Source organism: Actinomadura sp. DC4, from assembly GCF_030406325.1.
In the GTDB taxonomy this organism is placed as follows: domain Bacteria; phylum Actinomycetota; class Actinomycetes; order Streptosporangiales; family Streptosporangiaceae; genus Actinoallomurus.
The window spans coordinates 115,344-170,656 of record NZ_JAUEQY010000008.1; the positions used below are offsets into that span (position 1 = coordinate 115,344).

General features: G+C 69.1%; 61 protein-coding genes and 1 pseudogene (1 of these 62 only partly in view). 47 read left to right on the top strand and 15 right to left on the bottom strand.

Annotated elements, in window-relative coordinates; translation table 11 throughout:
- From QWU11_RS15420 to QWU11_RS15430, 3 genes are all read left to right on the top strand, one after another.
- A protein-coding gene (locus QWU11_RS15420; RefSeq protein WP_290108822.1) for a cytochrome c biogenesis protein ResB crosses the window boundary here: on the top strand, window positions 1-476 show its end. Its footprint begins 1,129 nt before the window's first position; 476 of the gene's 1,605 nt are visible here — the last part of the coding sequence; its start codon lies off the left edge, out of view; the stop codon is at window positions 474-476.
- A gap of 8 nt (window positions 477-484) precedes the next feature.
- Window positions 485-1,441 carry a c-type cytochrome biogenesis protein CcsB gene (gene ccsB / locus QWU11_RS15425; protein WP_290108823.1) on the top strand — a complete coding sequence of 319 codons (957 nt, stop codon included), beginning with the start codon at window positions 485-487 and terminating at the stop codon, window positions 1,439-1,441.
- Between the two features lie 77 nt (window positions 1,442-1,518).
- Window positions 1,519-2,688 (top strand): Ig-like domain-containing protein, encoded by a 1,170-nt coding sequence (locus QWU11_RS15430; protein WP_290108824.1) that lies wholly within the window; start codon window positions 1,519-1,521, stop codon window positions 2,686-2,688.
- 73 nt (window positions 2,689-2,761) lie between these two features.
- On the opposite strand, the gene QWU11_RS15435 is transcribed toward QWU11_RS15430, so the two are convergent.
- Window positions 2,762-3,100: a PLD nuclease N-terminal domain-containing protein gene (locus QWU11_RS15435; protein WP_290108825.1), complete on the bottom strand. Its 339-nt coding sequence runs from the start codon at window positions 3,098-3,100 to the stop codon at window positions 2,762-2,764.
- Window positions 3,101-3,358: 258 nt separating this feature from the next.
- Here QWU11_RS15435 and QWU11_RS15440 point away from each other — a divergent pair, with 258 nt between their 5' ends.
- Together QWU11_RS15440 and QWU11_RS15445 are read left to right on the top strand one after the other, a co-directional pair.
- Window positions 3,359-4,279 (top strand): hypothetical protein, encoded by a 921-nt coding sequence (locus QWU11_RS15440; protein WP_290108826.1) that lies wholly within the window; start codon window positions 3,359-3,361, stop codon window positions 4,277-4,279.
- 10 nt (window positions 4,280-4,289) lie between these two features.
- Window positions 4,290-4,562 carry a hypothetical protein gene (locus QWU11_RS15445; RefSeq protein ID WP_290108827.1) on the top strand — a complete coding sequence of 91 codons (273 nt, stop codon included), beginning with the start codon at window positions 4,290-4,292 and terminating at the stop codon, window positions 4,560-4,562.
- A 38-nt stretch (window positions 4,563-4,600) separates the two neighbouring features.
- On the opposite strand, the gene QWU11_RS15450 is transcribed toward QWU11_RS15445, so the two are convergent.
- Window positions 4,601-4,807 (bottom strand): BldC family transcriptional regulator, encoded by a 207-nt coding sequence (locus QWU11_RS15450; protein ID WP_290108828.1) that lies wholly within the window; start codon window positions 4,805-4,807, stop codon window positions 4,601-4,603.
- Window positions 4,808-5,039: 232 nt separating this feature from the next.
- Between QWU11_RS15450 and QWU11_RS15455 the strand changes: the two genes are divergently transcribed.
- Entirely contained in the window at window positions 5,040-6,026 is a 987-nt protein-coding gene (locus tag QWU11_RS15455; RefSeq protein ID WP_290108829.1) for a threonine/serine dehydratase, read from the top strand.
- A gap of 412 nt (window positions 6,027-6,438) precedes the next feature.
- The gene (locus QWU11_RS15460) at window positions 6,439-6,681 is read left to right on the top strand and encodes a DUF4229 domain-containing protein (RefSeq protein ID WP_290108830.1); all 243 of its coding nucleotides are present in this window, start codon (window positions 6,439-6,441) and stop codon (window positions 6,679-6,681) included.
- 17 nt (window positions 6,682-6,698) lie between these two features.
- Here QWU11_RS15460 and QWU11_RS15465 read toward each other — a convergent pair whose 3' ends face one another.
- The gene (locus tag QWU11_RS15465) at window positions 6,699-7,403 is read right to left on the bottom strand and encodes a class I SAM-dependent methyltransferase (protein WP_290108831.1); all 705 of its coding nucleotides are present in this window, start codon (window positions 7,401-7,403) and stop codon (window positions 6,699-6,701) included.
- 271 nt (window positions 7,404-7,674) lie between these two features.
- Here QWU11_RS15465 and QWU11_RS15470 point away from each other — a divergent pair, with 271 nt between their 5' ends.
- From QWU11_RS15470 to QWU11_RS15545, 16 genes are all read left to right on the top strand, one after another.
- The gene (locus QWU11_RS15470) at window positions 7,675-8,955 is read left to right on the top strand and encodes a geranylgeranyl reductase family protein (protein ID WP_290108832.1); all 1,281 of its coding nucleotides are present in this window, start codon (window positions 7,675-7,677) and stop codon (window positions 8,953-8,955) included.
- 118 nt (window positions 8,956-9,073) lie between these two features.
- On the top strand, window positions 9,074-9,433 hold the full coding sequence (locus tag QWU11_RS15475) for an NADH-quinone oxidoreductase subunit A (protein ID WP_290108834.1): 360 nt from the start codon (window positions 9,074-9,076) through the stop codon (window positions 9,431-9,433).
- A 1-nt stretch (window position 9,434) separates the two neighbouring features.
- Window positions 9,435-10,001, top strand: coding sequence for an NADH-quinone oxidoreductase subunit B (locus QWU11_RS15480; protein WP_290108835.1), 567 nt, complete (start codon window positions 9,435-9,437; stop codon window positions 9,999-10,001).
- Window positions 9,998-10,744 (top strand): NADH-quinone oxidoreductase subunit C, encoded by a 747-nt coding sequence (locus tag QWU11_RS15485; RefSeq protein ID WP_290108837.1) that lies wholly within the window; start codon window positions 9,998-10,000, stop codon window positions 10,742-10,744. The genes QWU11_RS15480 and QWU11_RS15485 overlap by 4 nt, the downstream gene beginning before the upstream one ends.
- A complete protein-coding gene (locus QWU11_RS15490; RefSeq protein WP_290108850.1) occupies window positions 10,741-12,090 on the top strand; it encodes an NADH-quinone oxidoreductase subunit D in 1,350 nt (449 codons plus the stop codon). The genes QWU11_RS15485 and QWU11_RS15490 overlap by 4 nt, the downstream gene beginning before the upstream one ends.
- Window positions 12,087-12,758 (top strand): NADH-quinone oxidoreductase subunit NuoE, encoded by a 672-nt coding sequence (nuoE, locus tag QWU11_RS15495; protein WP_290108865.1) that lies wholly within the window; start codon window positions 12,087-12,089, stop codon window positions 12,756-12,758. Before QWU11_RS15490 ends, nuoE begins: the two co-directional genes overlap by 4 nt.
- Window positions 12,755-14,053, top strand: coding sequence for an NADH-quinone oxidoreductase subunit NuoF (gene nuoF, locus QWU11_RS15500; RefSeq protein WP_290108866.1), 1,299 nt, complete (start codon window positions 12,755-12,757; stop codon window positions 14,051-14,053). Before nuoE ends, nuoF begins: the two co-directional genes overlap by 4 nt.
- Window positions 14,050-16,491 carry an NADH-quinone oxidoreductase subunit G gene (locus QWU11_RS15505; RefSeq protein WP_290108867.1) on the top strand — a complete coding sequence of 814 codons (2,442 nt, stop codon included), beginning with the start codon at window positions 14,050-14,052 and terminating at the stop codon, window positions 16,489-16,491. Before nuoF ends, QWU11_RS15505 begins: the two co-directional genes overlap by 4 nt.
- A gap of 67 nt (window positions 16,492-16,558) precedes the next feature.
- On the top strand, window positions 16,559-17,947 hold the full coding sequence (gene nuoH, locus QWU11_RS15510) for an NADH-quinone oxidoreductase subunit NuoH (RefSeq protein WP_290108868.1): 1,389 nt from the start codon (window positions 16,559-16,561) through the stop codon (window positions 17,945-17,947).
- The gene (gene nuoI, locus QWU11_RS15515) at window positions 17,940-18,467 is read left to right on the top strand and encodes an NADH-quinone oxidoreductase subunit NuoI (protein ID WP_290108871.1); all 528 of its coding nucleotides are present in this window, start codon (window positions 17,940-17,942) and stop codon (window positions 18,465-18,467) included. The genes nuoH and nuoI overlap by 8 nt, the downstream gene beginning before the upstream one ends.
- A complete protein-coding gene (locus QWU11_RS15520) occupies window positions 18,464-19,357 on the top strand; it encodes an NADH-quinone oxidoreductase subunit J (RefSeq protein WP_290108873.1) in 894 nt (297 codons plus the stop codon). Before nuoI ends, QWU11_RS15520 begins: the two co-directional genes overlap by 4 nt.
- Window positions 19,354-19,650, top strand: a complete 297-nt coding sequence (gene nuoK, locus QWU11_RS15525) for an NADH-quinone oxidoreductase subunit NuoK (protein ID WP_290108874.1) — start codon at window positions 19,354-19,356, stop codon at window positions 19,648-19,650. Before QWU11_RS15520 ends, nuoK begins: the two co-directional genes overlap by 4 nt.
- Before the next feature lie 61 nt (window positions 19,651-19,711).
- Entirely contained in the window at window positions 19,712-21,586 is a 1,875-nt protein-coding gene (gene nuoL, locus QWU11_RS15530) for an NADH-quinone oxidoreductase subunit L (RefSeq protein WP_290109142.1), read from the top strand.
- Between the two features lies 1 nt (window position 21,587).
- Window positions 21,588-23,123: an NADH-quinone oxidoreductase subunit M gene (locus QWU11_RS15535; protein WP_290108875.1), complete on the top strand. Its 1,536-nt coding sequence runs from the start codon at window positions 21,588-21,590 to the stop codon at window positions 23,121-23,123.
- Window positions 23,120-24,685, top strand: a complete 1,566-nt coding sequence (gene nuoN / locus QWU11_RS15540; protein WP_290108876.1) for an NADH-quinone oxidoreductase subunit NuoN — start codon at window positions 23,120-23,122, stop codon at window positions 24,683-24,685. Before QWU11_RS15535 ends, nuoN begins: the two co-directional genes overlap by 4 nt.
- 14 nt (window positions 24,686-24,699) lie before the next feature.
- Entirely contained in the window at window positions 24,700-25,698 is a 999-nt protein-coding gene (locus QWU11_RS15545) for a polyprenyl synthetase family protein (RefSeq protein ID WP_290108878.1), read from the top strand.
- On the opposite strand, the gene QWU11_RS15550 is transcribed toward QWU11_RS15545, so the two are convergent.
- Entirely contained in the window at window positions 25,695-26,144 is a 450-nt protein-coding gene (locus QWU11_RS15550) for a hypothetical protein (protein WP_290108885.1), read from the bottom strand. The two genes, QWU11_RS15545 and QWU11_RS15550, sit on opposite strands and share 4 nt — an antisense overlap.
- Before the next feature lie 190 nt (window positions 26,145-26,334).
- On the opposite strand from QWU11_RS15550, the gene QWU11_RS15555 reads away from it, so the two are divergent.
- Entirely contained in the window at window positions 26,335-27,198 is an 864-nt protein-coding gene (locus QWU11_RS15555) for a hypothetical protein (RefSeq protein WP_290108888.1), read from the top strand.
- On the opposite strand, the gene rarD is transcribed toward QWU11_RS15555, so the two are convergent.
- Window positions 27,176-28,051 carry an EamA family transporter RarD gene (gene rarD / locus QWU11_RS15560; RefSeq protein ID WP_290109143.1) on the bottom strand — a complete coding sequence of 292 codons (876 nt, stop codon included), beginning with the start codon at window positions 28,049-28,051 and terminating at the stop codon, window positions 27,176-27,178. The genes QWU11_RS15555 and rarD overlap by 23 nt on opposite strands.
- Window positions 28,052-28,135: 84 nt before the next feature.
- Between rarD and msrA the strand changes: the two genes are divergently transcribed.
- The 8 genes and pseudogenes from msrA to QWU11_RS15600 all read left to right on the top strand — a co-directional run bounded on the left by msrA (window position 28,136) and on the right by QWU11_RS15600 (window position 32,330).
- Window positions 28,136-28,795 carry a peptide-methionine (S)-S-oxide reductase MsrA gene (gene msrA / locus QWU11_RS15565; RefSeq protein WP_290109144.1) on the top strand — a complete coding sequence of 220 codons (660 nt, stop codon included), beginning with the start codon at window positions 28,136-28,138 and terminating at the stop codon, window positions 28,793-28,795.
- A 61-nt stretch (window positions 28,796-28,856) separates the two neighbouring features.
- Complete coding sequence (locus QWU11_RS15570; RefSeq protein ID WP_290108890.1) at window positions 28,857-29,156, top strand: DUF6247 family protein; 300 nt, start codon at window positions 28,857-28,859, stop codon at window positions 29,154-29,156.
- The gene (locus tag QWU11_RS15575) at window positions 29,153-29,410 is read left to right on the top strand and encodes a hypothetical protein (protein WP_290108891.1); all 258 of its coding nucleotides are present in this window, start codon (window positions 29,153-29,155) and stop codon (window positions 29,408-29,410) included. Before QWU11_RS15570 ends, QWU11_RS15575 begins: the two co-directional genes overlap by 4 nt.
- Window positions 29,411-29,445: 35 nt before the next feature.
- Window positions 29,446-29,547: pseudogene (locus tag QWU11_RS15580) on the top strand (peptide-methionine (S)-S-oxide reductase); the annotation flags it as partial.
- Between the two features lie 52 nt (window positions 29,548-29,599).
- Entirely contained in the window at window positions 29,600-29,926 is a 327-nt protein-coding gene (locus QWU11_RS15585; RefSeq protein ID WP_290108892.1) for a DUF6247 family protein, read from the top strand.
- Between the two features lie 5 nt (window positions 29,927-29,931).
- On the top strand, window positions 29,932-30,156 hold the full coding sequence (locus QWU11_RS15590; RefSeq protein ID WP_290108893.1) for a hypothetical protein: 225 nt from the start codon (window positions 29,932-29,934) through the stop codon (window positions 30,154-30,156).
- 332 nt (window positions 30,157-30,488) lie between these two features.
- Entirely contained in the window at window positions 30,489-31,661 is a 1,173-nt protein-coding gene (locus QWU11_RS15595; RefSeq protein ID WP_290108894.1) for a Fic/DOC family N-terminal domain-containing protein, read from the top strand.
- Between the two features lie 264 nt (window positions 31,662-31,925).
- Window positions 31,926-32,330 carry an Imm7 family immunity protein gene (locus tag QWU11_RS15600; RefSeq protein ID WP_290108895.1) on the top strand — a complete coding sequence of 135 codons (405 nt, stop codon included), beginning with the start codon at window positions 31,926-31,928 and terminating at the stop codon, window positions 32,328-32,330.
- A gap of 55 nt (window positions 32,331-32,385) precedes the next feature.
- Here QWU11_RS15600 and QWU11_RS15605 read toward each other — a convergent pair whose 3' ends face one another.
- Together QWU11_RS15605 and QWU11_RS15610 are read right to left on the bottom strand one after the other, a co-directional pair.
- The gene (locus tag QWU11_RS15605) at window positions 32,386-32,625 is read right to left on the bottom strand and encodes a hypothetical protein (protein ID WP_290108896.1); all 240 of its coding nucleotides are present in this window, start codon (window positions 32,623-32,625) and stop codon (window positions 32,386-32,388) included.
- 395 nt (window positions 32,626-33,020) lie between these two features.
- Window positions 33,021-33,608: an NAD(P)H-dependent oxidoreductase gene (locus QWU11_RS15610; RefSeq protein WP_290108897.1), complete on the bottom strand. Its 588-nt coding sequence runs from the start codon at window positions 33,606-33,608 to the stop codon at window positions 33,021-33,023.
- 113 nt (window positions 33,609-33,721) lie between these two features.
- On the opposite strand from QWU11_RS15610, the gene QWU11_RS15615 reads away from it, so the two are divergent.
- From QWU11_RS15615 to QWU11_RS15640, 7 genes are all read left to right on the top strand, one after another.
- Complete coding sequence (locus tag QWU11_RS15615) at window positions 33,722-34,552, top strand: helix-turn-helix transcriptional regulator (protein WP_290108898.1); 831 nt, start codon at window positions 33,722-33,724, stop codon at window positions 34,550-34,552.
- Between the two features lie 18 nt (window positions 34,553-34,570).
- Entirely contained in the window at window positions 34,571-35,014 is a 444-nt protein-coding gene (locus tag QWU11_RS15620; protein WP_290108899.1) for a hypothetical protein, read from the top strand.
- A 170-nt stretch (window positions 35,015-35,184) separates the two neighbouring features.
- On the top strand, window positions 35,185-35,382 hold the full coding sequence (locus QWU11_RS15625) for a DUF4236 domain-containing protein (protein ID WP_290108900.1): 198 nt from the start codon (window positions 35,185-35,187) through the stop codon (window positions 35,380-35,382).
- Window positions 35,383-35,501: 119 nt separating this feature from the next.
- Window positions 35,502-35,723 carry a KTSC domain-containing protein gene (locus QWU11_RS47305; RefSeq protein ID WP_354670850.1) on the top strand — a complete coding sequence of 74 codons (222 nt, stop codon included), beginning with the start codon at window positions 35,502-35,504 and terminating at the stop codon, window positions 35,721-35,723.
- Window positions 35,724-35,815: 92 nt separating this feature from the next.
- Window positions 35,816-36,172, top strand: coding sequence for a hypothetical protein (locus QWU11_RS15630; RefSeq protein ID WP_290108901.1), 357 nt, complete (start codon window positions 35,816-35,818; stop codon window positions 36,170-36,172).
- Between the two features lie 590 nt (window positions 36,173-36,762).
- A complete protein-coding gene (locus QWU11_RS15635) occupies window positions 36,763-37,452 on the top strand; it encodes a hypothetical protein (RefSeq protein WP_290108902.1) in 690 nt (229 codons plus the stop codon).
- A gap of 120 nt (window positions 37,453-37,572) precedes the next feature.
- A complete protein-coding gene (locus QWU11_RS15640; RefSeq protein WP_290108903.1) occupies window positions 37,573-37,959 on the top strand; it encodes a hypothetical protein in 387 nt (128 codons plus the stop codon).
- Window positions 37,960-37,967: 8 nt separating this feature from the next.
- Here the strand turns inward: QWU11_RS15640 and sigJ are convergent, their stop codons facing one another.
- A complete protein-coding gene (gene sigJ / locus QWU11_RS15645) occupies window positions 37,968-38,846 on the bottom strand; it encodes an RNA polymerase sigma factor SigJ (RefSeq protein WP_290108904.1) in 879 nt (292 codons plus the stop codon).
- A gap of 151 nt (window positions 38,847-38,997) precedes the next feature.
- Here sigJ and QWU11_RS15650 point away from each other — a divergent pair, with 151 nt between their 5' ends.
- Complete coding sequence (locus tag QWU11_RS15650; RefSeq protein ID WP_290108905.1) at window positions 38,998-40,611, top strand: MFS transporter; 1,614 nt, start codon at window positions 38,998-39,000, stop codon at window positions 40,609-40,611.
- An 11-nt stretch (window positions 40,612-40,622) separates the two neighbouring features.
- Window positions 40,623-41,234 (top strand): hemerythrin domain-containing protein, encoded by a 612-nt coding sequence (locus QWU11_RS15655; RefSeq protein ID WP_290108906.1) that lies wholly within the window; start codon window positions 40,623-40,625, stop codon window positions 41,232-41,234.
- 20 nt (window positions 41,235-41,254) lie between these two features.
- Here the strand turns inward: QWU11_RS15655 and QWU11_RS15660 are convergent, their stop codons facing one another.
- Complete coding sequence (locus QWU11_RS15660; RefSeq protein ID WP_290108907.1) at window positions 41,255-42,304, bottom strand: low specificity L-threonine aldolase; 1,050 nt, start codon at window positions 42,302-42,304, stop codon at window positions 41,255-41,257.
- 263 nt (window positions 42,305-42,567) lie between these two features.
- On the opposite strand from QWU11_RS15660, the gene QWU11_RS15665 reads away from it, so the two are divergent.
- Both QWU11_RS15665 and QWU11_RS15670 read left to right on the top strand, forming a co-directional pair.
- Window positions 42,568-43,089 carry a hypothetical protein gene (locus QWU11_RS15665; protein ID WP_290108908.1) on the top strand — a complete coding sequence of 174 codons (522 nt, stop codon included), beginning with the start codon at window positions 42,568-42,570 and terminating at the stop codon, window positions 43,087-43,089.
- A 106-nt stretch (window positions 43,090-43,195) separates the two neighbouring features.
- Window positions 43,196-43,969: a L,D-transpeptidase family protein gene (locus QWU11_RS15670; RefSeq protein WP_290108909.1), complete on the top strand. Its 774-nt coding sequence runs from the start codon at window positions 43,196-43,198 to the stop codon at window positions 43,967-43,969.
- A 42-nt stretch (window positions 43,970-44,011) separates the two neighbouring features.
- Here the strand turns inward: QWU11_RS15670 and QWU11_RS15675 are convergent, their stop codons facing one another.
- Window positions 44,012-45,127 carry a glycosyltransferase family 1 protein gene (locus tag QWU11_RS15675; protein ID WP_290108910.1) on the bottom strand — a complete coding sequence of 372 codons (1,116 nt, stop codon included), beginning with the start codon at window positions 45,125-45,127 and terminating at the stop codon, window positions 44,012-44,014.
- 364 nt (window positions 45,128-45,491) lie between these two features.
- Here QWU11_RS15675 and QWU11_RS15680 point away from each other — a divergent pair, with 364 nt between their 5' ends.
- Together QWU11_RS15680 and QWU11_RS15685 are read left to right on the top strand one after the other, a co-directional pair.
- Window positions 45,492-47,144 (top strand): alpha/beta hydrolase, encoded by a 1,653-nt coding sequence (locus QWU11_RS15680; RefSeq protein ID WP_290108911.1) that lies wholly within the window; start codon window positions 45,492-45,494, stop codon window positions 47,142-47,144.
- 135 nt (window positions 47,145-47,279) lie between these two features.
- Window positions 47,280-47,786 (top strand): DinB family protein, encoded by a 507-nt coding sequence (locus QWU11_RS15685; protein ID WP_290108912.1) that lies wholly within the window; start codon window positions 47,280-47,282, stop codon window positions 47,784-47,786.
- A gap of 10 nt (window positions 47,787-47,796) precedes the next feature.
- On the opposite strand, the gene QWU11_RS15690 is transcribed toward QWU11_RS15685, so the two are convergent.
- From QWU11_RS15690 to QWU11_RS15700, 3 genes are all read right to left on the bottom strand, one after another.
- Window positions 47,797-50,676, bottom strand: a complete 2,880-nt coding sequence (locus QWU11_RS15690; protein ID WP_290108913.1) for an AAA family ATPase — start codon at window positions 50,674-50,676, stop codon at window positions 47,797-47,799.
- Window positions 50,677-51,064: 388 nt separating this feature from the next.
- Window positions 51,065-51,772, bottom strand: a complete 708-nt coding sequence (locus QWU11_RS15695; RefSeq protein WP_290108914.1) for an SDR family oxidoreductase — start codon at window positions 51,770-51,772, stop codon at window positions 51,065-51,067.
- A complete protein-coding gene (locus QWU11_RS15700; RefSeq protein ID WP_290108915.1) occupies window positions 51,769-52,953 on the bottom strand; it encodes a thiolase family protein in 1,185 nt (394 codons plus the stop codon). The genes QWU11_RS15695 and QWU11_RS15700 overlap by 4 nt, the downstream gene beginning before the upstream one ends.
- A gap of 95 nt (window positions 52,954-53,048) precedes the next feature.
- Between QWU11_RS15700 and QWU11_RS15705 the strand changes: the two genes are divergently transcribed.
- Complete coding sequence (locus QWU11_RS15705; RefSeq protein ID WP_290108916.1) at window positions 53,049-53,504, top strand: helix-turn-helix domain-containing protein; 456 nt, start codon at window positions 53,049-53,051, stop codon at window positions 53,502-53,504.
- On the opposite strand, the gene QWU11_RS15710 is transcribed toward QWU11_RS15705, so the two are convergent.
- The gene (locus tag QWU11_RS15710; RefSeq protein WP_290108919.1) at window positions 53,493-54,077 is read right to left on the bottom strand and encodes a TetR/AcrR family transcriptional regulator; all 585 of its coding nucleotides are present in this window, start codon (window positions 54,075-54,077) and stop codon (window positions 53,493-53,495) included. The two genes, QWU11_RS15705 and QWU11_RS15710, sit on opposite strands and share 12 nt — an antisense overlap.
- A gap of 61 nt (window positions 54,078-54,138) precedes the next feature.
- Window positions 54,139-54,612 (bottom strand): MarR family transcriptional regulator, encoded by a 474-nt coding sequence (locus QWU11_RS15715; protein WP_290108920.1) that lies wholly within the window; start codon window positions 54,610-54,612, stop codon window positions 54,139-54,141.
- A gap of 87 nt (window positions 54,613-54,699) precedes the next feature.
- Here QWU11_RS15715 and QWU11_RS15720 point away from each other — a divergent pair, with 87 nt between their 5' ends.
- Entirely contained in the window at window positions 54,700-55,263 is a 564-nt protein-coding gene (locus QWU11_RS15720; RefSeq protein ID WP_290108921.1) for an NAD(P)H-dependent oxidoreductase, read from the top strand.
- Window positions 55,264-55,313 lie beyond the last annotated feature (50 nt).

The following is a 55,313-nucleotide window of genomic DNA, read 5'->3' on the forward strand; positions in this document are numbered from 1 at the left end:
TCTCGGCCTTCCCCGCGGCCTGGAACCCCCAGGTGGCCCTCTTCGCGTTCAAGGGCGACCTCGGGCTGTCCAACGGGCTGCCGCAGTCGGTGTACAAGCTCGACACGGCCAAACTGAAGCCGATCGTGATGGGTTCGAAGACCAAGCCGCTCACGGTCGGGGAGACCGAGACGCTGCCGGGCGGAGCGGGTTCGGTCACCTTCGACGGCTACCGGCAGTACATCACCGTGCAGGTCAACCACGACCCCGGCCGCGTGCCGGCGCTCGCCGCCGGCATCATCGCGATCATCGGCATCATCACCTCCTTCCTCGTACGACGCCGCAGGGTGTGGGTCCGTGCACGCGCCGCGGACGGCGGGCGTACGGTGGTCGAGGTCGGCGGGCTGACTCTCGGTGGAGCCACACCGGAGTTCGACGCGATCGCCGAGCGCCTCCCGGGCGCCGCTCCCAAGCCCACAACCCCTGACGAGGAGTGACGACGACCATGGTCGACACCCATCTGGCGAACCTGAGCAACCAGTTGATGCTCGGTGCCGTGCTGGTCTACGTCGTGGCCATGGTCGCGTACGCCGCCGAGATCGCCTTCGCGCGCGACCGCGCCGTCGCCGAGCCCGCCGAGGTGCCCGAGCCGGCCAAGGTGCTGGTCGGGGCCGGCGGGCCCGAGGCCGAGGACGACGCGCCGGAGGCCGAGGAGGAGCGGCGCAAGGTCGACTGGGGCCGGTTCGCGATCCTCATGAACATCGTCGCGTGGGGGCTGCACGGCGCGGAGATCGTCACCCGGGGCATGGCGGCGGACCGCGTGCCGTGGGGCAACATGTACGAGTTCGTGTCCGCGATCACCTTCGCCGCGGTCACCGTCTACCTCGTGATGCTCTGGCGCTACAAGATCAACTGGCTCGGGCCGTTCCTCATGGTGGCGGTCCTGATCGCGCTCGGGATCGCGACGATCTGGCTCTACAACGACCCGGGGCCGCTCCGCCCGGCGCTGCACTCGTACTGGATCGCCATCCACGTGACCGCCGCGGTCACCGCCACGGGCACGTTCACCGTGGCCGGCGTCGCGACCGTCCTCTATCTCGTCAAGCTGTGGGTCCCGGCCAAGGCCGGCGGGATCCTGGAGCGCGTCCCCCGCCCCGCCGTGCTCGACACGGTGGCGCACCGGACGATCATGTTCGCGTTCCCCATCTGGACCTTCGCCATCATCGCGGGTGCGATCTGGGCGGACTCCGCGTGGGGCCGCTACTGGGGCTGGGACCCCAAGGAGACCTGGTCGTTCATCACCTGGGTCGGCTACGCCGGCTACCTGCACGCCCGTGCGACCGCGGGCTGGCGAGGCAAGAAGGCGGCGATCGTCTCGCTGATCGCGTTCGGTTGCCTGCTCTTCAACTTCTTCGGAATCAACTATCTGGTGTCCGGGTTGCACTCGTACGCCGGTGGGTGATTTTCCTTCCCCTGGTCGCAAACATTTCACGCACTAGGTGCGTCTCATCCGCTGTGGGCAAAGCTGGGAGGACTCGGGTGAGTAATAGGCGGTCTGCCGTCGCGCTGGTCATGGCGGCACTGCTGGCGGGCGCGTGCGCCTGTCAGAGCAGCGAGGCCGGTACGAACGGCAAGGACGGCACCAAGGCGCCGGACGCGTCGGTGCGGATCCTGCCGGCGAACGGCGACGCGAAGGCCCGGCCGGACCAGGGCATCACCGTCGCCGCGACCGGCGGAAAGCTCGACCAGGTGACCGCGGTGCAGAGCGGCAAGCCCGTCCCCGGCGCCTTCAACGCCGACCACACGCAGTGGAAGTCCACTTGGACGCTGAAGCCGGGCGCGGCCTACTCGGTCAACGCCGCGGCCAAGAGCGACAAGGGCAAGACCGTCAGCGCGGCGAGCCAGTTCACCCTGGCGAAGGCCACGGACTCGTTCTCCATCAGCGACGTCACGCCGATGCCGGGCGAGAAGGTCGGCGTGGGCATGCCGATCATCGTGACGTTCAACCGCGCCATCGCCAACCGCGCGTACGTGGAGAAGGCGCTGGAGGTCAAGTCCGACAAGAACGACGTCGGCGCCTGGCACTGGACGTCCGACCAGCAGGTCGTCTTCCGTACGCAGAAGTACTGGCAGCCGCACCAGAACATCACCTTCACGGCCCACATGGCCGGCGTGCGCGGGCTGCGCGGCGTCTACGGCACCACGGACGTCACCAAGTCCTTCAAGATCGGCGCCTCGAACATCACCGTCGCGAACGCCAAGACCCACTACATGCGGGTCGACCACGACGGCGAGGTGAAGAAGTTCCCGATCAGCACGGGCATGGGCACCACCCGGGAGTACACCACCACCAGCGGCATCCATCTCACCAAGGAGAAGGCGACGATGGTGCACATGGTGTCGCCGGGCCGCAAACCGGGCGACCCCGGCTACTACGCCGAGGACATCCCGCTGGCGGTGCGGATCAGCGACCGCGGTGAGTACGTCCACCAGAGCCCCGGCCAGTACTACGCCCTCGGTCACAGCAACGTGAGCCACGGCTGCGTCCGTACGTCCCCGACCGGCGCCCGCTGGTTCTACAACATCGCCCAGCGCGGCGACGTCGTGGACGTCACCGGCACCGACCGCAAGCTCGAGCCGGGCAACGGCTGGACCTTCTGGGAGACGTCCTGGGCGAGCTGGCTGAAGGGCAGCGCGCTGCAGCACTGACCCGCACGACTCACACAGAACGCCCCGCCGGTGCCTCAGCGCACCGGCGGGGCGTTCTGCCGTGTGGGGACGGTCATTCGTCGCCGCGGAGGCGACGGTCGAGCTGCCGGAGGAACTCCGGGTCGTCGTCGGGGCCCATCGGAGCGGGCGCGCCCGCCTCGGTGCGGCCTCCGTCGCCGGATAGAAGGAAGTCCGGTGGCCACGCGGTGACGTCGGCGGTGACGAAACCACGACGGCGCCCGAACACGAGCCAGGCGATGGCACCGAGGTCGAACCCCAGCAGCACGATCATGAACCAGGCGAACTTCGGTAGATGACGGGCATCGCCCTCGGTGGTCGACAGCACCTCGAAGAGGCAGTAGAGCCAGACGCCGAGTGCGACCAGGACGAGCACGGCGGCAAGGACGAGCATGCTTCGCAGCGTAGCTCGGGCCTGCAAGCGCCGGACCCCCCGTGGCCGGAGCGGGCCGGGGCGGGCGGCCCGTGGACACCGTCCTACCGGCGCGTACGTGCCGCTGACCTGCCCCTCCGGCGGCATCCGTTCACTCGATTTTCTGACCTGGAGTCATGGGCGCTGTGCCGGGGGATGACGGACTCTTGAAATCCGGCTTACGCTACGGCGTAGCCGGGCGGGCCTCCGCCGGGCACGGAGGCGCTGAGGGGACGTGCGATGCGCTACCGGGGGAACCGCCGCCAGGCCGAGCTGTCGGCCGACGTCCGCGGGCGGCACCGGCGGTCCAAGGACGCGGCCGGCGACACCACGACGGTACGGGAGCGGGCCGCCGGGCGGCCACGGCGTTTCCAGCCGCGCGACGCGCGCGGACGCTTCCGGAAGATCGAGCCGGGGGACCGTCTCGAGAGCGCGGGCGGGCCGGACGCCGCTCCAGGCGACAAACCGCGCTACACCTGGCGCGACTTCGAGCTCGACGAGGACCTGCCGCGCGCGGCGCCGCATCCGCCGGACGCGGTCGACCTGCGCGACGGGCGCCGGCACTGCGGCGCGCTGGAGGGAATCCTCTACCGCCAGTGGGCCGAGGACGGGCGGTCGGCGCCCGCCGACGCCGTACGCGCCGTCGACAGCCTCGCGGAGCTGCCGGACGCGCTCAAGGAGCGGCTCGCCGAAGAACTCGACGGGATCTATGTCGGCTCCGGCGGAGTGCCCGATCTGGACGACATGCAATATCTGCGCGGTGCTCCCTTGCCGTCCGGCAAGGCCACATGGGACATCTGCGCCGGCGCCTACGGCGACCGCACGATCGTCGTCGGAGACAAGCCCTCACCGACGCCCGACGTTATGTTGCATGAGGTCGGACACGCACTCGATGACATCGACGGGCGGATGGTCGAAGACGGGCCCCGACAATGGCAGTCCGACAGCCCGGAGTTCCGTAGGCTCTACGAGCAATGCCTTCCGCATTTCGCGAGTGATTTTCACATTCCGGCGGGCGATCTCGGGCGCCATGAGTTCTTCGCGGACGCCTTCGCGGCGATCGCCTCTCGGCAGAGACCCGCACTTGTCGACATGCTCGGTGGGAACACTCGCGTGGCGCTCAATGTGATGCTTTTCTTCAATCGCAAATACGGGATTTAGGGGAGAGGCGATGTACGTCATCAGACTCCCCGACGGGAACCTTCGGGTTCCTGTGGGGGTGATGGGGCCCGGCCGTGAGGGAAAGGGGGGCCAGGGGGAGATCGGCAGCGTGATCGGGCAGGGCTACGTCGAGATCGGCCCTGATGATCCTGACTATCAGCGCCTTCTCGATCAGTCGATCACAGAGGAAGAACTGGCGGACAAGCGCCGCCGATGGCGCGCGGACGACGAAGCGCTGCGCCGGGAGTTCGAGGATTTCAAAGCCGAGCAGACTGAAGAGTGACGGACACCGGGGGACAGGTGCCGGTCACGACGACTCTGCTAACGGCTGAGATCGGAGGAGTCGACGGCCTCCTCGCCACGCAGTAGTGCGTGTACCTCTGACTCCCTGAAACGGCGATGCCCACCAGGAGTCCGGATGCTACTGATCCGGCCCGCGGCGGCCCAACGCGTCACAGTTTTCGGATCGACCCGGAACAGGGCAGCGACCTCGCCTGGGGTCAGCAGGCGTTCGCTCGTGCTCTCCACGTTTTCTCTCCCCCTTTGTCCCGCTCTCGTCGCGGAAGGACTGTTTCTAAGTGTGCCGGGTGAAGACCGGTTTCTCCCTTGTTTTCGGAAAACATCACGCTACGTAGTTTTGTGACATGCAGAAATGACCACATGTGACCGTCCGGTTGCACTTCAACGGCGCTCGATCGGCATCCCCGCGCTCGCGGGTGCCCGGTTCTCGCCACGTCTTTGGGGCCCTTAGGGTTCTGGTATGTCGGATCTTGTTACGGTGGAGGAGATCGAGGGCGCCGCCCGCAGGCTGGACGGCATCGTCCTCCGTACGCCGCTGGTGGCATTCCCTACGAAATCACCTTCGGCGCCACCTCTCCAGCTGAAGCTGGAATCACTTCAACCGGTCGGCTCGTTCAAGCTCCGCGGCGCCTACACCGCGATCAGTGGCATTCCGGAGGCCGACCGTAAGAACGGCGTCATCGCGCACTCCAGTGGCAACCACGCGCAGGCGGTCGCGTACGCGGCGAAGGCCCTGGGCATCCCGGCGGTGCTCGTCGTGCCGAACACCACGCCGCAGATCAAGATGGACGCGTGCGCCGCGTTGGGGGCCGAGCTCGTGCTCGTGGAGCCCACCATCGAGGCGCGCGTGGAGATGGCCGAACGACTGGCCGCCGCGCACGGCTACCCGATGGTCTCCCCGTTCGATGACCGCAGCGTCATCGCCGGCCAGGGAACGATCGGCCTGGAGATCATCGAGGACGCGCCGGACGTGGACACGGTGCTCGTGCCGATCAGCGGCGGCGGGCTGATCTCCGGGATCGCCGCCGCGATCAAGGCCAGACGCCCCGAGACCAACGTGATCGGCGTAGAACCGGAACTCGCCGCCGACGCCCGCGCGTCCTTCCGCGCCGGCCGCCGCATCGCCTGGCCGAGCGCCGACACCCACCGCACGATCGCCGACGCCCTGCGCGTCGAATGCGTGGGCGCCCAGCCGTTCGAGCACATCCGGGCCCTGGTCGACGACATCGTGACGGTGAGCGAGGAGGAGATCCACGACGCGATGCGGCAGCTCGCCCGGCGGGCGCGCCTGGTCGCCGAGCCGGGCGGAGCCGTGGCGACCGCGGCGTACCTGTCGAGGTTCGGCACGGTCCAGCCACGCGGCCGCCGCCGCAACTTCGTCGCCGTCGTCTCCGGCGGCAACGCCGACCCCGCCATCTACGCCGACATCCTGAGCGAAGACCTTTAGGACCTTCAGGGCCTGTTCCCGCTGCGGGGACAGGCCCTACGCGGCCGACCTCGCGGGGCGCGGGGCGCGGAGCGCGAGGTCGTGGAGTGGAAGGGCATGCCGGGGGTTGTGGGCGGATGGTCGCGAGGTGGGGGCTGCGGAGCGAGAGGTCGTAGGCGTCAGGGCAACGTGTTGGGGTTGTGGGGCGAGGGCGCGGGGTCAGCGCACGAGCTGGGGACTGCGGGGGCGGAAGGGCGCGGTGCGACAGATCGCGAAGCGTGAGGCTGTGCGGCGTGAAGTGGCGGCTCGTCCGTCGTCGGGCGATTGTGGGCGAGACATGGAACCTTCGGGGGCCGTGTCCGCGGGGCGTCGAGTGGCGCGGTGGGGAGTCGCCGGCGTGTGTCGCCCAGGTAGGGGATAGCCTCAGAGCGCCATGCGTTCCGTACTCATTTACAGCCTCTCGCGGCTGGCGTTGTTCGCCGCGACCGCGGGCGTCCTCTTCCTGGTGGGGGCCCGCGGGTTTCTGCTGCTCGCGCTGTCGATCCTGGTCAGCGGCATCGTCAGCTTCGTGCTGCTCTCGCGTCAGCGGGACGCGGTGTCCAGCTCGGTCACCGAGCGGGCCGGTCGGATCCGCGACAACCTCGCCGACGGCGCCGCCCGCGAAGACTCCGACTGATCACCGGCTTAGGCCGGTCACAATGCCGGGCGGGTGGCGTGGTGCAGGGCCACCACGCCGAACGTCAGGTTGCGATAACGCACCGATTCCCAGCCGGCCTCGCGCAGCAGGGTGGCCAGTGTCTCCTGGTCGTGCCAGGCCGCGGTCGACTCGGCCAGGTAGTGGTAGGAGTCCGGGTTCGAGCTCACCTTCGCCATCAGCGGCAGGCCGAATCTCAGGTGCGTCTCGTGCAGGCCGCGCAGCACGCGGTTCGGCGGGTGGCTGACCTCACAGATCAGCAGGCGTCCGCCCGGCTTGGTCACCCGGAGCATCTCCGAGAGTGCGGCCGGAGTGTCCCGTACGTTGCGGATGCCGAAAGAGATCGTCACCGCGTCGAAGGACGCGTCGGAGAACGGCAGCCGCAGGGCGTCGCCCGCCGCGAAGCCCAGGCCGCGTACGCCCGCCTGGCGGCGTACGCCCTGCTCAAGCATGCCGAGGGAGAAGTCGCACGCGACCGTGAGGGCGCCCGCCTCGGCGAACGGCACCGAGGACGTGCCCGTCCCGGCCGCCACGTCGAGCACCAGCTCACCGGGGGCCGCGCCCACAGCGCGTACGACCTCGCGCCGCCAGCGGCCGTCCAGGCCCGCCGTCATCAGGTGGTTGAGCAGGTCATAGCGCGCGGCCGTGCGGTCGAACATGGCCGCGACCTCGGCCGGCTGCTTGTCCAGAGATGCGCGCGTCATGGTCGTCGAGCCTACGCAAGGGACGGCGCATCCGGACATGCGGCCCGGCCGGAACGATCAGGGGTGCCTCGCGGTTCCCGAGCAGCCCCCCATAAGGTTTAGACTCTGCGTGTAGCACGCTTGTGAAGCGCTTCACAAATGAACAAGACCCGAACATGGCACCCCGGGTCGCATCGAGCCTCCTCCAGGGCCGTACGATCCGGCACGGCATCGAGCCCGCCTTCCTTTCCCCGAGGCGGCACCACCGACCACCTGCCCACAGAGGAATCTCGTGTCCGAGACACCCGCCGCAATTCGACAGGACCTCTCCGCGACGGAGGCCGACGTCATCGTCGTCGGCGCCGGACCGGCGGGCTCGGCGACCGCATACCACCTCGCCCAGGCCGGACTCGACGTCCTGCTGCTGGAGAAGACGAGCTTCCCGCGCGAGAAGGTCTGCGGTGACGGCCTCACTCCCCGCGCCACCAAGCAACTGATCAAGATGGGCGTCGACCTCGACGCGCCCGGATGGATCCGCAACAAGGGCCTGCGCATCATCGGCGGCGGCGTCCGCCTCGAGCTGCCCTGGCCCGACCTCGCCAGCTACCCCGACTACGGTCTGGTCCGCACCCGGATGGACTTCGACCAGATCCTCGCCGAGCGTGCCGTCGCCGTGGGCGTCAAGCTGCGCATGAACACCTCGGTGACCGGGCCGATCGTGGACGACAACGGCCGGATCACCGGAGTGATCGCCAAGACCTCCGACGGAGAGGCCCGGTTCACCGCGCCCCTCGTCGTGGCCGCAGACGGCAACTCCACCCGGCTCTCGCTGTCCATGGGCCTGCGCAAGCGCGACGACCGCCCGATGGGCGTGGCCGTACGCCGCTACTACACGAGCCCGCGCCACGACGACGACTACCTCGAGTCCTGGCTGGAGCTGTGGGACGGCGAGCGCCTGCTGCCCGGCTACGGCTGGGTGTTCGGCGTCGGCGACGGCACCTCCAACGTCGGGCTCGGCCTGCTCAACACGAGTGAGGCCTTCAAGAACGTCGACTACCGTGGGCTGCTGAAGAGCTGGCTCGCCGGCATGCCCGAAGAGTGGGGCTACGTCGAGGAAAACGCCACCGGGCCGGTACGCGGCGCCGCGCTCCCGATGGGCTTCAACCGCACGCCGCACTACACCCGGGGCCTGCTGCTCGTCGGTGACGCGGGCGGGATGATCAACCCGTTCAACGGCGAGGGCATCGCGTACGCGATGGAGTCCGCCGAGATGGCGGCGGAGATCATCGTGCAGGCACTCGGCCGGCCGACCGCGGCACAGCGGGAGCGTGCGCTGCACGACTACCCGCGTGTGCTCAAGGAGGCCTACGGCGGCTACTACACGATCGGGCGGATCTTCGTGAAGGCCATCGGGGACCCGCGCGTGATGAAGTTCGCGACGCGTCACGGGCTGCCGCACCCCACACTGATGAGATTCACGCTCAAGCTCCTCGCCAATCTCACGGATCCGCGGGGTGGTGACGCGATGGACCGCGTGATCAACGCGATGTCCAAACTCGCACCCGCAGCGTGATACCCCGAGAGAAGAAGTGATGATCTCCGTGCCTAGGATGGAAATCCCGGTCGTGCTCGACGACCGTGCCGCGCGTGACGCGCGCTCAGTGGCATTCACCGAGAGGGGGGTGTGAGATTTGAACCTCTATGTACCGATTGTCATACTCGGCATCTTGGCGCTGGGTTTTGCGGGCTTTTCGGTGGTCATGGGTTCTTTGACCGGCCCGAAGCGCTGGAACCGGGCCCGGCTCGAGTCCTACGAATGCGGTATCGAACCCACCCCGCAGCCCGTCGGCGGCGGGCGATTCCCGGTGAAGTACTACCTGACGGCGATGCTATTCATCGTTTTCGACATCGAGATCATTTTCCTCTATCCGTGGGCGGTCGCCTTCGACCACCTCGGCATGTTCGGCCTCGTCGAAATGGTGCTGTTCATCGTCACCGTCCTCATCGCGTACGCCTATGTCTGGCGCCGCGGTGGTCTGGAGTGGGACTGAGATGGGTCTAGAAGAAAAGCTCCCCAGCGGGATCGTCCTCACGACGGTCGAGCAGGTCATCGGGCACGCCCGCAAGAGCTCGGTGTGGCCGGCGACCTTCGGCCTGGCCTGTTGCAGCATGGAGCTGATGGCGGTCGGCGACCCCCGGCACGACTTCTCCCGATGGGGCATGGAGCGGGCCTCCGGCTCGCCGCGCCAGGCCGACCTGATGGTCGTGGCCGGCCGCGTGAGCCAGAAGATGGCGCCCGTGCTGCGGCAGATCTATGACCAGATGGCCTCGCCGAAGTGGGTCATCGCGATGGGCGTGTGCGCCTCGTCCGGCGGCATGTTCAACAACTACGCGATCGTGCAGGGCGTCGACCACATCGTGCCCGTCGACATCTACCTGCCGGGCTGCCCGCCGCGGCCGGAGATGCTGCTCGACGCGATCCTCAAGCTGCACGACAAGATCCAGCACGCCAAGATGGGCCCGCACCGCAAGAAGGAGATCGAGGAGCTCGAGCGCGCGCGGCTCCGGCAGCTCCCCCTCCTCGACCAGCCCCAGGCACTGCCGCAGGTGACTTCATGAGTTCGCAACATCCGGAACAGAAGGCCGAGCAGGCCGCCGACCAGCTTCCCGCCCAGGGCGAGGAAGAACGGTCCGAGCAGCCGATCGCCCGGCACGGCATGTTCGGCGCCCGTACGACCGGTGACACCTCCGGCTTCGGTGGCCTCGTCGTCCGCCAGTCGCCCAAGATCGGCAGCGATCGCCCGTACGGCGGGCCGCGCACGACCGGAGCGGAAGGAGAGTTCGACGAGGTCGCCGACTTCCTCGCCGAGGCCTACCCCGACTTCGGCGACGCGATCGAACGCGTGGTCGTCGACCGCCACGAGCTGACCTTCGTCGTACGCCGTGAGCACCTCCTCGGCATCGTGCAGGTCCTGCGCGACGACCCGCGGCTCCGCTTCGAGCTGTGCCTCGGCGTCTCGGGTGTGCACTTCCCCGCGGAGGCCGGCGCCGAGCTGCACGCGACGTACCCGCTGCTGTCGATCACCCACAACCGGCGCATCCGGCTCGAGGTGACCTGCCCCGACGCCGACCCGCACATCCCGTCGATCGTGTCGGTCTACCCGACCAACAACTGGCACGAGCGCGAGACGTACGACTTCTTCGGCCTGATCTTCGACGGGCACCCGGCGCTGACCCGGATCATGATGCCGGACGACTGGATGGGCCACCCGCAGCGCAAGGACTACCCCCTCGGCGGCATCCCCGTCGAGTACCGCGGGGCCACGGTGCCGCCGCCGGACGAGCGGAGGTCGTACGTATGAGCACCAGCACCACATACGACGCGTACGGGGCCGATGAGGCCACCGAGGGCACCGTCTACAACGTGGGCGGGCAGGACTGGGACGACGTCGTCCAGGGCGCCCAGGAGGGCGAGGACGACCGCCTGGTCGTGAACATGGGCCCGCAGCACCCGTCGACGCACGGCGTGCTCCGGCTCATCCTCACGCTCGACGGTGAGACGGTGGACGAGACCCGCGTGGGCATCGGCTACCTCCACACCGGCATCGAGAAGAACATGGAGTACCGGACGTGGACCCAGGGGACCACGTTCTGCACCCGCATGGACTACCTCGCGCCGATCTTCAACGAGACGGCCTACTGCATGGCCGTCGAGAAGCTCCTCGACATCACCGACCAGATCCCCGAGCGGGCGCAGGTCATCCGGGTGCTGATGATGGAGGTCAACCGGATCTCCTCCCATCTCGTCGCGATCGCCTCGTTCGGCCTGGAGCTCGGCGCGACCACGGTCATGCTGAACGGCTTCCTGGAGCGTGAGTACGCCCTCGACATCTTCGAGATGATCGCCGGGCTGCGCATGAACATGGCCTACATCCGGCCGGGCGGGGTCGCACAGGACCTGCCCCCGGGCGCCATCGACAAGATCGGCGACTTCGTCAAGCGCGAGCGCTACCGGCTCGGCCAGATGCGCAAGCTGCTGGACGCCAACCCGGTCTACCTCGCCCGTACGAAGAACATCGCCTACCTCGACCTGACCGCCTGCATGGCGCTGGGCGTCACCGGCCCGGTGCTGCGCAGCACCGGGCTGCCGTGGGACCTGCGCAAGTCGCAGCCGTACTGCGGTTACGAGACCTACGACTTCGAGGTGGCCACCCAGGACACCTGCGACGTCTATGGCCGCTACCTGATCCGCATGCAGGAGATGGACGAGTCCCTGAAGATCATCGAGCAGTGCCTCGACCGGCTGAGCTCCGGCTCGGCCAAGTCGGGCCCGGTGATGATCCAGGACAAGAAGATCGGCTGGCCGGCGCAGCTCGCGCTCGGGCCGGACGGCATGGGCAACTCGCCCAACCACATCGCGCACATCATGGGCCAGTCCATGGAAGCCCTCATCCACCACTTCAAGCTGGTCACCGAGGGATTCCGGGTGCCGGCCGGCCAGGTCTACACCGCGGTCGAGTCGCCCCGCGGCGAGCTCGGCTGCCACCTGGTGAGCGACGGCGGCACCCGCCCGTACCGCGCGCACTTCCGGGACCCGTCCTTCACCAACCTGCAGGCGATCCCGGCGTCCGCGGAAGGCGGCATGGTCGCCGATGTGATCGCCGCCGTGGCCAGTATCGATCCGGTGATGGGGGGAGTCGACCGATGAGTCTGGAACCCGAGGTTCTGGAGCGTCTCGAACGGGACGCAAAGGAGATCATCGCGCGGTATCCCAAGCCGCGCTCGGCGCTGCTGCCGCTGCTGCACCTGATGCAGTCCGAGGAGGGCTACGTCTCCGAGCACGGCATCCAGCTCTGCGCCGACCTGCTCGGCATCACGGCGGCGCAGGTCACCGGCGTGGTGACCTTCTACACGCAGTACAAACAGCACCCGGTCGGCGAATACCACGTCGGCGTCTGTATCAACAGCCTGTGCGCGATCATGGGCGGCGACCAGATCTGGCGGGAGCTGAGCGAGTACGTCGGCGTCGGCCACGACGAATCGACCGACGACGGCCGGGTCAGCCTTGAGCGCATCGAGTGCAACGCCGCCTGCGACTACGCCCCGGTGATGATGGTCAACTGGGAGTTCTTCGACGACATGACTCCCGCGAAGGCCAAGCAGCTCGTCGACGACCTGCGGGCGGGCAAGCAGGTCGCCCCGACCCGCGGCGCGGAGTCGGTGTGCAGCTGGAAGCAGGCCTCGCGGGTGCTCGCGGGCTTCAACGACGGCCGCGCCGGCGAGGGCACGCAGGCCGGCTACGCGTCGCTGCGCGGCCTCCAGCTCGCCAAGGACTCCGGCTGGGCGGCCCCCGAGCCTGAAAGAGGTGCCGAGTGACCACGCTCACGCCGATCCTGACCAAGTACTGGGACCGGCCCGACTCCTTCACCCGCGAGGCGTACGAGGACGACGGCGGTTACAAGGCGCTGCGCACCGCCCTCGGCATGGCCCAGGACGACATCGTCCAGGCGGTCAAGGACTCCGGTCTGCGCGGCCGTGGCGGCGCGGGCTTCCCCACCGGCATGAAGTGGGGCTTCATCCCGCAGGGCGACGGCAAGCCGCACTACCTGGTCGTGAACGCGGACGAGTCCGAGCCGGGCACCTGCAAGGACATCCCGCTCATGATGGCCAACCCGCACGCGCTGGTCGAGGGCGTGATCATCAGCGCGTACGCCATCCGCGCGAACATCGCCTTCATCTACGTGCGAGGCGAGGTGCTGCACGTCATCCGCCGCCTCCAGCAGGCCGTCGCGGAGGCGTACGAGGCCGGCTACATCGGCGCCGACATCCTCGGCTCCGGCTTCGACCTCGAACTCGTCGTGCACAGCGGCGCGGGCGCCTACATCTGCGGTGAGGAGACGGCGCTGCTGGACTCCCTGGAGGGGTTCCGCGGCCAGCCGCGTCTCAAGCCGCCGTTCCCTGCGGTGGCCGGCCTGTACGGCGGCCCGACCGTGATCAACAACGTCGAGTCGATCGCGAGCGTCCCGGCGATCGTGACGAACGGCGCCGACTGGTTCGCCTCGATGGGCACCGAGAAGTCCAAGGGCTTCGGGATCTTCAGCCTCTCCGGGCACGTCACCCGGCCCGGCCAGTACGAGGCGCCGCTGGGCATCACGCTCCGCGAGCTGCTCGACATGGCGGGCGGCGTACGCGCCGGTCACCGGCTGAAGTTCTGGACCCCGGGCGGCTCGTCCACACCGATCTTCACCGAGGAGCACCTCGACGTGCCGCTGGACTTCGAGTCCGTCGGCGCGGCGGGCTCCATGCTCGGCACCCGGGCGCTGCAGATCTTCGACGAGACGACCTGCGTCGTACGCGCGGTGCTGCGCTGGAGCGAGTTCTACGCGCACGAGTCGTGCGGCAAGTGCACGCCCTGCCGCGAGGGCACCTACTGGTACAAGCAGATGCTGAAGCGGCTCGAGCAGGGCCAGGGCAGCGAGACGGACCTCGACACGCTCCTCGACCTGTCCGACAACATCCTCGGCCGGTCGTTCTGCGCGCTGGGCGACGGGGCGACGAGCCCGGTCACCTCCAGCATCCAGTACTTCCGCGACGAGTACATCCGGCACTTCGAGACCGGTGGCTGCCCCTTCGACCAGGCCGCTTCAACCGTGTGGGCAGGTGAGAAATGACGGTCACCGACAGCACTCAGGTCGAGAAGGCGGAAGAGCTGATCTCCGTCACGATCGACGGCTTCGAGATCAGCGTGCCGAAGGGGACGCTGATCATCCGGGCCGCCGAGCTGATCGGCGTCCAGATCCCGCGGTTCTGCGACCACCCGCTGCTCGACCCGGTGGCCGCCTGCCGGCAGTGCCTGGTGGAGATCCCCGATGCCGGAAACGGCCGCGGGATGCCCAAGCCGCAGCCCGCCTGCGCCGTCACCGTGATGCCCGGCATGGTCATCAAGACCCAGCTCACCTCCGAGGTGGCCGACAAGGCCCAGCACGGAGTCATGGAGCTGCTGCTGGTCAACCACCCGCTGGACTGCCCGGTCTGCGACAAGGGCGGCGAGTGCCCGCTGCAGAACCAGGCGATGTCCAACGGCCGCGGCGAGTCGCGGTTCGTGGAGGCCAAGCGCACCTTCCCCAAGCCGCTCGCGCTCTCCTCCCAGGTGCTGCTGGACCGCGAGCGGTGCATCCAGTGCGCCCGCTGTACGCGCTTCTCCGACGAGATCGCCGGCGACGCGTTCATCGACCTGTTCGAGCGCGGCGCCAAGGAGCAGGTCGGCGTCGCCCCGGGCCATGAGTTCCAGTCCTACTTCTCCGGCAACACGGTGCAGATCTGCCCGGTCGGCGCGCTGACCGGCGCCGCCTACCGCTTCCGCTCCCGCCCGTTCGACCTCGTCTCCACGCCGAGCGTCTGCGAGCACTGCGCTTCCGGCTGCGCCCAGCGCACCGACCACCGGCGCGGCAAGGTCACCCGCCGCCTCGCCGGCGACGACCCGCAGGTCAACGAGGAGTGGAACTGCGACAAGGGCCGGTGGGCGTTCACCCACACGACCGCGCCGGACCGGCTGACCCACCCGCTGATCCGTAACGAGGACGGCGTGCTGGAGACCGCGTCCTGGCCGGAGGCGCTGCACGTCGCGGCCGAGGGCCTGGCGCGGGCGCGCGGCAGGGCCGGTGTGCTCACCGGCGGTCGGCTCACGCTCGAGGACTCCTACGCGTACGCCAAGTTCGCCCGGCTCGCCCTCGGCACCAACGACATCGACTTCCGCGCCCGCGAGCACTCCCGCGAAGAGGCCGACTTCCTCGCCGCGACCGTCGCGGGCAGCCCGATCGGGGTCACCTACGAGGAGCTGGAGAAGGCCCCGGCGGTCCTGCTGGCCGGCTTCGAGCCGGAGGAGGAGTCGCCGATCGTCTTCCTGCGGCTCCGCAAGGCGGCGCGCAAGCGCGGGCTCAAGGTCTTCTCGATCGCACCGTTCGCGACGCGGGGCCTGGACAAGCTGGCCGGCACGCTCGTGGCCACGCCGCCCGGCGGCGAGGCCGACGCGCTCGGCGGCCTGATCACCGGCGTCGGGCTCGACACGGCCGGCAAGGCCACCGCCGAGCTGCTCAAGGCCGAGGGATCCGTCATCCTCATCGGCGAGCGGCTCGCCGGAGTCCCCGGCGCGCTGTCGGCCGTCGGCCGTCTCGTCGCCGCCACCGGCGCGCGGGCCGCCTGGGTGCCCCGCCGGGCCGGCGAGCGCGGCGCGATCGAGGCGGGCGCGCTGCCCGGCCTGCTGCCGATCGGCCGCCCGGTCGTCGACGTGGCCGCACGCGCCGAGGTCGCCCGCGTATGGGGGGTCGCCTCCCTGCCGGAGGCGCCCGGCCGCGACACCGACGGCATCCTCGCCGCCGCGCGCGACGAGGAGCTCGACGCCCTGCTGATCGCCGGCGTCGACCCGTACGACCTGCCCGACCCGGACGCGGCGCTCGCCGCGCTGGAGGCCACACCGTTCATCGTCAGCCTCGAACAGCGCGTCAGCGCGGTCACCGACCGGGCCGACGTGGTGCTGCCCGTCTCCGTGGTCACCGAGAAGGCCGGCACGTTCGTCAACTGGGAGGGCCGCGGCCGCCCGTTCGACGCCGTGCTGAAGGTCCCTCAGGTGATGTCGGACCTGAAGGTCCTCGGCACGATCGCCGACCGGATGGACGTCCACCTGGGCCTGCCCGACTCCGCGTCGGCCCGCCGTGAGCTGGCCGTCCTGGGCGGGTTCAAGGGCACGCGCCCGGGCCTGCCGAGCGTCACCGCCGCGGTCGCGGCCGAACCCGGCGCGGGCGAGGCGGTCCTGGCCACCTGGCGGATGCTGCTCGACGCGGGCCGGCTCCAGGACGGCGAGCCGTACCTCGCGGGCACCGCCAAGACGCCGGTCGCCCGGCTGAGCGCGGCCACCGCCGAGGAGATCGGAGCGGACGGGAAGGTCACCGTCGCCACGGCGCACGGCGAGATCACCCTTCCGCTGGAGATCACCGACATGCCGGACCGTGTGGTCTGGCTGCCTGCCAACTCCCCGGGCTCCGCGGTCCACCGCGACCTCGCCGCCCAGGCCGGAGGGGTCGTGAAGATCCAGAACGGGAGCCTCTCATGAGCGAGCGTAGCGAGCGAACCGGAAAGCACAGCGCGCTGGTGGTCGCTCCTCCGACGAAGGAGACCTCATGAGCGCCCATGTCCTTGCCGATGCGCTGGCGGCGACGCCGCGTACCGAGCAGTGCACCGGCAAGCCGTACGGCCTGGGCTCGTTCGGCTGTGACCCCTGGTGGCTGGTCGGCGCCAAGGCGCTCGTCATCTTCGTGTTCCTGCTGCTGACGGTCCTGCTGGCCGTCTGGTTCGAGCGCCGGGTCATCGGCCGCATGCAGCTTCGCCCCGGTCCCAACCGGGCCGGGCCGTTCGGCCTGCTGCAGTCGCTGCTCGACGGCATCAAGGGCGCGACCAAGGAGGACATCGTCCCGCGCGGCGTGGACAAGATCGTCTTCTTCCTCGCGCCGGTCATGGCCGCGGCGCCCGCGCTGGTGTCGTTCTCGATCATCCCGTTCGGCGGGATCGTCTCGATCGGCGGGCACAGGACGCCGCTGCAGCTCACCGACCTGCCGGTCGCGGTGCTGCTGGTCCTGGCGATGTCCTCGATGGGCGTGTACGGCTTCGTGCTGGCCGGCTGGTCGTCGATGTCGCCGTACTCCCTGCTCGGCGGCATGCGCTCCAGCGCCCAGGTGATCTCGTACGAGATCGCGATGGGCCTGTCGTTCGTGGCGGTGTTCCTGTTCGCCGGGTCGCTGTCCACCTCCGAGATCGTCAACGCCCAGGCGCACGGCGGGACCTACCACTTCCTCGGTTTCACGGGTCACTTCCCGTCCTGGTACGTCGTACTGCTGTTCCCGTCCTTCGTGATCTACCTGTTCACGATGATGGGGGAGTCCGGCCGCATCCCGTTCGACCTGCCCGAGGGCGAGGGCGAGCTGGTGGCCGGCTACCACACCGAGTACTCCTCGCTGAAGTTCCTGATGTTCTACCTCGCCGAGTACATCAACATGGCCACGCTGTCGGCGCTGTGCACGACGCTGTTCCTCGGCGGATACCGCGCACCGTGGCCGATCACCGGGGTCTGGTCCGGCGCCAACTCCGGCTGGTGGCCGGTGCTGTGGTTCCTGATCAAGCTGTGGATGTTCATCTTCTTCTTCGTCTGGGTGCGGGCCTCGCTGCCGCGTGTCCGGTACGACCAGCTGATGAAGCTCGGCTGGAAGGTGCTGATCCCGGTCTCGCTGGGCTGGATCCTCTTCGTGTCGACGGTGCGCGCCCTGCGCAACCAGCGGCACGACATGCGCCCGGTGATGCTGGGCGCGGCGGCGCTGATCCTGATCCTGCTCGTGGTGTCGGTGATCTGGGAACGTGCGTCCGGGTCGGGCAAGTCCGAGCCCGCCGAGGAGGCGGCCGAGGCCGAGCCCGACGCCATGGCGGGCGGGTTCCCGGTGCCCCCGCTCGACGCGCCGCACTATCACGGTGCCGGAGACGTCCGCGCCGACAACTCCGCGGAGGCCACCCGTGCTTGATTTCCTGAACCCGGTCAAGGGGTTCGGCGTCACCTTCCACCAGATGCTCATGAAGACCGAGACGGTCGAGTATCCCGAGGTCAAGAAGCCGACCGCGCCGCGTTTCCACGGCCGTCACCAGCTCAACCGCTGGGCCGACGGCCTGGAGAAGTGCGTCGGATGCGAGCTGTGCGCGTGGGCGTGCCCCGCGGACGCGATCTACGTGGAGGGCGCCGACAACACCGAGGAGGCGCGGTTCTCCCCGGGTGAGCGCTACGGCCGGACCTACCAGATCAACTACCTGCGCTGCATCCTCTGTGGCCTGTGCATCGAGGCGTGCCCGACCCGGGCGCTCACGATGACCAACGAGTACGAACTGGCCAACGACAGCCGCGAGAGCCTCATCTACACCAAGGAGATGCTGCTCGCGCCGCTGATCGAGGGCATGGAGGCTCCGCCGCACGAGATGCGGCTCGGCGACACCGAAGAGGACTACTACCTCCTCGGCGCCGCGGGCGAACATGAGGAGGGAACCAAGTGAACGGCCTCGTGGCCGCGGGCGCGCATCAGACCGGCGAGTCGGGGATCTTCTGGTTCCTCGCCATCGTCTCGGTCGCGGCCGCGCTCGGCATGATCTTCATGCGGAAGGTCGTCTACTCCGCGCTGCTGCTCGCCGTCGTGATGCTGTCCCTCGCGGTGTTCTACGCGGTCAACGAGGCGCCGTTCCTGGCCTTCGTGCAGGTGATCGTCTACACCGGCGCCGTGCTGATGCTCTTCCTGTTCGTCATCATGGTCGTCGGCGTCAGCTCGACGGAGTCCATGGTCGAGACGATCAAGGGCCAGCGCGTCGCGGCGGGCATCGCGGGCATCGGGTTCGGCGTCCTGTTGATCCTCGGTATCGGCAACGCGACGCTGCCGCCGTCCAAGGGGCTCGCGAGCGCCAACGCCGACGGCGGCAACGTGATGGGCCTGGCCCGGCTGCTGTTCGGCTACAACACGCGGACGCACAACACCATGGAGGGCTACATCTTCGCCTTCGAGGTGACGAGCGCCCTGCTGATCACGGCGGCACTCGGAGCGATGGTCCTCGCCCACCGTGAGCGGCTGACGCCCAGGCCGACGCAGCGCGAGCTGTCCCAGGCGCGGATGAAGAGCGACCACGTCTCGACGCTTCCGGCGCCCGGAACGTACGCCCGGCACAACGCCGTCGACATGCCGGCCCTGCTGCCGGACGGCTCGGTCTCCGAGCTCTCGGTCAGCCCGGTGATCGCCCGCCGCCGCGGCGGCTCCCACGAGGACCTGCACGGCGAGGGGCCGGAGGCGGCCGTACGCCACGGGGCCGCCACGCTCAAGGCGGTGCTCCAAGGCCGCGACGAGGGCCAGGTCGAGGTCGAGTCCGAGGCCCCAGCCGAGGAGGAGAAGAAGAAGTGACCGGGCATTACCTGGCGCTTTCCGCCATCTTGTTCACGATCGGGGCGGTCGGCGTACTCATTCGCCGGAACGCCATCGTCATCTTCATGTGCGTCGAGCTCATGCTGAACGCCACCAACCTGGCGTTCGTGAGCTTCTCCCGCATGCACGGCACCCTCGACGGGCAGATCATCGCGTTCTTCGTGATGGTCGTGGCCGCCGCCGAGGTCGTCGTGGGACTGGCGATCATCATGGCGATCTTCCGAAGCCGCAAGTCCTCGTCGGTAGACGACGCGAACCTGCTGAAGTACTGAGGACATCTCGATGACGAACCTCCTAGCCGATCCGCAGCTGCACGCGCGGGCGGCCCAAGGCATGCAGTCCGCCGCGTGGCTGCTGATCGCGTTCCCGCTCGCGGGTGCCGCGATCCTGCTGCTCGGCGGCCGCCGTACCGACAAGTGGGGACACCTGCTCGGCGTCGCGATGTCCGTGGCGTCCTTCGTCGTCGGTGTCGCCGTGTTCGTGCAGATGCTGGGCCAGCCCGGAGACGGCCGGACCCGCCTGGTCCACCTGTACCAGTGGGTCTCGGTCGGATCGTTCAAGGCGGACGTGAACCTCCTGATCGACCCGCTGTCGATCAGCTTCGTGCTGCTGATCACCGGTGTGGGCTCGCTGATCCACATCTACTCGATCGGCTACATGGCCCACGACCCGGAACGGCGCAGGTTCTTCGCGTACCTCAACCTGTTCGTCGCGGCGATGCTGCTGCTGGTCCTCGCCGACAACTACCTCAGCCTGTACGTCGGCTGGGAGGGCGTGGGCCTCGCCTCGTACCTGCTGATCGGGTTCTGGCAGCACAAGCCGAGCGCGGCCACGGCCGCCAAGAAGGCGTTCATCGTCAACCGGGTCGGTGACTTCGGCCTCTCCGTGGCGATCATGCTGATGTTCCTGACGTTCGGCTCGATCAGCTTCACGGACGTCTTCGGCCACGCCTCGCAGGCCTCGCACGGCACCATCACCGCGATCGGCCTGCTGCTGTTGCTCGGTGCCTGCGGCAAGTCCGCGCAGCTCCCGCTGCAGTCCTGGCTCCTGGACGCGATGGAGGGCCCGACCCCGGTGTCGGCGCTGATCCACGCGGCCACGATGGTGACCGCGGGCGTCTACCTGATCGTCCGCTCCCACGTGATCTTCGAGCTGTCCGCGCAGGCGCGCCTCCTCGTGGTGATCGTCGGCGCGGCCACGCTGCTCTTCGGTGCGATCATCGGTTGCGCCAAGGACGACATCAAGAAGGCCCTCGCGGGCTCGACGATGTCCCAGATCGGCTACATGATGCTGGCCGCCGGGATCGGCAAGGCCGGCTACGTCTTCGCGATCGCCCACCTCATCGCGCACGGCTTCTTCAAGGCCGGGTTGTTCCTCGGCGCCGGTTCGGTCATGCACGGCATGAACGACGACGTGGACATGCGCAAGTACGGGGCGCTGCGCAAGGTCATGCCGATCACGTTCGCCACGTTCGGCCTCGGCTACCTCGCCATCATCGGCTTCCCCGGCTTGTCCGGCTGGTGGACCAAGGACGGCATCATCGACGCCGCCTTCGACAAGGGCGGCACGTCCGGCCAGATCCTCGGCTGGGCGGCGCTGATCGGCGCGGGCATCACGGCGTACTACATGTCGCGCGTGATGTTCATGACGTTCTTCGGCGAGAAGCGCTGGGACGACGACGTGCACCCGCACGAGTCGCCCTCGGTCATGACGATCCCGCTGATCCTGCTGGCCCTCGGGTCGATCGCGATGGGCGCCTTCCTGATCGCGGGGGACCGGTTCGCCAAGTTCCTCGCCCCGGTCGTCGGCGAGCCCGAGGCACCCCACAAGGTGATCACGCCGTACACCGGCGTGGTCTTCGTGCTGATGGCCGCCGGCATCGGCCTCGCCTTCTGGCAGTACCTCCGGCGCCCGGTCCCGCGTACGGCTCCGGCGGGGCGCTTCCCCGTCGTCGCGGCCCGCAAGGACCTGTACGGCGACGCGCTCAACGAGTCGCTGTTCATGCGCCCCGGCCAGTGGCTGACCCGGCTGACGGTCTACTTCGACGGCCGCGGCGTCGACGGCGTCGTCAACGGTGTCGCCGCCTTCGTGGGCGGCACATCGGGACGGCTGCGGCGGGTGCAGACGGGATTCGTCCGCTCGTACGCACTGTCCATGTTCTTCGGCGCCGCGCTCGTGATCGGCGCCCTGCTCCTGGTGAGGATCTGACATGCTGACAGCACTCATCGCCATACCCGCGCTCGGGGCGGTGCTGCTGGCGTTCCTGCCCAAGGGCAAGGACGAGCTGGCCAAGCTGACGGCGCTCGCCGTCACGCTGGTCGTCGCTGTCCTCACCGTGGTGATGGCGATCCGCTTCGACAACGGCGGGCCGCGCTTCCAGTTCACCGAGCAGCACTGGTGGATCCGGGCGTTCCACGTGCACTACGCGGTCGGCGTCGACGGCGTCGCGCTCGTGCTGATCCTGCTGTCGGCGATCCTCGTGCCGCTGGTGGTCCTCGCCTCCTGGAACGACGCGGAGCGCTCCGGCGGCGTCGACGAGCCGCCGAAACGGTCTGTGAAGACCTACTTCGCGCTGCTGCTGGCCCTCGAGGCGATGATGATCGGGGTCTTCGCGGCCACCGACATCTTCCTGTTCTACGTGTTCTTCGAGGCCATGCTCATCCCGATGTACTTCATCATCGGGTCCTACGGTGGCGCGCAGCGCTCGTACGCCGCGGTGAAGTTCCTGCTGTACTCCCTGTTCGGCGGCCTGCTCATGCTCGCCGCGGTGATCGGGCTGTACGTCGTGTCGGCGAACGCCGGGAACGGCACGTTCCTGTTCGGCGAGCTGACCAAGCTCCACATCGAGCCCACCACGGCCAAGTGGCTGTTCCTCGGCTTCTTCGTCGCCTTCGCGATCAAGGCGCCGCTGGTGCCGTTCCACACCTGGCTGCCGGACGCCGCGGGCCAGGCGCCCGCCGGCGCGGCGGTGCTGCTCGTCGGCGTGCTCGACAAGGTCGGCACGTACGGCATGCTGCGGTTCTGCATCGAGCTGTTCCCCGGCGCGGCCAAGTGGTTCACGCCGGTGGTGCTGACGCTGTCGGTGGTCGGCATCGTGTACGGCGCGGTGCTGGCGATCGGCCAGATCGACCTCAAGCGGCTGATCGCCTACACCTCGATCTCGCACTTCGGCTTCATCACCCTGGGCATCTTCGCGATGACCACGCAGGGGCAGGCCGGCGCGACGCTCTACATGTTCAACCACGGGTTCTCGACCGGCGCGCTGTTCCTGGTGGCGGGCTTCCTGATCGCCCGCCGCGGCTCGGCGCGGATCGACGCGTTCGGCGGGGTGAAGAACGTCGCGCCGATCCTGGCCGGCACGTTCCTCGTCGCCGGCCTCTCGGGCCTGTCACTGCCGGGGCTGTCGACGTTCGTGTCGGAGTTCCTGGTGCTGGTGGGCACGTTCACGCGCTACAAGGTGCCCGCGATCATCGCCACGAGCGGCATCATCCTGGCCGCCGTCTACATCCTGTGGATGTACCAGCGGACGATGACCGGGCCGACGACCGAGAAGGTCGCCGGGATGCGGGACCTGTCCAAGCGTGAGCTCGTCGTGATCGCACCGGTCCTCGCGATCCTCGTCGTGCTCGGCTTCTATCCCAAGCCCGCGCTGGACATGATCAACCCGTCCGTGAAGCAGACGATGGTCCGGGTCGACAAGCAGGACCCGAAGCCGACCATCGCGGAGAAGGGAACCCGCCCGTGAGTCTCGACAGAATCGCGGCGGCGGGAGAGATCTCGCCTCCGCACATCGAGTACGGACGGCTGGCGCCGATCCTGATCGTGCTCGGCGCGGCGGCGGTGGGCGTTCTCATCGAGGCGTTCCTCTCGCGTGAGCAGCGCTACTGGGCGCAGGTGCAGGTGTCGCTGCTCGGCCTGGTCGGCGCGCTCGCCTGGACGGTCGCGCTGGGGGTGTCCGACACTCCGCACCACGTGGCGGCCATGGGCGCGATCGGCGTCGACGGCCCGACGCTCTTCATCCAGGGCACGATCCTCGCGCTCGCGCTGATGTCGCTGCTGCTGATCGCCGAGCGGCGGCACGAGCCGAGCCCCTTCACCGCGCAGGCGTCGTCGGTGCCGGGCACCGCCGAGGAGCGCGAGAGCCTGGTCGCGGGGATCACCCAGACCGAGGTCTTCCCGCTCATGCTCTTCGCCGTGGGCGGCATGCTGATCTTCCCGGCGGCCAACGACCTGCTGACCATGTTCGTCGCCCTGGAGGTCCTGTCCCTGCCGCTGTACCTCCTGTGCGGCCTCGCCCGCCGGCGCCGCCTGCTCTCGCAGGAGGCCGCGGTCAAGTACTTCCTGCTCGGCGCCTTCTCCTCGGCGTTCTTCCTGTACGGCACCGCGCTGCTGTACGGCTACGCCGGGTCGGTGCGGCTGTCCGACATCTCCACCGCCATCAGCACGCAGGTCGGGAGTGAGCCGATGCTGCTCGCCGGCGTCGCGCTGCTGAGCGTCGGGCTGCTGTTCAAGATGGGCGCGGTGCCCTTCCAGGTCTGGAAGCCCGACGTCTACCAGGGCGCCCCGACCGCGATCACCGCGCTGATGGCCTCCTGCACGCTCGTCTCGGCCGTCGGCGGGATCCTGCGGGTCTTCTACGTCGGCTTCGAGACGCTGCGCTGGGACTGGCGGCCGATGATGTGGGCGGTCGCGATCCTGACCATGCTCCTCGGCGCGATCGTGGCGATCACGCAGACGGACGTGAAGCGGATGCTCGCCTACTCCTCGATCGCGCACGGCGGCTTCCTGCTGACCGGCGTCATCGCCACCAACGAGGCGGGCCTGTCGAGCACGCTGTTCTACCTCGCGGCGTACGGCTTCACGACGGTCGGCGCGTTCGCGGTCATCACGATGGTCCGCGACGCGGGCGGCGAGGCGTGGCACCTATCGCGCTGGGCCGGCCTGGGCAAGCGCCAGCCGCTGCTCGCCGGGGCGTTCGCGCTGTTCCTGCTCGCCTTCGCCGGTATCCCGCTGACCAGCGGGTTCACCGGAAAGTTCGCGGTCTTCCAGGCCGCGGTCGCGGGCGGTGCGACGCCGCTGGTCATCATCGGTGTGCTGTCCTCGGCGATCGCCGCGTTCTTCTACGTCCGCGTGATCGTGCTGATGTTCTTCAACGACCCCGCCGCGGACGGTCCGTCGGTGGTCGTCAGCCCGACCAGCGCGACTGCGGTCGCGGTCGGGGTGGCGGCTACTGTGGTACTCGGTGTGGTTCCCGGGCCCGCGCTTCACCTGGCCCACTCGGCCGCCAGCCAGTTCTTCGTTCGCTGACTTCGGGAGACTCTGTGAGTAGTGGCCTTCTGGGCCTTCCGGCCGTCGATGACACACTCGCAGCGGACATCTCCGGGCGGCTGGACTCGGTCGAGGATCTGCTGCGGAGCTCGGTGGAGAGCGAACACTCGCTCCTGCGCGACGCCTCCCGGCACCTGGCCGAGGCAGGCGGCAAGCGGTTCCGGCCGATGCTGGTGCTGCTCGCCGCGGAGTTCGGCGACCGGGCGGCGCCGGGCGTCGTCCCGGCCGCCGTCGTGGTCGAGCTGACCCACCTGGCGACGCTGTACCACGACGACGTGATGGACGAGGCGGTGATGCGCCGCGGGGAGGCCTCCGCCAACTCGCGGTGGGACAACACCGTCGCGATCCTCACCGGCGACTACCTCTTCGCCCGCGCCTCCGACATCCTGGCCGACCTCGGCCCGGAGGCGGTGCGCATCCAGGCCCGTACGTTCGCGCGGCTGGTCCAAGGCCAGATCGAGGAGACGACCGGGCCGCCGGAGGGCACCGACGCGCTGAACCACTACCTCGGCGTGGTCGCGGGCAAGACGGGCTCGCTCATCGCGGCGTCGGGGCACCTCGGCGCGCTGCTGGCCGGCGCCGAGCCGGCGGTCGTCACGACGCTCACGTCGGTGTGCGAGAAGATCGGGATCGCGTTCCAGCTCTCGGACGACATCCTCGACGTCGCGTCGGAATCGGATGAGTCGGGCAAGACCCCCGGCACCGACCTGCGGGAGGGCGTCCACACGCTCCCGGTGCTGCACGTCCTGCGCTCCGCGGCGCCGGGTGACGAGCACCTGCGCTCCCTGCTGCTCTCGGACCTGTCCGAGGACGACGCGCGCCACGCGGAGGCGCTCACGCTGCTGCGCGCCCACCCGGCCATGGACCGGGCCCGAGCCGACCTGCGCCAGTGGGTGGACGACGCCCACGCCGAGCTCGCCACGCTGCCGGACCTGCCGGCCCGCACGGCGTTCATGGCCCTCTGCGACTACGTCCTGACCCGCACCAGCTAGGGCCTGTCGCGCCGCCGGAGCAGGACGAACACGCCCGCGATGGCCGCGAGGGCCAGGGCGGGGATGGCGAGCAGCCAGTAGTTCGTCCGGCCGCCGCCGCCCGCGTTGTCCGAGGCGATCGCGATCCGGCCGAGGACGGTGGTCGCCCCGCAGTGGGCGACGATGGGGTACGCGCCCGGTTTCAGGCCGGCCTTGAGCACGATGTCGGCGTCGCCGGTGTCGGCCTTGCCGTGCAGCCTCACATCGCCCGTGAAGGCCGCGGAGGCCGCCGTGTGCGCCGTCGGGCCCGTACTACAGCCGGGAACGCTGATGTGCACCCGCTGGCCGGGGCGGGCCGCGGCAGGCGTGACGACGATCGTCTCCGCGACCGCGGGGCCGGCGCTCAGGCCGATGGCCAGCAGGGCCAGCAGGGTCAGGGCGACCGTACGGGTTCCGCGCAACGCCATCCCTCCTCCGGGTTCGTGCTCGCACGTTAACGGCGGACGCCGGCGCGTCGGCGCGGCACCGCCGGGGGTTTGCCGAACCTGGGCCGTCTGGTGACCTTCATGATCACGACACGCACCCGACCTGCGGGTATCCGGTCTGTGTCTCAACGACGATGGACTCGTCGTATCGTCACGCGCTCGCGGAGGCCCGGTGGATGTCAGGCGGCTGGTCTGGGTGGTCCTTGCGGTGGTACCCCTGCTGCCGACGGGTCCGGCGGCGGACGCCCGCGTGACCTCGGTGAAGGCGCTCGGCGCCGCGTCGTTCTGGACCGATGCCCGTGTCGCGCGCGCGACACCGCTCGGCCGGCGGCTGAGCGACGAGGTGCCGGACGTGGGGATCCCGGCGGCGCGCGGTGTGCCCGGCAGCAAGGTGATCGGGGCGCTGTTCTTCGACAACGGGAGCGGCGGCCATTACTGCACGGCCAGCGTCATCCGTACGCCGAAGCGGAACATGCTGCTCACCGCGGCGCACTGTCTGTACAACCCGGACACGCACGCCTGGCACCGGAACATCGTCTTCGTCCCGCGCTACAGCGCCGGCCACCGGCCGTACGGCACCTGGCCGATCTGGCTGATGGTCGCCGACCGGCGCTGGCTCCAGAGCGGCGACCCGGACATGGACGTCGCCTTCGCGGCCGTACAGCTCATCCACGGCCGGCGGATCGCCGATGTCGTGGGCGCGAACCAACTGATGATCAACCCGGGGTACACCCGGCGCGTGGTGGTCGCGGGGTATCCGGCGAAGGAGAACTATCCGGCGGACCGCCCCATCGGGTGCGCCGGGTCGACGGCGAAGCAGTCGAGGTCGCAGCTGAGGTTCGACTGCCACGGTTTCTACGGGGGGACCAGCGGCAGCCCGTGGCTGAGCGACTACGACAACCGTACGCAGGCGGGGCACGTCGTCGGGGTGATCGGCGGCTACCAGGAGGGCGGGAGCGAGGAGTGGCGCTCCTACAGCCCGCTGTTCGGCCCGAACGTCGCGAGCCTGCTGACTACGGCGAACAGTCGAGCGTGACGCGTCGCCCGGGGGCCCGTACGGCGTCGACGCTGAAGACGGCGAGCGCGGCCCAGACGAGGAGGAACCCGACCCAACGGCTGGCCGGCATCGCCTCGTGCTGCACCAGCAGCCCGATCAGGAACTGAAGGACCGGCGCGAGGTACTGCAGCATGCCGAGCACGGTGAGCGGCACGCGCGTCGCGGAGGAGTTGAACAGCATCAGCGGTACGGCGGTGATCACGCCGCCGCTGATGAGCAGGGCGAGGTGCCCGGTCCCGTGCCCGGTGAACGTCGGGTGGGGCTGGAAGACCGCGTACGCGAGGGCGGGCACGAACAGCACGGCCGTCTCGATCGTCAGGCTCTCCGCCGAGGGCGTGTTGGCGTACTTCTTGAGCAGGCCGTACGTTCCGAAGCTGCAGGCGAGGGTGAGCGCGATCCAGGGCGGGCGGCCGTACGCGAGGGCGAGAATGCCGACGGCCGCGGTGCCCGTGCCGACGGCGGCCCACTGCCAGGGCCGGAGGCGTTCGCGCAGGACCAGCACGCCGAGCAGGACGCTGACCAGGGGATTGATGAAGTAGCCGAGGGCCGCCTCGATGGTGTGGCCGCTGTTGACGGCGTAGATGTAGGTACCCCAGTTGATGGTGACGAGGACGGCCGCGACCGCGAGCACGAGGGCGGTCCTGGCCTTCAGGGCCCTGACCCAGCCCCAGTGACGCCGGACCACGAGGATGAGCCCGACGGCGACGAGCGACCAGATGATGCGGTGGGCGAGGATCTCGATGGACCCGGCAGGCTTGAGCAGGGGCCAGTAGAGGGGGAAGAGTCCCCAGATGACGTAGGCCGTGATCCCATACAGGACGCCGCGCCGCATATCAGACACGGCGTCACTGTACCGTAATGAGTGTCTTCGCTTCTGGGACATGTCAGGCTTGTGTCGGGGAGATAGTCTTTGATGGTGTTCGGATTCGGAAAGCCCTCCATGATCACCGCCGAAGACGCCCTACCGGGCCGCGAGACACCGATGCCGGTGGCCCCGCGACACACGGTCCTGGGCACACCGCTGGCCCCGCCGTACCCGTCGGGCACCGAGATCGTCGAGTTCGGCGAGGGGTGCTTCTGGGGAGTGGAGCGGGTGTTCTGGCAGGTTCCGGGAGTCGTGTCCACCTCTGTCGGGTACGCGGGCGGCTTCACGCCCAACCCGACGTACGAGGAGGTCTGCTCGGGCCGCACGGGCCACGCCGAGGTCGTACGGGTGGTGTTCGACACGTCTGAGGTGAGCTATGAGCAACTGCTCAAGGTCTTCTGGGAGGGCCACGACCCGACCCAGGGGATGCAGCAGGGCAACGACGTCGGCACGCAGTACCGCTCGATCATCCTGACGCGATCCGACGCGCAGAAACAGGCGGCGCTGTCGTCACGCGACGCGTACCAGAAGGTGCTGACGTCGAGCGGGTACGGCGACATCACGACGGAGATCACGCCTGCGGGCGAGTTCTACTTCGCCGAGGACTACCACCAGCAGTATCTTTCAAGCGATAAAAACCCCAACGGCTACTGTGGCGTCGGCGGCACTGGCGTGACCTGTCCGGTGGGGGTCGCGCGGGCTGACGGCTGAGGGCATCCGCCCTGGCTGTTGGGCTGCCTCGTTGTCCGGGTGGTTGCGGTAACTTGAGCGTATGACCGCCGAGTTCTTGGAGCCTGTCGGGTCGCGGGACCCTGGTGATGACCCGGCCGCGATCTTCGAGCTGCTGCCGGAGTCTCACCGTTCGCAGTTCCGCGCCGAGTACGACCAGGCGCTTGATGCCGCACATGATCTCGACCGCTTCAAGCAGGTTCGGACGTTGCTTCGTCGGTGGCGGTTGCGTGCGATGGCCTACAACCGGCCGGGTTATGAGGAGGCCGTCCAGGACGCACTCAGCGGGCGCGAAGAGGCTTTCGTCCGCTACACCCCGCCGGGCTGGGAAGGCCGGGTGTGACGTATAGGTTCGACGGCTTCCACGGACGCGCTCTGTATGAGCTGAACGGGTTGCCCGAACATGTGCGGGACGGCCCTTTGCTTGAGCGTGTCCTCCAACTGCTGGAGAGTCCCTGGGACGCGGTGCCTGAGCGACCAGGTCAATCGTTCACGCGGCAAGCCTTCTTCGGCAAGGACGATCAGGGGATGCTGACCTTCATCGTCAACGAACAGACCGAGACGCTGCGGATCGTCGACATCCTCTGGACAGGATGACGCGTCATGCAGCGACCACGTTGGGGCAGGACTGCCACCAGCAGTATCTGTCGGACAGCAAGAACCCGAACGGCTACTGCGGCGTCGGTGGCACTGGGGTGACCTGCCCGGTCGGGGTTGCTCGCGCCGACGGCTGAGGTCGTTCGGCTGGTCCGCTCGGATGTCCGAGAGGTGCTGTAGCTTGAGCGCATGACCGCCGAGTCCTTGGAGCCTGTGGGTTCGCGGGATCCGGGTGACGACCCGGCTGCGATCTTCGAATTGCTTCCGGAGTCGCACCGTGCGCAGTTCCGTGCTGAGTACGACCAGGCGCTTGAGGCGGCGCATGATCTCGACCGCTTCAAGCAGGTGCGGTCGCTGCTGCGGCGGTGGCGGTTGCGCGCGATCGCGTATAACCGGCCAGGCTATGAGGAGGCCGTCCAGGACGCGCTGACGGGGCGGGAGGATGCCTTCGTCCGGTACACCCCGCCGGGCTGGGAAGGTCGGACGGCTTCAACGGTCGTGCTCTGTACGAGCTGAACGGCTTGCCTGAGCAGGTGCGGAACGGCCCTTTGCTTGAGCGTCTCCTCCAACTGCTGGAGAGTCCCGGGGACGCGGTGCCCGAACGTCCAGGCCAATCGCTCGTGAGACAAGCGTTCTTCGGCAAGGACGACCAGGGGATGCTGACCTTTATCGTCAACGAGCAGGCAGAGACGCTTCGGATCATCGACATCCAAAGAACCCGAACGGCTACGGTGGCACCGGTGTGACCTGCCCGGTGGGTGTCGCGAAGGCTGAGTGACCTCCGCTGGCCGCGCCGCGTGGTCGGATCTACCGTCGCGGAGTGACAGCCTCCCGTTGGCCTCCTGCGGTGCTGTGTGTCTGGCCAGCCCCAGTGCCGGTCGACGGAGCTGACCTTCGCAGCCGTGCCTCGCTATGCGCGTCCTGCTGGATCATGGGCGATCGGAGGTTGGCTAAGCCGCCCTGGTGGAGCGTGGACGTCATCCAGGACTTACAATCTTGCAGTCCGAATGTAAGTATTCCTTCTTATACCTGAAATCACAACGTTGGAATTAAAGCCAGCGGCCTAGACTCTGCACGTGTGGACCTCGAAGCGCTAGCAGCATCACCCGTCGGCTCTTTGATCACGATCAAGGGCGTCGACGGACGTTCCGGCAAGTCCTACGATCACAAGGCATACCTCCCCGATCCGTTGCCTGACAGCGTTCCGTTGCAGCATGAGACCTACGGGGCTGTGACTGAGGCGGCGGCGGCCATCGCTCGGCTTGACCAAGCTGCACTCTTGCTGCCCGTCCCGTCTCTCTTGGCCCGTCCGGCCATCCGGCGGGAGGCTGTAAGTACTTCGGCGCTGGAGGGGACGTATGCCGCGTTCACTGACGTGCTGGAAGGAGAGTTCCTCAGTGAGGCGGACCGATCGGCGCCGGTTGCTGAGGTGGTGAACTACATCCAGGCAGCAGAGCACGCCTTTGAGTGGATCTCTCAGTACCCGCTGTCGATGGGGCTACTCGGCACCTTGCAGAAGACGCTTGTCCGTGGAACGCCTGCAGAGAAGACCGACGCTGGGCGTGTCAGAACGATCCAGGTCTGCATCGGTGGTGGTGGTGGTGGCATCGAAGACGCTCGGTTCGTTCCGGCCCCGCCCGGCGACCAACTCGTCGCCGGCGTTGAAGCATGGCTTGAGTGGATCGGCCGGAACGACGATGTTCCTCTTTTGGTAAAGATGGCGCTAGGTCATTACCAGTTTGAAACGCTACATCCGTTCGCCGATGGCAATGGCAGGCTTGGGCGTCTGATCTGCGTCCTTCAGCTCGTGTGGCGCCGAGAGCTGCGTGTGCCTATTCTCAATATATCACCATGGCTAGAACGCCGCCGTAAAGAATACCAGGACCACTTGCTGCAATGCAGCATCACTGGTCAGTTCGATGAGTGGATAAGGTTCTTCTGTCAAGCCGTGAGTGTCCAATCCGCTAGCGCCGTTGAAAAGATCGACGCACTTCATGAATGGAAAGAAGAGACGATGTCGAGTTTGCGTGCGGCAAGGGTCCGTGGCGTCGCTGTCTCCATCGCCGAGCAACTCATCGGATACCCAGTGATCACGGCGACTCTAGCGGCAGAGCAGCATGGAGTTACCTACCAGGCGGCCAACGCCGCGATCCGGCGGCTGGTGTCGCTTGGCATCCTTCGAGAACGAACGGGTCGATCATACGGACGCATCTTTGCCGCCCCAGCGGTTCTCGCGATCATCGAGCCATAATTTAGAGACCGCCGGAGCGCGAACAAGACCCATGCGCTTTGGTTCAGCTAGACCATGTTGCTGAGGGGCCGCTGAATGATTGGGTGCAGAACGGCTACTGCAGCGCCGGCGGCACCGGGTGTGACTGTCCGGTTGGAGTTGCCCGCGCCGATGGCTGAGGTGCGTTCGGCCTGACTGTGGGCGCGCGTCTGTGTCCAGGGAAGCACCACGCGCAGGCAGGACTTGGGGCCGGCGACATGAAGACGTGAGCCGTACGCTTGGGGGGTGTTCGAGTACCACGGGTGGGTGACCATCCGGGAGACCGCTGGTCTCGACGATGATCCCTCGCGGTTGCGTTCACAGGTGGGGGAGATCAACGAAGTGCTCGCGGGCCTGGGGGAGTACGGTCTGCTCGATCTGCGCTGGATGAACGGCACGCCGTTCCTGCATATCGCCGGTATGCCCAACCACCGCGGGGTGTGGGGGGAGCAGGTCATCGGTCTCTTCCGCCGCGTCGGGCGGATCGCTCCCGGCTCGTACGGGCTGCTCCATATCTGGGACGACGAGGACGCGGAGGAAGGGAAGACGTTCAGGATCTTCCGCCTGGCCCGCGGCGTGGTCACCGAGCACGCCGACTCCCTGCTCTCCCCTCTCATCCCGACCGTCGAGGACGGCGGGCCCGCCGAGTGAACCTCCATCACGCCGGGGCGGCTTCGCGTACCGAGCTGAGTGCGTCAGCCGCAGGTCACGGTGCCTTGGCGATCGCGTTCGGGAGTTCGGTCTGCGTCTCGGCGATGGCGTTCGGACTTTCGTCCGGAATCTTCGAGATGATGTTCGGGCTTTCGGGTCCGGCGGACGCCTCGGAGGCGATCTGCTCCCCGATCCACGACAGATGATCGGGGATTTTCACCGCCCATGACGCCTCTTTTCCTGGGTCGTCTTCCCACTCCGAATGCACCGCGACAAGGCGCCCACGGTACATCACGGGCGCACCTGAATCGCCACCCTGAGTGCGGCCGTCCCCTCCTTCAGTTCCATTCCGTCGTTGATTCCGGCGATGGGGCCCATTGCTCCGCTCACCCACATGGTCGCGACCTTCATAACACGAGGTCATTGTCATGGAAGATCTGCACCGCCCCCTGTACGTGGGAGCTGAAGGCTCCACCGTCGATCCCCCACGCCGGAGCGGAGAGCACCCCCGCCGGTAAAGCGAGGGCCGGTACGATGACTCCCGCGCGTTTGGCCGTCTTTTGAGTGCCCATTCGTAAACTTTCCGATGCCGCCCGATGCGGGCAATAAGATTCGCCCAAAAGGGATCGCATAAGGCCCCCCGGGGACGTTCACTTCATACACGCGCCCCCATCGCGCAAAAATTCACCTTCAGGCCGGATATGGAGTGGCTTCGCGCGCCGAACGGAGTGCGCCCGCCCACCAGGCCAGCTGGTCCAGCAGGGTTTTCGCATAGCCAGGTGCCTCGGGGTCGAGTGGATGACCGTCCTGCCAGGACAGGAAGTAGTTCGGGAAGGCCAGGCCGTCGCGGATCGTCACCGCATGCAGTTCGGTCAGGACGTTCTCCAGGTGGAGTACGGCGTGCCGGCCGCCCGCCGCGCCGCCGTAGCTGACGAAGGCGACCGGCTTGGCGGTCCAGTGGGTGAAGTGCCAGTCGATGGCCGCCTTCAACGACGCGGGATAGCTGTGGTTGTACTCCGGCGTGACCACGATGAACGCGTCCGCGCCCTCCAGCGCCGACGTCAGTGCGGCCATCCCGGCCGGGCGCGGGTAGTCGTCGCCGGCGTACTTCGGCGACGCGGCGGGCAGGACCAGCGGGATCTCCACCTCGGCCAGGTCGACGACCTCGACGTCGAAACCGCCGTGCGTACGAGCCTGTGCGGCGACCCACGAGGCCGCCACCGGACCGAACCGTCCTTCCCGGACGCTTCCTACGATGATCACCAGTTTGTTCGACATGGCCACCACCATCGGGCGGGTGCGGTGGCCGCAGCCAGACCGGGCTCAGGCTGGCCCCCGGAGGGCCAGCCTGAGCGCTCCGTGAACGAAGCGAGGCGTCGTAGGCTCACGGCATGGGTACGCCGCTGGGTGATTTCGTACGAGCGAAGCGCGACAGCATCCAGCCGGCCTCGCTGGGGCTGCCGGATCGTGGCCGCCGCCGCTCACCCGGCCTGCGGCGTACGGACCTGGCCGCGCGGGCCGGGGTCAGCGTCGAGTACCTGACCCGAATCGAGCAGGGCCGTGACCGTAATCCCTCGGTGGCGGTGGTGAACGCGCTCGCCGACGCGCTCAGCCTCGATCCCGCCGAGCGCGACCACCTGCGCTACCTCAAGAAGATCACCGGTGGCGAGTGCTCGGCCCACGTACGGCCCGCACCACCGCGCCGCGAGGTACGGCCGTCCGTCCTGGAGACCCTGCGCCTCCTCGAACCCGCGATCGCGCTGGTGACCAACCGGCTGGGCGACGTCCTCGCCCACACCGGAGGGTACGAGCTGGTCATGGGCGGAATCGGACTGCTCGAAGCCGACGAGCCGAACCTCACGCGCTACGTCTTCACCGACCCCGGCGCCCGGGAGTTCTTCGCGGACTGGGAGGACGTCGCGGACGAGCAGGCCTTCGACCTGTGGCTGGCACCGTCCGTAGAGAACTCCGAGTGGCTGACCGCCGAACTCGCGCCCGCCGCCGGCCCCGACTTCACGCGCCGCTTCAACCGCCACGTGGTCCCGCGACGCGGCGCTCTCCGGCTCAACCATCCCTCCGGTCCCGAACTCCGCCTGCTCCGCGAGACCCTCGAACTCCCCTCGGACGCACAGCAACTGGTCGTCCTCCTCCCCGCGGACGAGGAGACGGCCGCGGCCATCGACCGGCTCCACCGCCCCGGACGGCTCCGCGCGATCCCCTGAAAGGGCTAACTTGTCGTCGTGGCGATCGATACGACCGGCGAATGGTGGTCGGGAGAGACCGCGGGCGATATCGCGGACTATCTGGAAGAACTCGCCCCGGGCGGATATCCGGTGGACGAAGTGGTCGAATCCCGGTGCGCGGAGTGCTCCGGCACCGTCTTCTCCCTTGAACTGGACCCGTCGTCGACCTGCGCCCGACGTACGTGCGGGGGCTGCGGGTCGGTGGCGTACATGCTGGACAGCGAGGAGTACTGGATGGACGGCGACGACGGTCCCCAGACCATCGCCTGCTCGTGCGGCGCGACCTGCTTCGAGACGTCCGTCGGCTTCAACCGAAGAGAGGACCGAGAGATCCGCTGGGTCAGCATCGGCCTCCGCTGCGTCCAGGACGGCATCCTGGGCTGCTGCGCCGACTGGAAGATCGGGTACGCCCCGTCCCTCCACCTGCTGGACCGGACATGACCACGGAGCCTACGGAACCGGCCGGGAACGAGCGGGCGGGCTGGTAAGGGTTCGTCGTCTCTCCCGCAAAATGCCTGGCCAATCCCTGTTCGGGCAGCTTTGTGTTTGGCGGACCGCCTATCGGGCATTGCTGCGGCACCCCGGTTGGAAACGATGAAGGGAGCACGGCGATGGGCATTGAGTTCCGGAAGCGTAAGAGGGTCGGCCCCCTGATTTTCAACTTCACCGAGCACGGTTTCTCCTCGTGGAGCGTCAAGATCGGGCGGTGGTCCTGGAATTCCCGCACCCGCGCGCATCGGTACGACCTGCCTGGGCCGATGTCCTGGAAACAGGACAAGCACAAGGACAAGGACAAGTCCAAGTCCTGAGGTCGGCCGCATGAGGTACCAGGGTGGGGCGGTGTCGGCGGATCGGATGGACGCCGCCCCGTACGCGGTAGTACGGCGCTGACGGGTCTCTCGCCAGGTCGTGCCGATGAGGAGCGGATATGGCCGTGCCCCTCAGATCGCTCGTCTCCAGTCATCTTCTCGCCGCCGGTTACGATCCGGCGAGCCGGACGTTATCCGTCCAGTTCGAGGGTGGGGCGATCTATGAGTACTACGACGTTCCCCCGAGCATCTATGAGGAGATGCTGAGCGCTCAGCCGCATCCCTGGACGGCCGTAAACCGGAAACTGCGGGAGAGTCACGAGTATCGGCGCCGGTCCTGACACAGGAGCCGCCGAAGACCGTACTGTGATGCCCTATGGGCTACCCACCTCCGCCGCCTGGCGGGATGATGCCGGCTCCTGGGGCCGACCCCGTGTTGCTGTCCATCGGCGACATTTCCGTTACCCAGACCCACGTGTACGTGCCGCAGGGGCGGTTTCCGCTGCACGGGACGACCTGGACGGTGCAGGACTCCACACAGGTCAGCGAAGGAATTCCGCCGGTGGCCATCATCTTGACCATTGTCTTCGTCTGGTTCTGCCTCATCGGGTTGCTGTTCCTGCTGATGAAGGAGAAGCGCTTCACGGGGTTCGTCTCCATCACGGTCACCGGCATGGGGCTCTACCATTCCGTGCAGTTCCCCGCCGCGCAGCACACCGGCGCCTGGGCGGCCGACGTGGTCGGGCGGGCGCGGGCCATCACCGCCTCCGCGCCGCCGTACTCCGCCTAGCCGACAGCCCCCGCGGACCCGGCCACCCTCCGGGTCCGCGTCCAATATGACCCTAATCGTGGCTAGATAAGGCGCATGGCGTTCGGAATTCTCCCTTTGGTATCGGTCAACGGTGAACCCGCGACGTACGCTGATCGTCCATATGACGGACAACCTCAGAATGGGCCGGCGGTGACGGCTTAGGCCGTGATCGGTGCGAGAGGTAGTGATCTCGAGTGCGGGTGGAAATCTCAGAAGATCATGCGGACCTTCAACCGCAGTATCGAGATCTCCGCGGCGTCTTCTGGGCAACAGCGGCAATTACTGGCGGAGTGGCTGAAAGAATGCGGCGGGGAAGAAGAATAGCGTGCGGAGACAGGCGCTTCTCATAGCGGCAGATCAGTACGGCGCCGAAAGCCTGAGCCGGCTCCGATCGCCGTCGCACGATGTCACGGCGCTTTCCCGCGTACTCGCGGACCCCGAGATCGGGGACTTCTCCGTGGAGTGCAGCCTCAACAGACCCGCCCACGAGGTCGTCGCCGCGGTGGAAGAGCTCTTCAGCGACAAGCGGCCGGACGACGTCCTGATTGCTGTACTTCTCGTGTCACGGGGTGAAAGACGACGCGGGCAGGCTGTTCTTCGCCACCATCAACACGCATCTGAGGAGGCTCGCCTCGAGTTCCGTGCCGGCCTCGTTCGGCGCCGAGCAGATCAGGCTGAGCGTCTCCCGGAAGATCATCTTGATCCTCGACTGCTGCTACAGCGGTTCCTTCACGGCGGGGATGCTGTCGCGCGGCGGCGACCGGGTGGAGATCGACGAGCGCCTCGGGGGTTCGGGGCGGGCGATCATCTACTCGTCGGCGTCGCTGGAGTACGCGTTCGAACTGGACGGTGACGCCGAGACCAGGAGGGCGGTCGGTGCCGAGACGCCGCGGCTCTCGGTCTTCACCGGCGCCATCGTGAACGGCCTTTCCTCCGGACGCGCCGACCGTGACAAAGACGGCCGGATCAGCGTCGACGAGCTCTACGACTTCGTCTTCGGCGAAGTCGCGGAGGCGACCCCGAAACAGACGCCGGGGAAGTTCATCGACGTCCACGGAGAGCTGTTCATCGCGCGCAGCCCGATCACCGCCGAACCCGCACGGCTTCCGGAGGACGTGCTCTCGGCCGTGACCCATCCGCTACCGGATCTTCGCAAGGCCGCGGTGGACACGCTGCGAAGGCTGGTCGTGGCCGGAGGTGAACAGGGAAGGCTCGCCAACGACCAGTTAGTCGGCCTGTTCGAAGACGACAGCCGGTAGGTAGCCGCCTACGCACGCAAAACGGTCCAGGAAATCCCCGCGGTACCGGAGAGACCACCGCCCGCTGAAGCGAGACCCGCCCGGCAGGCCATGCCGCAGAGAGAACGGCGCGCCGCAGGAATGCCGCCGGGCTTCTACCTCTCTTACCTGCTGCCGATGTTCACGAGTCTTTTCTTCCTCATGAGCAAGAACCGGGAGACCCGTTTCCACGCTCTGCAGTGCGCACTGATCGACGCCCTCACGGTGGGCTACATGATCGCGTACGGGATCCTCGGTGCCGTCTACTCGGCCATCCGCTACGGCGGAAAGCCGATATCGGACAATGATCCGCTGGACGCGGTGACGGCGATCATCTTCATGGTGCTCCCCCTTGCTCTTCGGGGCTTCTGCCTGGTGAAGCTGGTCCGGCACAACAGGCCGTTCATCAAATACCTCGGTGCGCTGGCCTCGCGGCTCGCCTATCGCGAGAGGCGAGGGCAATGGACCGGGTGGCCCGGCGCCGGCTGAGGCGTGGCTCACTCCATGCCGGTCAGTTTGTCGGGGTTGGTCACGCCGTAGATGCCGCGGATCCGGTCGTCCTCCGGGTCCAGGTCGAGGACCATCACCGCGAACGGGGAGTCGGCGTTGAAGATCACTGCGGACGGGTCGCCGTTGACCGTCCGGTAGGTCACCGCGAGGTCCTCCGGCAGGCGGGACGCGACGCTGGAGATCAGCCGGGCGATCTTCTCGCGGCCCTGGATCGGGCGCAGGCCGGCCGACCGGACGCCGCCGCCGTCCGTCCACAGGGTCACGTCCGACGCCAGGATCTCGATCAGTTCGCCGATGTCGCCGCCGAACGCCGCCGCCACGAAACGCTCGGTGACCTGCCGCTGCACCCGGGGATCGGCCTGGTAGCGCGGCCGGCGAGCGTGGACGTGCTTCCGCGCCCGGTGGGCCAGCTGCCGTACGGCCGACGGTGAGCGGTCCAGGATCTCGGCGATCTCCGGGTGGGCGTATCCGAAGACCTCGTGGAGGACGAAGACGGCCCGTTCCAGCGGCGTCAGCGTCTCCAGTACCACGAGCAGCGCGATCGACACCGACTCCGACCGTACGGCCGGGTCCTCCTCAGAGGAGGAAGGGGTCAGCAACGGCTCGGGCAGCCACGGGCCGACGTAGCTCTCCCGGCGCCGCGTGATGCTCGCCTGGCGGGCCAGCGCCTCGTTGACCGCGATCCGTACGAGATAGGCACGGGGGTTCTCGATCGAGGGTCCCGCGCTCCGGCGCGACCACGACAGCCAGGTGTCCTGAAGGACGTCCTCGGTGTCGGCGACGCTGCCGAGCAGGTTGTAGACGACCGAGAACAGCAGCTCCCGGTACCCGACGAACACCGACGTCGCCTCGTCGACTTCAGACATGAGCGCCTCCTTTCCCCCCAAAGAGGCGGCACCGCCTCCAAGTGTGACATCCGCCCCCGAGATGTGGTTCATGCCACAACGGGCGCCGCCGATGTCACACCGCCCCCGCCGACGACCCTCTTGGTCTGCGAAAGCCGACGAAAGAGGATGTATGAACAGATGGCGAGGGAACCCGTGGGCGATCCTCTGCGCGCTCAGTCTCGGTTTCTTCATGACCCTGCTCGACCTGACCATCGTCAACATCGCGATCCCCGACATGGTCGACAAGCTGAACGCCTCGCTGGACCAGGTCCTCTGGGTGGTCAACGCGTACGCGCTGGCGCTGGCCGTCCTTCTGATCACCGCGGGGCGGCTCGGTGACCTGCGGGGGAAGAGGACGCTCTACCTCTCCGGCGTGGCGCTGTTCACGCTGGCGAGCCTGGCCTGCGGGCTCGCGCAGGGGCCGGGGCAGCTCATCGCGTTCCGCGCCCTGCAGGGCGCGGGGGCGGCGATGCTCATCCCGCAGACGCTGTCGATGATCGTCGAGGTCTTCCCGAAGGAGAAGCGCGGGGTGGCGCTGGGCGTCTGGGGCGCGACCGCGGGAATGTCCGGGGCGGCCGGGCCGAGCCTCGGCGGCCTCGTGGTCAGCAGGCTCGACTGGCGTTGGATCTTCTTCATCAACGTGCCGCTCGGCGTGCTGGTGATCGTTCTCGGGCTGCTGGTCATGCCGGCGGCGCGGCGCACCGTACGGCACCGGTTCGACCTGCCCGGCGTCGTGCTCGCGTCGACCGCGCTGTTCAGCCTGGCCTTCGGGCTGATCGAGGGCGAGAGATATGACTGGAACGGCGGGATCAAGGCGACGCTCGCGGCCTCCGCCGTCCTTATGACGATCTTCGTCGTCTACCAGCGTGGTCAGCAGGACAACGAGCCGCTCGTGCCGTTCGCGCTGTTCAAGGAACGAGCCTTCACGGTCGTCAACTTCGTCGGAGTCGCGGTCTCGTTCGGCATCGTCGGGCTCTCCCTGCCGCTGACGATCTACCTCCAGTCGGTGCTCGGCCTCAGCCCGGTCAAGGCCGGACTGATGATGCTGCCTCTGGCGGTGGGCTCGGTGATCAGCGCCGGGCCGGCCGGTGTGCTCTCCGAGCGGATCGGGAGCAAGTACCTCCTGATGGGCGGGCTGACCGCGTTCGGCGGCGGACTCGTGTGGATCGTCCTGGTGGCCGGCGCCGGCAGCGGCGGCGGGAGCGTCGTGCTGGCCCCGATGTTCGTCATCGGCCTGGGCGCGGGGTGCACGTTCACCCCGATGGCGGGCGAGGTCATGCGCAACGTCCCGGCGGCGCTCTCCGGTGCCGCCTCCGGGGTCAACAACGCCCTGCGGCAGGTCGGGTCGGTGCTCGCCGCCGCGGTGATCGGCGCCGTGCTCCAGGAACGGCTCGTCACCGCGCTCCGGGAGCAGGCGCAGCAGCGGGCCGGAGAGGTGCCCGCCGCGTACCGGAGCGGTTTCGTGCAGGGCTTCGACCAGGCCGGGAAGCATCTGGAGATCAGCGGGGGCACGAGGCCGCCCGCCGGTCTCCCGGCCGACGTCGCCCACCGTATCGACACGGTCGCGGCCCAGGTGTTCGGGCACGGGTTCGTCGACGCGATGCGGCCCACGATGCTCGTCTCCGCCGGGGTGCTGGCCGCCGGTGTGGCCGCCTGCCTGCTCCTCAAGACCGTGCGAGGCCCGTCCGAGAACCCGCACGGCCTGCCAGTGGCAGAAGAGACGCCTGTCCCGCAGCACGGCTAGAGGAGCGACCGATGACCGAGAAGATCGACTTCACCGAGATGTACGTCACCCACGACGCCTTCCGCCGCGACCTCGGCCGGCTGGAGGCCGCGGCCCGCGCCGGGAGGACCGACGACCCGCGGGTCCGCGGCGGCTGGGAGAACTTCAAGGCCCAGCTGCTCGTCCACCACAGCGTCGAGGACGCCTCGCTGTGGCCGCGCCTCGTCCCGGTCGCCACCGAGCCGGAGGCCAAGGGCCTGCTGGAGGACATGGAGACCGAGCACGCCCGGATCGATCCGCTGCTCGCCGGGTTCGACCGGGCGCTGGAGGACGGCGCGGACGACCTCGTCGTACGGGCCAAAGAGCTCGCCGACGTGCTCGGGCAGCATCTCGAACACGAGGAGGAAGAGGCGCTGCCTCTCATCCAGTCGCTCCTGACGCCCGCGGACTGGAAGGCGTTCGGCCGGGCGATGGCGCGCCGGCAGGGCGTACGGGGCGCGGCGGCCTGGGTTCCGTGGATCACCGACGGCATGGCGCCGGGCGACGCGCGCGCGTTCCTGGGGCGGTTCCCCGCACCTCTGCGGTTGCTCAACCGGCTGCTGTGGGCCCCGAGGTACGAGAGGCGGCGCCTCTGGAAGTTCTGAGGGCACCACCGGGGCCGGGGTCAGCCGCGCAGTTCCCCGGCCAGCGCCGCGGCGAAGGCGTCGACGTCGGCCTCGGTGGTGTCGAAGGAGCACACCCAGCGGACCACGCCGGTCGCCTCGTCCCACGTCTCGAACGGGAACCGCTTGCTCAGCCGCGCGGCGACGTCCGCGTCGATCCGTACGAACACCTCGTTCGCCTGGGGCTCGTACGCCATCACGACTCCGGGCAGGTCGCGTACGGCGGCGTGGAGGCGGCCGGCCATCGCGTTCGAATGGCCGGCGCTGCGCAGCCACAGGTCGCCCTCCAGAAGGGCGATGAACTGCGCGGACACGAAACGCATCTTGGAGGAGAGCTGCATGGCCGTCTTGCGGAGGTACGTCATGCCGCGTGCGGCCTCCGGGTTCACCACGACGACGACCTCGCCGTACAGCAGGCCGTTCTTGGTGCCGCCGAAGGAGATCACGTCCACGCCGACGTCGGTGGTGAAGGCGCGGAGCGGTAGGTCCAGGGCGGCCGCGGCGTTGGCGAGGCGGGTGCCGTCGACGTGCACGGCCATGCCGAGGTCGTGGGCGTGCGCGCAGATCGCGGCGATCTCCCCGGCGGTGTAGAGCGTGCCCAGCTCGGTGCTCTGGGTGATCGAGACGACGCGTGGCTGGGCACGGTGCTCGTCGCCCCAGCCCGTGGCCTGCCGGTCGATCAGCGCGGGGGTGAGCCGGCCGTCCGGGGTCGGTACGGGCAGCAGCTTCAACCCGCCCGTCTTCTCCGGCGCGCCGCCCTCGTCCATCGCGACGTGGGCGGTCTCCGCGCAGATCACCGCCGACCACGGCTCGGTCATCGCCTGCAGGCTCAGCACGTTGGCGCCGGTCCCGTTGAAGACCGGGTACGCCTCGGCCCGCTCGCCGAAGTGTCCCTTGAACACCTCCTGCAGCCGGGCCGTGTAGACGTCGCCGCCGTACGAGGGCTGGTGCCCGCCGTTGGCGGCGCCGATCGCGGCGAGGACCTCGGGATGAGCGCCTGCGCAGTTGTCGCTCTTGAAACCGCGCGCGGAAGGATCATGCAGTGGCATCATGATGCGGCAAGTATCCCATGGAGTCCGGTTGTGCGGCCGATCACGGTCTTTGCGTGATTTTTCGGAATGTCGGTGGATGTGCAGGTCAGCGAGCGATATCGGGGGACGCGGTCGATACCTCCTGACTGCGGTGACATGACCGAAGGGTAAAGGCTTGTTACTTAAGAGGCATTCGAGGCTTCTGACCGATAGTGTGCTCGATGCGCCGCTGATGTTTCGTCTCACGGCCGACCACTGACCACTCCTTCGTTGGAGGAATCTTCATGCGCCTCAAGAAGGCGAGTCTCGCTTTCACCGGTGCGGCAGCCGCCGTCGCCATCACCACCATGGCCGCGTCCCCCGCGTGGGCCTGCAGTGACCGGGACCCCGCTCTCAAGCTCCGCGCGTTCTGCGGCAAAGAGGGCCCGGCCTGGATGCTGAGCAACCCGAACGGCTGGGGCGCGGTCCCGGCCACCTGGATGGACAACCAGGGCGGCCACAGCAACGGGAAGATCAGCGTTCCCGCCCGTGGCAGCGTCGCCCTGCCGACGCACGCCACCAAGGTGATCGTCACCGCATATCGGCCCGACAAGGGCCGTGAGCTGCCGGTCTGGCAGCGACACGGTGCGGTGGGCGCGCTCCTGAGCTGCAAGGCCACCAAGCCCTCGGCCCCGCCGACCAAGGCGAAGCCCAAGCCCTCGGCGAAGCCGACCGAGACCAGCGAGGCGCCGAAGCCCGTCACGCCGCCCAGCGGCGAGGCGCGGCCCGCGACGCCCGTGAAGGCGCAGCCGGCGTTCACCGGCTGACGACAGTCGTTTTTGGCCGGCCCGGGAGCACTCCTGTTCCCGGGCCGTCCTTATCTCCGACGGTTTCGGCCGTCCGTATCACACGCGTCATCGAGGAGCAGGACAGATGTCAATCAGCTTCGCCGTGCCGGGATCGCGGGCGGCGGTCGTGCTGGCCGGTGCCTTGCTGAGCCTCACCGTGGCCGGCTGTGGCGGGTCCGGTGAGCACACCGCGAGCAGCGCGCCGCCCAGTGGCCCGACGGCCCACGCGCCCGCCGCCACCCCGGTCGACTTCGGGAACGGCCCGAGCACCATCGCCACCGCTCGCACCGCGACGGTCGACATCTTCAAGGACCCCGGAGACTCGGCGCCGAGCATCCAGTTGCACAGCCCGAACCCCGACGGCGCGCCCCGGGTGTTCCTGGTGACCGACCGCAAGCCCGGCTGGCTGCACGTCCTCCTCCCCGTGCAGCCGAACGGCAGCACGGGCTGGATCGCCGCCAAACAGGTCCGCACCGCCAAGACCACCTACTGGATCCAGGTGCTGCGCTCAGGCCACCGCCTGAAGCTCTACCAGGGCAAGAAGGTGCTGGTCAGCACGCCTGCGGCCATCGGCAGCACCGACACGCCGACCCCGGGCGGCGCGTATTACCTCACCGAGCTGCTGCAGCCGCCGAACCCCAAGGGCGACTACGGCCCCTACGCGTACGGGCTGTCCGGGCAGTCGACGGCGCTCACGCAGTTCAACGGCCGCGACCCGGTCATCGGCATCCACGGCACGAACGAGCCGAAGCTGCTGGGCACCTCGGTCAGCCACGGATGCATCCGTGTCAGCAACACGGTGATCACCCGCCTGGCGAGGATGCTGCCACTCGGCACGCCGGTGCAGATCGCCGTCTGAGCACGGCCTCGGCGGGGGGCCGGCGCGCCCCCCGTCGGCCGGTCAGGCGGCCCGCACCGCGGGAGTGCCGTACCTGACCGCGTCGTAGTGTCCGAGCAGTTCGTCGCAGATGCCCGCCCAGTCGCGGCCGTACACCGACAGGCGTGCGTGCCCGCCCAAGCGGGTCCGCAGTACGGGGTCGGCCACCAGAGTGGCGACGGCGGCGCGGAGCGCGGCCGGGTCGTCCGGCGGGTAGAGGAGGCCGTTGTGGCCGGGCCGTACGAGATCCAGCGGGCCGCCCGAGGCCGGTGCGACCACCGGCAGGCCGGCCGCGAGCCCCTCCTGTACGGCCTGGCCGAAGGTCTCGTCCGCTCCCGTGTGCACGAACACGTCCAGCGACGCCACCAGCTCCGACAGCTCCGGCCCCGTACGGAAGCCGGTGAAGACGGCGTCCGGCAGCAGGCGTTCGAGCCGCCGCCTCGCCGGGCCGTCCCCGATGACCACCAGACGTACGCCGGGCAGGTCGGTCAGGTGGGAGAGCAGCCAGGGGCGCTTCTCCGGAGCGAGCCGCCCGACGTAACCGACGAGCACCTCACCACCGGGCGCCAGCCGGGCGCGCAGCTCCGCCGACCGGTGCCGGGGGTGGAAGCGCCGGTCGTCCACGCCGCGGGCCCACAGCGCGAGGCGGGGGAAACCACGCCGCCGCAGCTCGTCCAGCGTGGGCCGGGAGGGCGCCAGCGTTCGGTCCGCGCGCTCGTGGATGCGGCGTAGCCAGGCCCAGACGAGCGTGTCGCCGCCGCGCAGGCCGTACCGGCGGACGAACCCGGCCAGATCAGTCTGGAACACCGCCACGGCCGGCACGTCGAGCCGGCGGGCGGCGGCGATCCCGGAGGCGCCGAGCATCAGCGGCGAGGCGAGGTGCACCACGTCGGGCCGGAAGTCGCGCAGCGCCGCCGTCACCTGCCGTGTGGGCAGCCCGAGGACGAACGAGCGGTAGAAGGGCAGGGGTACGCCGGGGGTCAGCCGGAGCCGGTCGTCGGGGTCGCCGGGACCGGGGCCCGGAGCGATGACGAGCACCTCGTGGCCACGGCGGGTCAGGTGGTCCAGCACGCGGCAGACAGAGTTGGTCACGCCGTTGACGTGGGGCAGAAAGGACTCAGTGACAATCGCGATCCTCACGGCCGTGAGCGTGACCGCGCCGCGCGACGGCGCGACCGCGCGGTGGCACCGCGCCGGGAAACATTGCGGAAACGTCGTCTCCCGCCCGTCCGCCGGAGAACTCCGGTGATCTCGTGCCGGACGGGTCGGTCGGGATGGCCCGCGGCCTGGCGGTCCGATGAGGTCCGCGCGAGCTCAGAGGCGCGATAAAAGCCCTGGTCATCAAATACGACGTACGGTGTTCGCGCGCCTACTTAAGCGACCCGTCACGATTCTGCAAACATCTCCGCACGCATCTTCTGCGGTGATATCCGACCCCGGGACAATCACCCCTTGTTCACCATTTGTCGGATGGATCACACTGTCCGACTTCTAAGGGGGTTTCGTGAAGAAGCTTCTTGCCGTGGCCGCGACAGCCGGCCTGGGCCTCAGCGGGCTCGGTCTCGGCGCCACAAGCGCGTCGGCGACCACGAGCGCGCCCGGGGCCTTCCAACCGGCGAGCCTCTCATGGCACGCGTGCCAGCCGGACATCGTGACGGGGGCCCAGGCGTACGACGCCCTGGGACCGGTCAAGGTCTCCACGATCATCAAGTGCGCCGAGCTGCAGGTGCCGCTCGACTACGCGCACCCGAACGGTCAGAAGATCACGCTTGAGCTGACCAAGACGCCGCACCAGGGCTCGGGAGCGGCCAAGGGCGACATCCTGGTCAACCCGGGTGGACCGGGCGGCGAAGGGGCCCTGTTCGGCCCGCGCGTCTACGCCCAGAACTCGGCCTCGATGCAGGCGGCGTACAACGTCATCGGCTTCGACCCGCGCGGCATCGGCTTCAGCACGCCGAAGCTGACCTGTGACGAGAACTACAGCAACGCCCCCCGGCCGGAGTACGGCACGGGCGGGAAGCACGACGACGCGGTCTGGCTGAAGAAGTCCAAGGACTACGCGGACGCCTGCGCGCGCAAGTTCGGCGCGGGTGCCAAGATCGACCTGCTCGACCACCTCAAGACGGTCGACTCGATCCGCGACATGGACACGATCCGCAAGGCGCTCGGGCACCAGAAGCTCGACTACTACGGCGCCTCGTACGGCACCTACCTCGGCCAGACGTACGCGACGATGTTCCCCAAGAACGTCGGCCGCATGGTCCTGGACGGCAACGTCAGCCCCAAGGGCGTCTGGTACGACGCGCAGTTGAACCAGGACGTCTGGTTCAACAAGAACATGGACTACTACTTCGGCTGGATCGCCAAGTACGACTCCAGGTACCACCTGGGCACCACGCAGGCCGCCGTCCGCAGCTACTACTACAAGCTGCAGGACAAGTTGGCCGAGCACCCGCTGACCTACACCTCAGGCGGTCAGACCGTCGCGGTCGGCGAGGACGAGCTGGTGGACAACATCCAGAACGCGGCCTACCGGCGCAGCCAGGCCGTCTGGAACAGCTACGCGTCCGCGATCTCGGCCTACAAGGCGGGTGACGTCGCCACGTTCGCCGGCACGTTCGGCGCGCCGACCACCGGCGGCAGCGACGACAACAGCTTCGCCGTCTACCTCGCCGTCCAGTGCACCGACACCGCGTGGCCGCAGAGCTGGGCCAAGTGGCACTCCGACGCCGTACGGACGAACAAGACCAGCCCGTTCCTGACCTGGGGCAACGTCTGGTTCAACGCTCCTTGCCTGTTCTGGCACGCCAAGCCGGGCACGCCGGTCGACGTCGGCCACACCAAGGACCTGCCGAACAACATCCTGATGTTCCAGGCCACCGACGACGCGGCCACCCCGTACCCGGGCGCGCTCGAACTGCACAAGATCCTCCGGGGCTCCCACCTGGTGGTCCAGGACGGCGACCGTACGCACTGCATCGTGCACCGCGGCGACCTCCGTCCCGGTGGCGTCGACTCCTACTTCGACGCCTACTTCCTGAACGGTTCCCTGCCGTCGGCGGACACCGTGCACGTCTCACAGCTCGGTGACCCGACCCCGCCGGCCGCCGCCGCGGCCAAGGGCCAGACCACGCCGAGCGCCGACACCGTCAAGTAACACCCGCACGCGAACGGTCCCCGGAGAACCCGGGGGCCTTTTCGCGTCCGCTCGCCTATTCAGGACGGAACCTGGCCGCAATCGTCCCTACGGTCAGTCGTGACGTACCCCGAGGACCCGAGGAAAGGCGAGAACATGACCGGCACGCGTGAGCTTCTGAGCACCGAATCCGCGACCATCCTGACGACCCTGGCCCAGCACCGGGCCTTCCTGCGCCAGACGGTCCGCGACCTCGACGACGAGCAGGCCGCGCGGCGCACCACGGTGAGCGCGCTGTGCCTGGGCGGGCTGATCAAGCACGTCGCGAACGTCGAGCGCGGCTGGATGGACTTCGTCGTACGCGGTACGGAGGGCGTCCAGGGCGAGCGGGACTGGCAGGCGGAGTTCCGCATGCTGGAGGGCGAGACGCTCGCCGGGCTGCTGGAGGACTACGACGCGGTCGCGGCGCGGACCGAGGAGATCGTGGCCGGCCTGCCCGACCTGGACTTCGACCACGCCCTGCCCGAGGCGCCCTGGTTCACGCCGGGGGCGCGCTGGTCAGCCCGCCGGGTCCTGCTGCACATCCTGGCCGAGACCTCCCAGCACGCCGGCCACGCCGACATCATCCGCGAGTCGCTCGACGGCGCCAAGACCATGGGGTGAGAGGGCCGCCTCACACCTCGGGCGGCCGGTCGCCCGGGGTGTGCTCGGTGGCGAGCCGGGCCAGCTCGACGCGCGAGCCGATGCCGAGCTTGCGGAACACCTGGCGCAGGTGGAACTTCACCGTGTGCGGTGAGACGAACATCTGGGTCGCGACCTGCGGATTCGTCAGGCCCTGCGCGGCCAGGGCGGCGACGTTCCGCTCGGTGTCGGTCAGGCTCGACCAGCCCGAGACCGGGCGTTCGGTCTGGGTCCAGTGCCGGCGGCGTACGCCGAGCCGTCGCAGCCGGGCACGGATCCGGGCCGCGTCGCGCAGCGCGCCGACCTGTTGGTAGCCCTCCAGCGCCCGGTCCAGCGCGCCGATCGCCGCGTCGTTGCCGGATCCGCCGGCCGGCCGGGCGAGCAGGACGCCGAGATCCTCGGCGGCCGAGGCACGGCCCCACGGCCCGGGATGGGAGGCCGAGGCGTGTGAGAGGGGCACCCGGTCGCCGCGCAGGATGCCGCGGGCGTGCGCGGCCGAGGCGGCGAGCGTGGAGAAGCCGGGGTTGTCGCGGGCGAGCTGCTCGGCCGTGATCGCCACGCTCTCGGCGGACGGGCGGTCCTCGGCCGCGAGCGCCGTACGCGCCAGCCAGGCCGCGGCGTCGGGCTCGGACATCAGCAGCCAGCGGCGTTCCATGGCATCGGTGTACGGGATGTGGAGCACGTCGAGGGCCTCGCGGGGGCCGGCCCTCGCGTCGGCGAGCAGCGCCATGCCCCAGCGGCCCCAGGCCAGCCCGAACCTCGTCCCGGCCCGGAGCTGTTCCTCATAGCGCTGGGCGTAACCGGCCGCCGCGTCGATGTCGCCGCGGTGCACGGAGACGATCACGAGGACCGCGATCGCCAGCAGCACGAACGCGTGCATGCCCATCTGGTCGGCGATGGCCATGCCCGCCTGCGCCTCGGCCGCCGCGTCGTCCAGGCGGCCCTCGGCGAGCCGCAACCGGGCGCGGAAGATCGCCGGGCTGGCGGCGTACGCGGTGTGCCCGAACTCGGTGATCTCCTCCTCGACGCGCTGGAGCTGCGTCTCGGCCTCGTCGAGCATCCGCATGTCGGTGAGGAGGGTGGCCAGGTGCAGGCGTGGGTGGACGCGCCTGGCCTGCACGTCGTCGCGCGGCGCGATGCGGACGGCCTCTCGTACGTGGCTGATCCCGTCCGCCGGGCGGCCGTCCGCCCAGGAGACGTAGGACAGCAGCATGCGGGCGCCCACGTGGGCGGCCCGGCCGTGCTCGTCCGCTGCGGCGACGATCGACTCGGCCAGTTTCTGCCCGCGCCGGAAGTCGTGGTTCGCGTACAGGGCGCGGAGGTAGACCTGCTCGGCCAGTCCGCGCAGCTCGCCGGTCAGGCCCGGCTCGCCGAGCGCCTTCTCCGCCTCGGCCACCGCGTCCATGGGCCGCCCGGCCAGCAGCAGGGCGTACGCCAGTTCGTACCGCAGCCGGGCCGCCTGCCCCGGCACCTGAGTGTGGCTCATCGCGGCGCGGGCGAAGTCGGCCGCCTCCGGCAGCCGCCCGGACGTCGTCAGCGCGTAGACCGCGGTCACCGTGCGGTCGAAACGCCCCTGATCGCCCGGCGTGGTGAGTTCGAGGGCGCGTACGGCCAGGTCGGCGGCGCTCTGCGGTGAGGACGGCAGCACCTCGTTCACGGCCTGGTCGAGGCCCTCCAGCGCGCGGGTGTCGCCGGGGCGCGCGTAGTGCATCAGGTGGGCGGCGGCCGGGATCGCCGAGCCGCCGCGCCTGAGCAGCATGTCGGCGGCCTGCCGGTGCAGCGCGTGCCGGACGGGCACGGTGACGGTCTCGGTCACGGCCTGCCAGAGCAGGTCGTGCCGGAACGTGAGCTGCTCGCCGGAGGGCACCACGACGCCCGCGGCCTCGGCCTCCTCGAGCGCGGCAAGGAGCCGGCTGGGCGGCTCGCCGAACATCTCGGCCAGGTCGTCGACGCGGAACGCGCGCCCCAGGACGGCCGCCACCTGCAGCATGTGCCGGGTGTGCGGGGACAGGCGTGCCAGCCGGCGGCGGGCGATCTCCTGGACCCGCCGCGGCATCCGCCGGGAGGCGAGCCGCGCCTGGCCGTCCTCGATCACGACCGCGCCCTCATCGTGAAGGCCGCGTACGAGCTCGACCAGCAGATAGGGGTTGCCGCCCGTGGCGGCGGTCAGTGAGAGCAGCTCGGTGGACGGCGTCGCGCCGAGGACGTCGGCGACGACCTCGGCCACCGCGCAGTCGCCCAGCGGCTCCAGCACCACGCGCCGGGCGCCGTCGCGCTCGAGGACCTCGAACAGCTGGGCGATCCCGGAGTCGGTCCCGTCGGTCCTCCGGGCCAGAATCCACATCAAGGGGTACGAGGCGAGCTCGGGGATCATCGACCGCAGCGCCAGGATCGTCGTCGGGTCGGCCCACTGCAGGTCGTCGAGGGCGATCAGCAGCGGCCCCTCGAAGACCCGCTCCTCCAGCCGCGTCTGCAACCGCTCGATCAGCCGCAGCCGCAGGTCGATCGTGTCGGAGGGCATGACGGACCGGGCCTCGCGAAGTGTCTGCGGCGACTCCCCGAGCGCGGTCATCAGGGGGACCAGCGGCGCGAGCCGGCTCGGCTCGTCGGCCGCGCCGTGGGCGAGCATGAAGCCCTGCCCGGCGGCGGCCTCCACCGCGTCGGAGAGCAGGTGGCTCTTTCCCATCCCGGAGCGACCCTCGACCAGGAGGACTCCACCCCGGCTCTGTTCGGCTGCCCGCAGGAGGGCGGAGAGGGCGCGCCACTCACGGGTCCGGCCACGCCAGCCACGCCGTGACGGTCGGCCGAGATCGGCTCCGGTCGTCGTCTCCGGGACGGGCGACGGGGGTTCCGCCGTGCTTCCATCAGTCACCAGAACTACAACTTACCTGGTCAGCGCTTTACCGACCGGTCAGTGCCGCGTGGCCCCGCGTTCTTACGGCGCGCGGGTGAAGCATGAGACAAAGTTGATCCGGGTGGGCGCTGAGGACTCGAATGCGCGGCCGGGTCCCAGCGCGCCCCCCGGAAAACCTGTGCCGGGACCCGGCCGATTCGCGTCACCGCGAGCCCGGAGCGACGGCGCCCGCCCCCCTGGGCCGGTGTCCCGGCGCCACTGAGCCGCCGCCCCCAGACGGGCTCAGTTGGCCGAACGCCCTCGCCGCGAGCTCGTGGCGGCGATAAGGAACAGTCTGCGCGGCGGCCCGGAACTCCACATCAGCCACCTGGGCAGGTTCGGTATCCCGTATACAATTCGGCTCTCGTCAGCCGCGGAGAGCCGGGTAGAGGTCCGCCAGCTCCCCGGACAGGCCGCCCTTGACCTGCCGGCTGATCGCGTCCGCGAACACCTCCGGCTCCCCGGCCTCGACGGCGTCGAGCACCCGCGCGGCCACGTCCTCCGGCCTCTCCTTCGGCCCGGGGGCGTTGGCGGCCATGTCGGTGTCCATGAACCCTACGTGCACCCCGACCACGAGCGTGCCCTGCGGAGCCAGCTCCAGGCGTACGCCGTTGGTCAGCGACCAGGCGGCGGACTTGGAGGCCGCGTACGCGCCCATGCCCGGCACGCTGACGTGCGAGAGCACCGAAAGGACGTTGACGAGTGCGCCCCCGCCGTTCGCGCCCAGGACCGGGGCGAAGGCGCGGGTGAGCCCCAGTGTGCCGAAGTAGTTGATCTCCATTTCGTTCCTGGCCTCGTCGAGCGTCGCCGGGCCGAGCAGCGGGCCGCCGTGGAAGACGCCGGCGTTGTTGATCAGCAGTGTGACGTCGCCGCACCGTGCCGCCGCGGCGGCGACGTCCGCCGGGTCGGTCACGTCGAGCTTCACGGGGACGAGGCCGGGGTCGGTGACGGTGCCCGGGTCGCGGGCGCCGGCGTAGACCGTGCCGGCGCCGCGTTCGGCCAGCGCGCGGGCGAGGGCGCGGCCGAGGCCGCGGTTGGCCCCCGTGACGAGAGCGACGGAACCAGAGATCTTCATGACAGTCCTTCCAGGATGGTGGCGTTGGCGAGGCCTCCGGCCTCGCACATGGTCTGCAGTGCGTAGCGGGCGCCGCTCCGGCGCATGGCGCCCATGAGTGTGGTCATCAGGCGGGTGCCGCTGGCGCCGAGCGGGTGGCCGAGCGCGATGGCGCCGCCGTTGACGTTGACCTTGGCCGGGTCGGCGCCGGTCTCCTGGAGCCAGGCCAGGACGACGCTGGCGAACGCCTCGTTGACCTCGAACAGGTCGATGTCCTCCAGCCGCAGCCCGGCCCGGCGCAGCACCTTGTCGGTGGCCGGGATGACGCCGCTCAGCATGAGCAGCGGGTCCGAGCCGGTCACCGCGAAACTGTGCAGGCGGGCGACCGGCCGCAGGCCGAGCCGCGCCGCGGTCTCGCTGGAGGTGATCAGCACCGCGGAAGCGCCGTCGTTGATCGGGCTGCTGTTGCCCGCCGTCACCGACCAGTCGATCTGCGGGAACCGCTCGGCGTACGCGGGGTCGGCGAAGGCCGGCCGCAGCCCGGCGAGCACCTCCGGCGTCGTGCCCGGCCGTACGGACTCATCGCTCGTGACCAGGCCCGCGTCGGTCCGCACGGGGGTGAGCTCGGCGTCGAAGAGCCCGTCGGCGTGCGCCTGGGCGGCGAGCCGGTGCGACCGGGTGGCGAACTCGTCCATCTGCTCGCGGCCGATCGACCACTTCGCGGCGATCAGCTCGGCACTGATGCCCTGCGGCACCAGGCCGTCGGGGAAGCGTGCGGCGACGCCGGGGCCGAAGGGATCGGCGCCCGCCGGGACGTTCGACCACATCGGGACGCGGCTCATCGACTCGACGCCGCAGGCGATGACCAGGTCGTACGCGCCGGAGATCACGCCCTGGGCGGCGAAGTGGACGGCCTGCTGCGACGAGCCGCACTGGCGGTCGATCGTGGTGGCCGGGACCTCTTCGGGCAGCCCGGCCGCGAGCCAGGCGTTGCGAGTGGTGTTCATGGCCTGCTCGCCGACCTGGTCGACGCAGCCGCCGATCACGTCGTCGACGAGCTCGGGGGCGATCCCGCTGCGGCCGATGAGGCCGCGCAGCGTGTGGGCGAGCAGCTCGACCGGGTGGACACCGGCGAGCGTGCCGCTGGGCCGGCCCTTGCCGATCGGCGTGCGTACGGCTTCGACGATCACGGCATCCCGCATGCGCTTCATCTCCCCACGTGCAGAGTTTGCATTTCCAACTCACTGTAGGTTCGAGTGAGTTGGAAATGCAAACGCACCGGTCGTACGGTGGAGGCATGACCACGCCACGTCCCTGCTCGATCGCCGCCGCTCTCAGCGTGATCGGCGAGAAGTACTCCCTGCTCGTGCTGCGCGAGGTGCTGTTCGGCGTCCGGCGCTTCAACGACATGGCCCGCAACATCGGCGCGCCGCGCGACGTCCTGACGGCGCGGCTGAACCGCCTGGTCGAGGCCGGCGTGCTGGACAAGGTGCGATACAGCGAACGGCCGCCGCGGCACGAGTACCACCTGACGGAGGCCGGGCGTGAGCTGCAGGGAGTGCTGCTGACGCTGGGGCAGTGGGGCGACCGCCACCTGGCCGAGCGCCCGCCGGTGATCTTCGAGCACTCCTGCGGCGCCGACTTCGAGGCGGCGGTCGTCTGCCGCGCGTGCGGCACGGAGGTCGCACCGGACTCCTTCGTCGGGGCCCGGTTCCAGGTGGAGGGGTGGGGGCCGGCGGGCCTAGCGGAGTAGTCCGGCGACCAGGGTCTCGACCAGTCGGCGCGCGTCGTAGGCGGGGTCGCTGTCCGCGCCGATGCAGAGGTTGCCGACGCCGCGCATGAGCTCGTACGCCCCCAGGCGGGACCGGATCTCGCCGGAGGCCGCGGCGGCATCGAGCAGCCGGGTGCACACCGGCAGGAGGCGGTCGAGGAAGTAGGCGTGCAGCGTGTCGAAGCCGGCGTCGCCGGACTGGAGCACCGCGGCGAGCCCGTGCTTGGTGACCAGGAAGTCGACGAAGAGGTTGATCCATCGGCTCAGCGCGGCGTGGGGAGTGGCGCTCGTCGCCAGCAGCTCCGGGCCGGCCTCGGCGCAGGCGTCGACCTGGTGCCGGTAGACGGCGATGATGAGGTCCGCCCGGGTCGGGAAGTGGCGGTAGATCGTGCCCATCCCGACGCCGGCCTTGGCCGCGATGTCGCGTACGGGGGCCTCCACGCCCGAGGCGACGAAGACCGCGGCGGCGGCGTCGAGCAGGGTCTGCTCGTTACGCCGGGCGTCCGCCCGCTTGGATCGGCTCGCGTCCACCGCGCCGCCCTTCTCCCGAGGCACCTTACCGGAGCATGGCTCCGGTTGCTCATGATGTCAGAGCGGCACCTCGGCGGCCAAATCCCTAAACGGGGGTGGCGAAGCGTCGCAGGGCGTCGGCGAGGCGGGGAAGGTCGAGCCCTTCGAGGTGGTCCATGATGTGGCGCCGGGTGCTGGCCAGGTGGGTCGGGTAGGCGTTCTCGAGGCGGGCCAGGCCGGCGTCGGTGAGGACCGCGTTGGAGCCGCGGGCGTCCTCGGGGCACTGGACGCGCTCGACCAGGCCGTCGGCCTCCAGGCGGCCGACGATGCGGGTCATGCCGCTCAGTGACACGTCGCACACTCCGGCCAGCTCGCTCATGCGCAGCCGGCGCTCGGGCGCCTCGGACAGGTGCATCAGTACGGAGTACTCGTTCAGCGTGAGGTGCTGCTCGCGCGTCAGGTCGGCGTCGATGGCCCGTGGCAGGACGATGATCGCCCGCCCGAGAGCGCGTGCCACGGCCTCCTCGTCGGGGTTCAGCGGCTGGGGCGGCGCCGTCTCGGTGGTGCGGATTTCGGCCATGCCCGCAGGCTAGTTGCTTGACAAAGCAATCGTCTAGAGTATTTGCTTCACGAAGCAAGTAACTTCCCGTAATGAAAAGAGATCTTCATGACCAAGATCGGAATCATCCTCGGCAGCACCCGGCCGGGACGCGTCGGCGAGGCCGTCGCGCAGTGGGTCCACCAAGTGGCCGCGCAGCGTACCGACGCGGAGTTCGAGCTGGTCGACCTGCTCGACTACAAGCTCCCGCACCTGGACGAGGCGCTCCCGCCGAGCCTGGGCCAGTACGCCCAGCCGCACACGCACGCGTGGGCCGAGAAGATCGCCTCCTTCGACGGGTACGTCTTCGTCACGCCGGAGTACAACCACTCCACCTCGGGCGCGCTGAAGAACGCCATCGACTTCCTCTACGGCGAGTGGAACAACAAGGCGTGCGCGTTCGTCAGCTACGGCGGCGCCGGGGGCACCCGCGCGGTCGAGCACCTGCGCCTGATCGCGGGCGAGCTGCAGCTCGCCGACGTACGCTCCCAGGTGGCCCTGTCGCTGTTCACCGACTTTGAGAACTTCAGCGTCTTCAAGCCGGGCGAGCACCAGCGGCCCGTCCTCGACACGACGCTGGACCAGGTCGTGGCCTGGAGCGAGGCCCTCGCCCCGCTCCGCGCCGCGGCCTGAGGCCGAGACCACCGAGCGGCGCGGCCGTACGGGAGCCGGCCGCGTACACG

Bases quoted from the DNA above. Each gene is read 5' to 3' on its own strand.
- nuoH (WP_290108868.1), top strand. From the start codon at position 16,559: ATGAGCGCCCATGTCCTTGCCGATGCGCTGGCGGCGACGCCGCGTACC.
- QWU11_RS15550 (WP_290108885.1), bottom strand. From the start codon at position 26,144: ATGGCGTTGCGCGGAACCCGTACGGTCGCCCTGACCCTGCTGGCCCTG.
- QWU11_RS15705 (WP_290108916.1), top strand. From the start codon at position 53,049: ATGACCACGCCACGTCCCTGCTCGATCGCCGCCGCTCTCAGCGTGATC.
- rarD (WP_290109143.1), bottom strand. From the start codon at position 28,051: ATGCGGCGCGGCGTCCTGTATGGGATCACGGCCTACGTCATCTGGGGA.
- QWU11_RS15660 (WP_290108907.1), bottom strand. From the start codon at position 42,304: ATGATGCCACTGCATGATCCTTCCGCGCGCGGTTTCAAGAGCGACAAC.
- QWU11_RS15505 (WP_290108867.1), top strand. From the start codon at position 14,050: ATGACGGTCACCGACAGCACTCAGGTCGAGAAGGCGGAAGAGCTGATC.
- nuoL (WP_290109142.1), top strand. From the start codon at position 19,712: ATGCAGTCCGCCGCGTGGCTGCTGATCGCGTTCCCGCTCGCGGGTGCC.
- QWU11_RS15615 (WP_290108898.1), top strand. From the start codon at position 33,722: ATGGGTACGCCGCTGGGTGATTTCGTACGAGCGAAGCGCGACAGCATC.
- QWU11_RS15435 (WP_290108825.1), bottom strand. From the start codon at position 3,100: ATGCTCGTCCTTGCCGCCGTGCTCGTCCTGGTCGCACTCGGCGTCTGG.
- QWU11_RS15665 (WP_290108908.1), top strand. From the start codon at position 42,568: ATGCGCCTCAAGAAGGCGAGTCTCGCTTTCACCGGTGCGGCAGCCGCC.
- QWU11_RS47305 (WP_354670850.1), top strand. From the start codon at position 35,502: ATGGCCGTGCCCCTCAGATCGCTCGTCTCCAGTCATCTTCTCGCCGCC.
- QWU11_RS15440 (WP_290108826.1), top strand. From the start codon at position 3,359: ATGCGCTACCGGGGGAACCGCCGCCAGGCCGAGCTGTCGGCCGACGTC.
- QWU11_RS15640 (WP_290108903.1), top strand. From the start codon at position 37,573: ATGCCGCCGGGCTTCTACCTCTCTTACCTGCTGCCGATGTTCACGAGT.
- QWU11_RS15625 (WP_290108900.1), top strand. From the start codon at position 35,185: ATGGGCATTGAGTTCCGGAAGCGTAAGAGGGTCGGCCCCCTGATTTTC.
- QWU11_RS15670 (WP_290108909.1), top strand. From the start codon at position 43,196: ATGTCAATCAGCTTCGCCGTGCCGGGATCGCGGGCGGCGGTCGTGCTG.
- QWU11_RS15650 (WP_290108905.1), top strand. From the start codon at position 38,998: ATGAACAGATGGCGAGGGAACCCGTGGGCGATCCTCTGCGCGCTCAGT.
- QWU11_RS15490 (WP_290108850.1), top strand. From the start codon at position 10,741: ATGAGCACCAGCACCACATACGACGCGTACGGGGCCGATGAGGCCACC.
- sigJ (WP_290108904.1), bottom strand. From the start codon at position 38,846: ATGTCTGAAGTCGACGAGGCGACGTCGGTGTTCGTCGGGTACCGGGAG.
- QWU11_RS15455 (WP_290108829.1), top strand. From the start codon at position 5,040: ATGTCGGATCTTGTTACGGTGGAGGAGATCGAGGGCGCCGCCCGCAGG.
- QWU11_RS15535 (WP_290108875.1), top strand. From the start codon at position 21,588: ATGCTGACAGCACTCATCGCCATACCCGCGCTCGGGGCGGTGCTGCTG.
- QWU11_RS15445 (WP_290108827.1), top strand. From the start codon at position 4,290: ATGTACGTCATCAGACTCCCCGACGGGAACCTTCGGGTTCCTGTGGGG.
- nuoE (WP_290108865.1), top strand. From the start codon at position 12,087: ATGAGTCTGGAACCCGAGGTTCTGGAGCGTCTCGAACGGGACGCAAAG.
- QWU11_RS15570 (WP_290108890.1), top strand. From the start codon at position 28,857: ATGACCGCCGAGTTCTTGGAGCCTGTCGGGTCGCGGGACCCTGGTGAT.
- QWU11_RS15585 (WP_290108892.1), top strand. From the start codon at position 29,600: ATGACCGCCGAGTCCTTGGAGCCTGTGGGTTCGCGGGATCCGGGTGAC.
- QWU11_RS15460 (WP_290108830.1), top strand. From the start codon at position 6,439: ATGCGTTCCGTACTCATTTACAGCCTCTCGCGGCTGGCGTTGTTCGCC.
- QWU11_RS15485 (WP_290108837.1), top strand. From the start codon at position 9,998: ATGAGTTCGCAACATCCGGAACAGAAGGCCGAGCAGGCCGCCGACCAG.
- QWU11_RS15480 (WP_290108835.1), top strand. From the start codon at position 9,435: ATGGGTCTAGAAGAAAAGCTCCCCAGCGGGATCGTCCTCACGACGGTC.
- QWU11_RS15700 (WP_290108915.1), bottom strand. From the start codon at position 52,953: ATGCGGGATGCCGTGATCGTCGAAGCCGTACGCACGCCGATCGGCAAG.
- QWU11_RS15720 (WP_290108921.1), top strand. From the start codon at position 54,700: ATGACCAAGATCGGAATCATCCTCGGCAGCACCCGGCCGGGACGCGTC.
- QWU11_RS15715 (WP_290108920.1), bottom strand. From the start codon at position 54,612: ATGGCCGAAATCCGCACCACCGAGACGGCGCCGCCCCAGCCGCTGAAC.
- QWU11_RS15655 (WP_290108906.1), top strand. From the start codon at position 40,623: ATGACCGAGAAGATCGACTTCACCGAGATGTACGTCACCCACGACGCC.
- QWU11_RS15695 (WP_290108914.1), bottom strand. From the start codon at position 51,772: ATGAAGATCTCTGGTTCCGTCGCTCTCGTCACGGGGGCCAACCGCGGC.
- ccsB (WP_290108823.1), top strand. From the start codon at position 485: ATGGTCGACACCCATCTGGCGAACCTGAGCAACCAGTTGATGCTCGGT.
- QWU11_RS15610 (WP_290108897.1), bottom strand. From the start codon at position 33,608: ATGTCGAACAAACTGGTGATCATCGTAGGAAGCGTCCGGGAAGGACGG.
- QWU11_RS15685 (WP_290108912.1), top strand. From the start codon at position 47,280: ATGACCGGCACGCGTGAGCTTCTGAGCACCGAATCCGCGACCATCCTG.
- QWU11_RS15465 (WP_290108831.1), bottom strand. From the start codon at position 7,403: ATGACGCGCGCATCTCTGGACAAGCAGCCGGCCGAGGTCGCGGCCATG.